Raw genomic sequence first — 44610 nt, forward strand, 5'->3', positions numbered from 1 at the left:
CCTTTTTCCTGCAAATTTCTAAAATTTTATTTCTTTCATTATTAATCGGAGTTTTTGCAGATTCAGATTTCATCCTATTAATGAAGCTGTCGAACTTCTTTTTCAATTCATTTATTTGCGGATATTTTGATCGTATTTCGTATTTACCCGGGTCCATAAATCTTTCAGTATCAAGAAAATCAGCATCTACCAGACAAGAAAAAAGCATCCTTACCCATAAATGAAGGTGTTCTTTGGATTTTTGAAATTCTTCATTATTTTTCACATTTAAGGGTGACGATTTTGGCAGGCTTTTGCTCATGAAAACATTTGTTTCATCAATTTTCTCTAGAATTTCAATATCTCTCAAATCGAATAATCCATTCAATGGATCTTTATATATTCTATTTAACAAATCACCACCTGCATAATCTTGATCCCAATCAGGTAATCCGGCATGATGGCCCGCTACTATATAACCGATGATTCTTGCTAAAGCATCTGCTTTTAACTTTGGTAATCCACACTGTCCAAATTGTTTAAATGCAAGGACGGCCCCAGCTGTGCTATGGTTAGGCCTGTTTGAAAATCCTTCTATATGAGCATTCTCTTCGTACCCAGATGCTTTTTGTAAATAGTTTTGCCATTTTGGTAAAAATTTTCCTAAATCATGCCACAATCCAGCTATTTCAGCCCACTCTGAAGCATCAAAAAGCGATGCAAATTCATTTGCTTTTTTGGCAGTCTTGTTCAAGTGTTCAAGCAAACTATGAAGCCTGTACGCACCTTCTTCATTTTTTGCAACATGGGCTATGTTTTCCATCCATCCTCCATTTATGGTTAATCCTTTATGCAACGGGACGATAGATTACAGGAATACCGGCCTGAATCTCATATCGAAATTCAAGCAAAGTACACCACTGAAACTGACATAAATCAAACAGGCGCTCAACCATACACATTCCTTTCAATACGGCAATTCTTCTGTAAATTTACATCTAAATATATTTACTTACTAAATGTTAATTCAACCTTTACTTGTCATATATTTACATTCTTTTTTTTCCAATTGTTTTCTTCAATTCCCTGTCGATCATTTTCACCAGGGTATATTCGGCGTCGGCGAGGGCTTTCCGTTCTGCTTTGCATTCCTGTGCGGCGCTGTAAATATCATGCTGTTTTGCTTTGATTTCCCGTTGCTGTGCCTGTTCGATCCACAGTTTGCACTTGGCACTGAATTCGGAGCGTATTTTCAGCAAAATATCGTGAACATCGGAAAGCGGCATTGTTTTTGAGTATGTTGGGGGCATTTTTTTGAGTTGAACGTTGAAAGTTAAAGGTTAAGGTCAAAAGTCAAAGGTGATGCACTGAGCTTGCGCCGCGCTGAGCAATTCGAAGTGTGCCAGCCACACAACAGGAGTGGGCCACACAATAGAGGACGAATGGGCGTCGCAAATGCTCTTCGTGCAATTTTTTCCTTCTCCCATCGTTGTCATCAATCCTTCTTACTCTTTTCTTTCATAATATATCCCTCTCCACTCTCAAATCATGAGAGCATGTAAAGGTTTTTCATTTTTTTAATAGTTTGAGCAATTTGTTGTCGCAAGGCAGGAGGATGGAGAACTTCGGCATGCTCCCCCCATTTGAGGATATCCATGACCAGTTCCTTGCTGTTCCCGTAGGGGATTGTGAGGATATAGTCGCCCTTTTTGGTATGTTCGCTTTTCTGCTGTGGGTGCCAGGTCTCCTGGGAGACTTCATGGGCGGCGATCCCGGTGAATTTTATACGGGCGATATGGTCTGTTGCGCCTGAAAAGATGCCGTATGCTGCGCCGAAATGGGAATCGAGCGTTGAACGGGGAATCTGCTTTGCTTTTTGGGGCAGCAGTGTTGCCTTTCGGATTCTGTTGAGCGAGAAGGTACGGAGATCGTTGCGAAGATGACAGAAAGCATCGACATACCAGATGTCCCGGTAGAGGAGAAGGGTTTGAGGGGAAATGGTACGTGGTCCGTCAGGTGGCTTGCCCAGAGGATAATAATCGATAACCGCTTTTTTGCCGTGAAGAACGGCCTGGGCGATAGCGGTAAAGACCTCATTGTTTGCACTCCTCCCCCCTACGGTCAGGACTTTCAGTTTTTCATCCCAGGTTTGTGTCCCTATCCCCTGTGCAGCGCAGAGGGATTCTATTTTCGGTGTAATCGATGCAGTCAGATTGTCAAGAAGGCCGTACTGAAGGCTTTCGGCTGTTTTCTGAAGAACCAAAAGCGCGCTGAGTTCCGAAGCGGTAAACCAGAGGCCCGGGAGTTCCCAGGATGATTGGTCTGGTGCATAACGATACCCTTTATACTGGTTGTCGTAAACAACCGGCGCTCCCAGTGTGTCCCGTAAAAAGGCCAGTAATCGATAAAACGTTGCCGGCGAACACTCAAGCTCATCACGCAACGCGTTCATCGGTGCAGGATATCGCCTTTTCCGGAGTGACCGGTGCAGGGCTGTTACCTTTTCCCAGTTTGCCATTGTTGATTTCTCCCTCAATCTTGTCCAGAATAGAATGCCGATAACGCCGGTAATCGCCGATCGGAGAGACAAAAATATCCGAATTTCAGTGTTCTTCGGCCGGCTTAGTTGTCCTCCTCAAAATCATTTCCTTTACCGCTGCGGGTCAAGTATTTTTTTTCCTCGCGCGATAGTAAGTTTCAGATCCTCGAAATTGGTACTTTATGTTTGGGTATGAGCGGTTAACAATAAGGACAGGCGTGCTCAAAGGGTTTTTGGTGGGGGAAAGCATTCCCCCTGGTCTGAGCTCAACCTCCGCATACGCTACGGCTGATCTCTGACGCACCCCCTTCTGCGGGGACACCCCGCAACGCCCCGATATTGTGCCCCCCTATTCAAAAAACTTGATGTTGATTCTTACACAAAGGGAGTCATATGTAACACAAGCACCACAAAGGTTACATATAAATACCTGTGTGTAAGCCAATTTCAGATGTTGAAAGAAGATAATTTCGCCGTTAAAACCACATAACCGATTGATTTTAATTCTACAGACATACCGGCTCTAAGAGCCTGTAAACCCCATCTCAACTGCAATTATAAAAAAACTCAATGCTTACCACTCAGCCCACGCATGCCGGCATTACCGGCATGAATATAATAAGCATTTTCCAAGTGGGTTTTTAAAGGGGATGGAGATCCCCTTTCCTGATCATACATCCCTCCCCTTTCCAAATGCATTCATTTCAATTTAACTCCTAATCCTTATTTTACCCCCATTCCCCTACCGATGTTTTCACTCCTTCACCATCACGGGCAACAGAAGGGTTTAAGAATTTTCTTTCAATGCCGGTGTTTTTCATTTTTCCCTCTCATAAGCCTGCATATTCATAGTTTTTTTAAGATAAATTACACTGATGAATGGAATATTTTATATCATTTTACATCAAATAGCGTGCCAACCGTTCATTTGAATTGAATGGCCAAATTAATGAAGGCATTTTCGGCAATTTTTTGTTATCTTTATAAGATAGGCGAATAAAAGAACTTAGAGCATGTATCTATTTCTCTGCCCAGTGCCTTTCGGGGAAAGCTTTGGCTCACTGGTTAATCTCTGGACTTCTTGGAAAGGTTTTATAACAATGATAAACCGAGGATGGCTTAGGGTAATTGTCGTTTCACTTTTCACCGCAATTTACAGTATTGCCGTTTCAAATACCTGCCCGTCATTCACAAAAAAAGATATCGCGGTACTCGGCAACCGCTCCGATGTGCCCGAAGGGTGGTTTATTTATGCCCCGGGAAACACTCACGGCATCTACAAATCGCCACTCAGTCAATACGACCCCGCCCGGATCGATAACACCGGCAATGATGCCGTCAAGTGCCTGGATATCAGCCCCGATGGTGAATGGATCGTTTACCTTCGAAGTGCATCAAACGGCGGTTTCATCTACATTATGAAACCTGATGGAAGTCAACGGACAACAGTCCCGGTCCGGGGAGTCGGTAATGGATTTCCCCGGGGCACCGGTTTTTATCACAACAGCCCTAAGGGCACAGAGATACTCTACAGCGCGAGCTGGCAGGTCCTCAGGGCCGTTGAAGTCGACCTGAGTTCCTCTCCTCCCCAATTCGGCGACCATCGAACAGTCATTGATTTCTCTGATGACCAGGGGAGTCCTCAATTTCACACCTATGGCTGGCAAGAAACGATCAGAGTTAACGGAAGTCATTTTTTCTCTCAACTGGTAACGAGCGGCGAGGTATATAAACTTGTTTTTGTTACCATTCCCAACAACGGACAGGGTATTGCGACCATGGATAACGCCTGGCGGTTTACCGATATGCCCGACACATCCATTTACGGATGCGGCATCGCCCTGTCCTTTGAAGGCGACCGGGCGTTGTGGAATCCCGGAAGCCAGGGAGACAGAAACTGCGTTCCCAACCGGGAAAGCGGTATGGACCACAAAGGCTTTGTGGTCGCTCCCTTTATGGAAAAAGACGATCCCCAGGTGGGAATACATGAGATTATCGATGAGCACGCGATCAGTGTCAACTGGGCGCCTCCCCAGTACCGTTACGGCTCACCCAGTCAGGTAGATTTCACCGGCTGGTCTTTTACGAACAACGGACGGTATGTTTCCGGTATATTATGGGGAGAACAGACCAACGATCGAGGGGTCTGGCTCGTCGATTGGGGTTCAAATACCTGGACACACCTCACCGGTAATATGAATGTTGAATGCGCGGCAGTTCATTTCGGGCAATCACAACCCTATAGTGTAAAAAACCCTTTGCGATTCAATCCCTTACGCACGGCTGGAGAATATAACCGTACCACGCTCTATACAATTAGCGGAAGACGGATTCGAAAAAGCTCGTTGACACAAAAGTCAATTGCCGGGCCGGGTGTCTATATTATCCGAAATAAAAATTATAACACCAAAGCGGTGTATGTGCGGTAGGGTGAAAGCGATATACCGGGCTTTTCGAAGTGTTGAGCGGTGAAGGTTTAAACTCGGAGATTAAAAGGCAGAACTCAGGATGAACAATAATTACCGGATGGCACTCCTTCTTATGTGCCTGCTACTCTTTGGCTCCTGCATGAATTCTACGCAAACCCAAGGCGGGATAAGTGGAACTGTCAGTGATGCCGAAACCGGGGAGGGTATTCCTGAGGTGACGGTGAGCCTTCAACCGGGCGGTATCAGCACCACAACCGATCGAGACGGCATATACACCATTGCAGGCCTATCTTATGGGGAGTATATCGTCTCATTTGCCGCATCGTGGTTTACGGACACAACTCTGCCTGAAATGAATATTGAAGGCAACGACAGGATAATCGATTGTGCGCTCCATTCGATTTGTCCGGTCTATCCCCCGCGGGAAGCGGTGGATGAGTATGATCCCCGGTACCGGGTGATCAGTCCGGAGGGCAGAGAGATTTTTTATACCGGCGATAAATGCTCTGTTCTGGTTACCTCGGAACCTCAGGGCAACGCCTATGTGGAAATAAGTGTCGACACCGGGCGTTCCTTTTATCCTCTTCCAGGCCGGATCGCCAGTTTCAATCCGAGCAAAGAGTCTTTACATACCTTTATTATTCCCGAAGAATTCGAGAAGGTCGGGCCGGATACATGGAACAGTGAAACACAGAGTTTTGATACCATAAAAGTTTCTCTGGTATCTGATTTCTGTCTGATCCGCCTTATCGATTACAGCAAAAAGCAGTATTACGACCTTTCCAACTGCTATTTTTCCATTCGCAAGCGTTAAGATCCGGGGCCTTTACCGGGCCACCATACACCGGCGTATCATTACCCGATTATCGATTTCCAGACGGAAAAAATACATGGTTGATGCACAGGCCTGCCGCGAGTCATCGACAACATTCCATTGAATGAGTTGTATACCTTTTCGTGCTTTCCCCTGTGCCGGAGTGGCAATCAACCGGCCCCTGGCGTCGTAGACATCGAGCCGCATATTGTGGCCCTCGAGCATTGCGGGAATACCGATCTCCAGCGTTGCTGTCGTTGTGACCGGATTAGGGTACGCCCGAAGCAGCGGTTTGCTGAGTGTTTCCCTGCCGGGAGTCGGGGTTACCGCTACCGGTGCGCAGGGATCAAGAACAATTGAGTCGGGATAATAGAAAATATTCGTATCGACAATCGCATAGGCGCCATAGTGACGAGTGGTATAATACATCGTACTGTCGATCGAATCGATTGCCGGCTTATACATCCGTTTCAGCGTACAATCGGATGTATTGAAATGTCCGAACGCCTTCTCCAGCGTAAACCCCTGTGCTGTCGGCAGGTCGATACGGGTATAATAGCGGCCGATTGTGCCGGGGTGGTCGATGTAAAAAGCGCAATAGCTTTTCGGCTGGATCGGCAAGGATGCCGTTTCGAGGAACGCAAAGGCAAAGAGCTTGCCTGCCAGCAGATCGGATTGAACAGTCAACGTGATCGTTAATCCATCAGGATCGCTGAAATGAAGAGTGCTGTTGGACGGAACGATTACAAAAACCGTGTCTCCCGGCTGCACGACCCTGTTGTTGCCGATGATTTTCCAGCTCTGTTTTGTTGTATCGGCCGAGCCTTCTTTTGCAAAGAATGTCAACGCCTGACTCCCGGCTTCGGCAATCGCCAGCGGCATGGATACTTCCTCGCCATCAAGAAGCCACCCGGTGAGTGGATCGGAGCTTGAAGCGTAATCACGCACCCTGACATTGAAATTAAGCGTGGTATCGCGGGAAAGTTCAAGTGTCCCGCTGTTGAGTTCCGGTGGATAGATCAAAGCGATATCATCCACATTATTCACCATCACATACAACGCTTCTTCGGCGGCAATATCCGAGGTGGTGTTATCCTTTGAACGGATACGAATCGAATACACATCTTTGAACTCATAGTCCAATGAAGCCGCGAGGTATAAACTCGTCTCCCGGATAGTGAAACGTTCGTTGTCGTCGAAGCCGTCACCATCAACCAGCGTATAGGTATAGGCATCCCCCTCCTGCCCATTTGTAGCGAGTCGTCCGATAAGACTTCCCGGAGAAAGATTTTCGTCAACGGTATAATTCGAAAGGGTAATAGTGCTCGAAGACCGCGGTTGATCGGCGATCGTAAATACTGTTTTACTCTGCCCCTGCGGTGAACCGCCGGAAGCATCACTTATTCTCACCAGGCAGTGTGATGACGCTGACGATGATGGGGTCCAGGGGTATATCCCTGTGTTTGATTTACTCGAGGAGAGTACCGACCATGTCGTCCCATTGTTGGTAGACACTTCGATTTTCACCTCTCCCACAGCGCCCCAGGAAGTCCATGCGATTTCATGCGCTTTCCCTTGTGTCCAGACCTCTCCCCCGCGGGGCGAGGTTACCCTGATCATTGAGGGGTTTTCGATGTGTACAGGACCGGTCGTTGGTTCAAGCGGCAACTCGAGTGGAGAATTATCCCGCACCGGCCGCCTGTTGTCGGGGTATCGTCCGTACAGATACCGCACGGTACCGGCTCCCATAACCGGGCCCGAAAGCGTCAGTCGTAGTGTGGAAGCATCGTGCCTGATCGCGGAGAGAACCGCCACAGGATGCCCGTCATCGAAAACCTCAAACCCTGTTATGCCGTTTGACGGGCTGAAATCGGAGCCTCCCCGGTGGGTTAGTGCGATATCGATTGTCCGGCGGTTATCCGAAAATTTTGCCGATGCGATTTCCGGCCCCCGGTAAAAGGACGCATCGCCGTAGTAATATTTCACCGCGTTGCCGATCCGCTTCCCTACCGCATCGTATGTCTCAGTATCAAAGTGCCAGTCATTTCCCTCTTTGAGAGGAAAATCGGCGGTGACCGCGGCCAGAAAAATATCCTCCCCGTTATCACTATCATGCTGCGCTTTTCGAATGCCGGCAATCGATGAATCCGAGGCATGCTGCCCTGAACCAACCCCGAGCTGACAGAGAAAGAAAGGTATACCGGCATGCAGATCGGTGCGGTAATTCGCTATGAGCGTTTGAAGGTCCTCCTGGTATTCGGTTCCCGAAAGCCGGCGTTCAGCATCGGTTTCACCCTGCCACCAGACGATAAGCTCCACCCCGCTTGCGTTGTTCGCGTTGTAAAGTGAATTGCCGTACAGAGTTGTGATATCATCGGGATCCGATGCATTCCGTTTGACCCAGTAATCTCTGGTAACATCAACATAATACCGTTCCCAGTTGAGATCGAATCTGACCGTGTCGGGTGGATACTGATGAAGGGGTGATGAGCCTTTTGATGCCGGAACAAATCCGACTGGAATATCGTATTCTTCACAGAGTACATTGGCAAGTGAAGGAACAAGGCTCGCCCCCTGTCCTTCGGCAACCCAGAATATGTCGACCTCTTCAAGCCAGACCCCACCATGCTCGTAGGGGTCTTCCAGATGCTCCCAGTCATCTTCGTTACTCCAGCACGCGGCAAGGTCATTCGCAGTCGTAAAGGGAGGGTCGCCTGCGCCGATCATATTGGACTGGCCGATACAGAGCACATTGATTCCTACCCCCCACTTATTTGTATCCTTATCTTCGGCGAGGATATCACCGGAAGAACTTCGTGACCGGACCTGTATATTATACCATCCCCCTTGCGGTACGGTGAGTGTTCCTGAAAATTCTCCCCCGGAAAGGCTGGAGGTGAGCGTGGTCCAGTCGACAACAGCGGTGTTGGTGCCATGGTCGACAACCCGGGCCTGAATAGCATCAGGATCACCGGCATACTTTCCGGAAACGGTAACCTCCGCCGAATTCCCGCCGATATCCCGTTGAATCACCTGATAATTTTCAAAGTAGGTTTTAACCCGCCATTTATTGGAGCTTTTCGTTGTTGCAATGACACTGTTGGCTTGATCATAGGAACGAACTTCAACAGCATACCATCCCCCTTCAGGCATATCGAAGGTTCCGCTGTAGGTTCCGGAATCGCCCAAAGACGATAGTGTTGCCTGAGTCCAGGGAATTATTACGAAATCGGTATCCCAGGCTATTACCCGTGCTTCAATCGTTTCGGGCGTTTGTCCGCTCCAGGCGCCTGAAAAATCGACAGCCACGGTTGAATCACCGATTGCCCGCCGAAAACGTTCGTATGTACCGAATTCATCGATCGTCAGAGTATCCGCATAGATACAGGTGGTCACAATCATGCAAAAGAGTGCAGCGCGGCATAAAGGAAGCGATTTCAGAAGCTTCATGCATACCTCCGTGGTAACTGGAGCAGGGAATGTTTTGAGCCTTTATGATCAAGTAATTTTTTTCAGGGGGTGTTTCGCCTAATGCCTGATATTGCTTACGTATGAGGCCTATGAGAAATATAGCCATTTGCGGGCGCAAAAGCAAGGTTCTTTGCAGGGTATACGTGCCGTCTTCAGTCGCTTACATTAAAAAGCGAACCCGATCGATAATTCGCCGTCAATGCCGGCAATTATTTTGGTTATCGATTCGATAGTTTCGGCTTCCTCCGGCTTGCTTTCACCCCAGTCGAATTCTGCTATGGCGGGAAATCCGTATCCGATTCTGAGTACCAGATTAAATGTCTCGCCGAAAATCCATCTGCGCCCCCAGTTTGCGCCGAATTTTAAATATTGAATATCAATAGTATATGTTTCGGATGTATTCGTATTCTGAACTTTTGCATCACTTTGTTCATAATACACAAAGGGTCCCCAGAATGGAGAACTTAATCCGTTATGAGTAATTTTAGTATGATAGTGATGACGATAATGAAGAGCTGCGCTATAACCGCCGGAATTCGCACCAAAAACATATCCCCCCTGCACCATCACTCCATGTTTTCCGCCAAATAAATGCTCATAATTAGCATTCAAAGAGCCGAATGCGATTGAGAGAGGATTGAAATTTACTGCATTTTCAGGCATTGGCGTATCAGAGGGTATCGATTGTCCGCATGCAGTGCCCATCCCAAAAAAGACATTGATAAGTAAAACAAAAAACACATGTCGCTTGTTAAACATATATCAGCTCCTCCTTTGCAAATTAACTTTTTAGATTTGCCGCAAAATAAATACAAATACACTCAATTATGGATGTAAATATGGTTTATGCCGGCACAAGAAATGTTAAAAAAATTAAGCATGGCTGATTTTAAATATTTTCCTCTTGACACAAAAACTCCTTCAATAGTAAACTTCAATTCTATTCCAATGTTTACACGGGCATTTTTTTAACTTTACCCTTAAGGAGGTTGTATGAAAAAATCATCCATCACCGCATTTATCAAGTGTGCGATGCTCACTTCCGCAAGCCTGCTGATTTTTAGCGGATGCAGCAGTTCGTCATCGGGCCCGGAGAACGTTGTTGAAAGCTTTTTTAAGGCGGCAAAGACAAAGGATTTCGAAAAGGCCGTTGAATGCTATGCCCCATCAATACTGAAAGAGCCCGGATCAAAGGAAAAACTCACCGGTTACCTGAAAAGCAGTGTCGAGCAGAAAAAGGGAGTGAAATCATTTTCTGTCACCGGTTCGACAATAAATGAAAATAAAGCTGAAGTTTCTTACTCGGTAACCTACGGCAACGGTGATACGGAGGAAAGCGAAAATACCTGCGTTAAGGAAGACGGGAAATGGTATTTGACACTTAATTAATTTCCAAGGCTGCCGGTTATTTCTTTCCGGCAGCCGACCACTTCTTACCCATGATTTTTCTCCTTACCTCACTCATTTTTTCATGCTCCTTTTTCGTGGGGTGCAACAATGCCTCATCCCTCTCCTGCGATTCTCTGCTCCTTGGTACGGTTAAACAAGGCGACATTATTTTCCTTGAAGGGCGAACCCTCCGAGGGACGGCTGTAAGGGTTTTGGAACCGGGGGGAAACCCCCTCTCCCATCTGGGAATTATTGTTCTTTCCGAAAAAGGATGCGACATCGTTCATGCCGACCCGACTCACCAACGCGATGGAAAGGCAAAGGTAACCAGGGAACCGCTCTCCTCGCTGTTACGCCGTCAAAAGATCGGTCGATATTCCCTCTACCGGCCATCAGACACTCACCGTGCTTCACGGGCAGCCCAGTGGGCACAATACCAGGTAAATACCCATACACCCTTCGACAATGCGTTTGATCTTGAAAGCGATACCGCGCTTTACTGCACCGAACTGGTCTGGAAAGCCTATCTTAACGCCGGGGTGGATATTTCAGGTGGGAAACGCGATACCATCCCAACACCCCTGGGAACACTTCAGGTACTCTTTCCAATAAGAATCATGAAGAGCACAAAACTGAAACACATACTCAGCTATCCGTAATCTTTCTTGACCGGATAATACCAAACATTTATTTCATTCTCTTGCAAGAAAAAGCGTATTCCCATCGCTGTTTTTCAGCAGCATTGTGTCACCTTCGGCTGTCAATGAAACAGCATAACTGTTTTTCTCCTCTGCGCCACGAAAGGTAATCCGTTTATCCTTCAACATCCAGACGCCGGAATCCCGGGCAGCCGAAGTATACCCATTATTATCCGATGAGGCACCGTGCATTGATGACACATTGCGAACATAAAAAGAATCGGGCCGCAGAAAAAACATAACGGCGTCACCGTCGGAAATACGCTTCAAACCCCGATTTTCAGAAGCTCGCCACCGGCCTAGATATTCCGCTTTCGCAAAATCCAGAGGATCTTTCCCCTTTTGACAGAAAATCAACAAACACACCGTCACGAGCATGATACTATTCAGTATTTTCATGGCATTTCCCTCCGCTTAATTGTATGGGGAACCATCGCTTTGCACTCCCCCAGGACCGTTGAAGCAAAAAAAGTGACGCAGCAATAATTCTACAAAAATCAGCATGTTTTGTAAAGAACTTTTTGGTACATTTTATTTGTGCTGCAAATTTCATTCCATAAGATCATGGATCGTAAACTGCATCAAAAATGACACAACGCTCGACAATGCGGTTTATGATGAAAATCCACAATTTTGTCCAAATACCGAAAATCCGTCGTGGTGGGATATGTTTCCGGAGCACAATGTGAGGAGTTAGAGAGAGGCGAACGTATCGACAGGTCTAATCTGTGACTATTAAAGTCTGCTTTTGCCGTTCCGGAAACGTTCTTCCCGGCTCCCGCGATAGGAAAGAAATTTTTTGGTGTCGATCAGCCACGAGGCTTTCCGGAAACACAAATCCCGGTCGTGATTAAACCGGTGGAATGCCCGGCTTACCAGCTCTTTCAGTTGCCACTCATGAATTCGAAGCGGATCGTAGCCTTCGGTTTTGGCCAGAAAAAAGAGACTTTCGAAATTCAGATCGTGCTTCTGAGAAACATTTTTAATTTCGATATACCGGGCGCCGGTATTGATACCGTAGATAAGCTTGGGGAGGTCACAATACCGTTCACGCCATCCGTTCAAGGCGGCGCAGGAATCGAAAAGACTGATTACCATTCCCTTTTTTTCACCAAAATGAATGTTTTCATCATTTTTTCCATCATCGGAATCAAGATAATTATCATAAACGAAGAGGACACGGATCGTATGATCGGTTTGAAGGACTGCGATCTTTTTCCTTGCCCTGTGTAAAAGTGCCTTTAAACGCTCGACTTCACTTTCAAGCACATTTTGCTCAGCAAAACGTTCTTTGAGCTGAGCCTTGACTCGTTCTATATTATCGCCAAGACTGTCAAGATCGGCCAGACGGCGTTTTTCTTCTGCTTTATAGTACTCTACCTTATCCTCCACCGAATCCAGGATAGTGTTTCTTGTTTTCATTTTACCCCGGACATTGTCTATAAAATCATGAATACGGGCCATTTCCTGTTGAAGGCTGTCGTATTCTTCTTTACGCCGGTGTAAAGCATCCGAAGAATGCGATATTTTCCCTTTGTACGCTTCGAGTTCTTTTGAAAGCCGGCTCATTTTTGCCTGCTGATCGGCAAGTGTTTTTTTCTGTTGCCTTGTCACACCAAATTGCACAACCAGGAGGCCAATCGCCAGCATAAGGCATACAAAGATTATTACCGGAAAGATAGTCTTTAGTTTTGTCTTTTCCATGGTAAGTCCTTATCGGAAACACTCAGGAACCGGACCGTGGATGGGCCTGTTTATAGACTTTTTGCAGATGTTCTTTGGATACATGGGTATAAATTTGTGTTGTTGCGAGCGATGAATGTCCTAAGAGCTCTTTGACCGCCCGTATATCTGCTCCCCGGTCCAGCAAATGAGTGGCAAAGGTATGGCGAAGAACATGGGGGCTCTTTTTCTTTAACTGACTGACCGCGGCAAGCTCTTTTTCAACCACTCGCTGAACCTGCCGTTTTGAAAGGCGATCCCCCCTTTTATTCACGAAAAGGGGCTCATCGAGCGCTGCCCCGGAACGAGTTTTTTTGATATACGTTCTGATTAGATCAATGGCAATGGAAGTCAGGGGGACAATTCGTTCCTTTTTTCCTTTTCCGATTACCCGCATTATTGCATTACGAAAATCGACAGTTCCCACATTAAGAGCATATAATTCGGACAACCGGATACCACTTCCATAAAACACCTCCACAATCGCCCTATTGCGCAAATTATCACCACCTGCCACCGAACTATCCAGAGTAGCCGCCTGTTTTTCGGTCAGGAATGAAGGAAGCGGTTTATCAAGGCGTGGGCTGGAAATCGTTTTTGCGCCGTTGGCGGATAGAATTCCCTGCTTCGCACAATATTTCGAAAAAGATTTGAGTGTGGCGATCTTCCGGGCCAGTGTCCGGGAACGCAGCCCATCCCTGCTCAAAGCATAGGTAAAGGTCCGCAGAACATTGCGGGTCATCACCCGGCTCAATGATTCTCCCTCGAACTCCTTTTCAACAAAGGCGCTAAACTGTATAAGGTCCCGACGGTATGCGGTAACCGTATTTTCAGAAAAACCCTTCTCCTTTTCAATGTAGGAGAGAAATCTTTTGATAGCATCCATCAACTGATGAGCAGACATATCTTTTCTCATATCCTTGCCATTCTCCCAAAAGCACTTCGGGACAGGTCTTTTATTTCAAACGTTCTTAATCTTCTCCCCTAACCTTATACCATCTTCTTCTCTACCTTAACTATTAAAATAAGTCTTTGTTTCTATTAATATTCCATATGTATTTTAAGCTTTGGATTTTTCTGGCATCTACTCAAAGGAATATGACAATGAAAGGCATTATTCTGGCCGGAGGTTCCGGCTCCCGTTTATACCCGATCACCCGCGGGGTGAGCAAACAGTTGATACCGGTCTACGACAAGCCCATGATCTACTACCCTCTCTCGATTTTCATGCTGGCCGGAATAAGAGAGATACTTATTATTACTACCCCCGAAGATTCAGAATCCTTCCAGCGTCTTCTGGGTGATGGAAGTCAGTGGGGTATTTCACTCTCTTTTGCAGTCCAGCCCCGCCCCGAAGGACTTGCTCAGGCATTCATTATCGGTAAAGACTTTATCGGGAACGATTCCGCCGCACTCATTCTCGGCGACAACATTTTCTGGGGTCATGATCTGGTGAAAAATCTAAAAACGGCATCCACCCTCGAAAAAGGAGCTATTGTTTTCGGTTATTGGGTCAATGATCCCGAACGGTACGGTGTTGTTGATCTCGATGAAAAGGGTAAAGCGCTCTCCATCGAAGAAAAACCCGCAACCCCCAAATCCAACTATGCAGTCACTGGGCTCTATTTTTACGACAACCGGGTTGTCGATTATGCCTCCAACTTAAAGCCATCAGCCCGGGGAGAACTGGAGATTACCGATCTCAACCGGATATATCTTGAGCAGGGTGAACTCGATGTTATTCTTATGGGCCGGGGTGTTGCCTGGCTCGACACCGGCACCCACCAGTCGATGCTCCAGGCTGCTACCTTTGTCGAAACTATCCAGGAACGTCAGGGGCTTTTAGTATCCTGTCTTGAAGAAATTGCGTATCGTCTTGGATTTATCGATAAAGACCAACTCCTCGCTCTCGCCGAACCGATGAAAAAGAACAATTACGGAAAGTATTTGATACAAACAGCATCCGGACAACGATAAGAGGGAAATTTCCAATGGAATTTATACAAACGAAATTTAACGACGTCTGGTTGATCGAACCGAAAGTTTTCACCGATCATCGCGGGTTTTTTCTGGAGTCCTTTTCACAGAAAGAATTTGCCGATAATGGTATCGCCGCCTACTTTGTACAGGACAATCATTCGAAATCGGTAGAAAAAGGAGTACTGAGAGGACTTCATTTTCAAAAACCGCCCCACGCTCAATGCAAAATCGTGCGGATAACCAAGGGTGCGGTCTATGATGTCATTGTGGATCTAAGGAAAAGCTCCCCAACCTATGGTCAGTGGCAAGGATTCGAACTCAGCGAAAACAATTTCAGGATGCTCCTTGTTCCACAGGGATTCGCCCATGGATTCTGCACTCTCGAACCGGATACCGAAATGATCTATAAAGTTAATGATTTCTACGCCCCTGAATGTGACAGCGGTATTATCTGGAACGATCCGACCCTGAATATCGGCTGGCCTGTGGAAAATCCCATCCTCTCGGATAAAGATGCCCGACTCGGTAATTTTAAAGGGTTTGTCTCGCCCTTTGAGTAAGCGGAAGTGAGACAGAAGATGCACTGAAACCGGACTCGGCAACCGGCTTAGAACTTCTTTGTCAGCGCCAGTCCCATCTGTCCGTTCGTACGGATTATGGGAGTTAAGACCAGTTTAAGTTCATCGGTCTTGAGCATGCGCCTGACTTTTTTGCTGTATTTAATTGCATCGATAGTGGTTCGAAACCAGTAGAACTCACCAATCAGGGAAACAGCAAGGCCACCGATATTCGTCACCATGAACATCGCTTCGGATTCTGTCTGATCGGCGATAATACCGCCACCGATTCCTATCAGGCTCCCGGCAATTACAAGGCCACAGCCGGTAAAATAGGAAGGCCATAGATTGGTAATTGGAGCGTTGAGTGAATTCATTTCACCAGCCACACGAACCTTCTGTGCGCCCAAACAGGCAGGAAGAACAGAAAGTCCCATTAATGTACCGCCGGTTAAGCGTAAAATATTGAGATTTTCTTTAGCATTATTAACACCTTCGGTAGTATCGTAGGATGGAAAATTGGTAAGAAACCCCGCCCCCCAGACAGCGGCGCTTGCAGTATGGGCCACAAGCGAGGTAATCGATAATGCCATTCCCTTGCGAGTCCCTTTTTCGATAGCATCGTGAGACTGCCCGGGACTGCCCATTGGCATCGCTGCATCGCTCTGCGCGGCCAAGGATGTACTGAAATTAAGAGGTGCGGAAGAAGCAAGAAGAAGAGCTTCGGTATCACAGGCTTTTTCTGCGTATGCAAAAGCGAACATTTGAAAAAGGCAGATTATTGTTATCTTATTCATGGTCTTCAAAAACCTCCTTGAGCGTTTAAAATACCCTTAAAAGCAGGATCGAAAAGAAACACAAGCGACCGCTTTTCATTATATTAAAATAATATATAGCAAAATTGAGGATTTGTTTGAATTATTTTTTGATAGAGCGATTTATTCCTGATCTCCAGAAATTTTGTTTTCGCACACCGCGGACACTATCTGTTCGATCCCCCGGATAGTGTTGGCAGTATACACGTTTGATCCTTTTTTGAACCCATTCACTCGTGCCAGTCCTGAGAGTACTCTTCCGGGACCAATTTCGATAAGCGTGTCAACACCAAGACTCCTGCATCGTTCCATGCTCTCTCTCCAGTAGACCGGACGGGTGAGTTGCCAGATATTCCGATACTTGATCTCATCGGTATCGGTTTCTTCTTTGCCCGTTGCATTGAGAATAAGAGGGGTATGAGGTTTCTGATAGATAACCGGCCGGACCCATTCTTCGAATACAACCCTGGCTTCGGTCATACAATTACTGTGCCAGGGCCCGGCAACCGGGAGTTTCCGGCACCGCCCTGTTTTCTCCTGTATGATTCGTTCGGCAAAGGCGTCAAGGGCATCGATTTCGCCGGCGAGTACCACCTGATTGGGAGCATTATCGTTTGCAAGAACAATTTTGCCGTCATCATTCATGTCGGCGATATACTCCATGACTGTTTCCAGGGAGACGAAAAGAACAGCCATCATTGTACCATTGCATTTTGCTGCAGCGGTATCCATAAGTTCTCCCCGCTTTGCAGCAACAATCACGGCATCTTCATAGCTGAGAACACCAGCGGCGCCCAGCGAGGTAATTTCACCCAGAGAATGTCCGAGAACAAAATCCGGTTTGATACCGCTGTCGATAAGTTTTTTATGATACCCAAAGCAAACCGCTGCAAGGATCGGCTGCAGGAACCGTGCATATCGGAGTGTTTTTTCGGGCCCTGTAAGACAGATTTTTTCCAGATCCTCATGGCAGTAATCACTCCCCAGTTCGATAAGCGATTTAAAAAAAGGATCCGATTCAAACAAGTCCCGGGCCATACCCACTTCCTGAGATCCCTGACCGGGAAACAAAAATGCAATTTTCTTCATATAATCCTGATCCGATCGGACTGCCGTCTAAAAAAGATTGAAAAATACTTTCCGGAGAAAAATAACATCAAAGAATAGTGGAGGTTGAATTATTTGCATTCTTGTTGTATTTGGAGTAATTTTAATTTTCGACGTGTACCAAATTTGAATTCTTAATTATCTTTTTCAGGTATCACACACCACAGAAAAATAACATACATAATGCATACGCTTCTAATCCTTTCGCTTCTTCTTCTCCTCGGCAAAGCAACCCCCTATCTTTTCAATAAAATTAAGCTCCCGCCACTTGTTGGTTTGATTTTTTTAGGAATCATTCTTGGTCCTACCCTCTTAGGAGTTATCGAACCACCCGAATTGACCGCTTCGTCATTTAAAGAGCGGGTCGTTTCCCACTATGGCAATGAGAAAGAGACCGTCGAGTTATCCGAAATGCTTCCCAGCCAGGTCACCTGGGAAATAATCCATTTCTTTTCTCTGATCGGGGTTATTATCCTTCTCTTTATTGCAGGTCTTGAAACCGACATCCGTACTTTTGTACGGGCGGGAAAAACATCATCTATGGTCGCGTTCGGGGGCATTGTTTTTCCTTTTATTCTTGGTTTTTTAGTATCACTCCTTTTTGATCCCGCAAATATCAACCGGGCTCTTCTTGTCGGGACACTCCTTACCGCAACATCGGTATCGGTATCAGTCATGTCACTGATGGCACATAAAAAGATTCAGTCCAAAGAAGGCACGACAATCATCACCGCCGCGATTATCGATGATATTATCGGCATTATTATTCTCTCAATTGTCCTTGCCGCCATAAGTGGCGATAAAAACGGTGTCTTAATCAATATTCTGCTCATGGTTGTTTATCTGGTAGGTTCCGTAGCATTCGGGTGGTTCCTGGTGCCTTTTTTTATGAATATTTCGAAAAAAATGAGTGAACCCAAAAGCGTTACAGCAGTTGCGCTGGCCCTGATGTTCCTTTTTGCCGCTGCTGCAGAATTATCTCATATTGCCGGTATCACGGGGGCATATCTTGCAGGATTGTTTATTGGAAGAACTCATTTGAAAAAGGCGGTCAAGGAGAATATCGAAATTATCGGACATTCCCTTTTTGTCCCCCTCTTTTTCATATTTATCGGTCTTCAAATCGATTTAAAACAGGGAAACTACAACTGGGGATTCATAATTCTTTTTGTACTTGTTGCTCTTGTGGGTAAATTTGTTGGTTCGGGATTACTCGCCCGTTTGAGCGGATTCTCGATGAAAAGCTCTTTTATTATTGGCGCGGGTATGATGCCCCGGGGTGAAGTTGCCCTGGTAATAGCGTCGCTGGGCCTTCGGTACTCCAACATTTTTGATCCCGGCATAATCGCAGCCACCGTGCTGTTAATCATCACTTCATCTTTCCTGACTCCCATCCTTCTCGAACGGGGGTTTGTTGGAAAGGAGGCAAAACATGCTTAAGGAACTCATCGAAAAAGGAGGTATTCTGCATAATCCCGACTTCTCGAAAAAAGAGGAGTTGTTCAAGTGGATTGCAGAAACCGCAGAGAAAAAAGGTATAATTGAGTCCGCCGACGAGTTTTATCTTGCGCTCATCGAACGCGAAAACCAAATGAGTACCGAAATCGAACCGGGCATCAGCTTCCCCCATGCAAAGCACCCCTCAGTCAAAGAAATGTTCCTGTATGTTGTCATATCGCATAAGGGGATCCGCTTTGGAGGCCTGGGTTCGAAAGTCAAGATCATCTTCCTGGTCGGTACGCCGATGGATTCTCAGCATTATCTCGATGTAATGGCGGCAATCGCCCGTATGCTGCATAGTAAGGAAGTGAAAAATGCGCTCAAAGCCTCCGAAAGCAGCAGTGAAGTCATTTCGATCATCGATGGCTTTACTCAAGCCGCTCTGAGCGAAAAAGTTGCCCATCGGAATCGTCTGGGCCTTTTCCTGATACTCTCCGACGGTGAATCCATGGAAAGCGCGATGGAACTGGCTATTGCGCTTGGTGTTAAGGGCACGTCGGTAATGGACGGCACCAATGTGGCCGCCAAAATTGCCCTCAGCTTCCCCTTTGCATCACTTTTCTCTGCACGAAACGACCGGCTCAGTTCGAAAGTACTGATAGGGATTATCGAACATGAAGAGATCGCCGGCCGGATGTATGCACACCTGAAAAAGGAAGGTATCGATCTGGCAACCCCGGGAACAGGAACGCTTTTTACCATGCCCCTCTCGACAGTATATGGGGGTGTTGATGAAGAATTTTTCTAAAAAACTTATGAAAATATGTAATATATTATTTTATAATACTTATGTGGAATGACAATTTTGACGACAATGTACATCGATGGGCTGATAATTATCAGAATCCCGATCAGCGGGAAGTATACTTAAAAACAACCATACTTCGGAAACCGATTGCCGGTATTGTATCAGGGTATCATGAACTTCCGTACATTTTAATCGCGCCCGATGAAGATAATTCATCGCATAGCATTGAGGTGAACGGGAAAATAAGCGTTTCACCGCGGTTTGTTATATCGCCCGGCATGCTTGAAGAAACGTTCGGGGAAGTGTTTGACGAAGAAACATTTGATAATCAGCTCCAGGGACGATTATTCAGTTTTGCTAATGTCCGCAAAAAAAACCTTAAAGTGCAGAGCGAATATTTTCAGATGAAAAATATCGATGAGCATCCTGAAAAATATGCCGATAAGGTTCAGGACCGCCTGATGAGTCAGGAAAACATCAAATCTGCATTGATATTCGGCCCGGTATTCAAGTATTATCCCATATCCCTAGACCGTTTCATTACAGAGATAATCGAAAGAGAATTCCGCGCCTGAGATTGCCTGAGAGGATAATTGTTATGTACGAAAAGCCACAATATCTTACCCCCGGGGGGTATAAACGCATGTCAAAAAACCCCTATAAAAAAGACGAGCAGAACTCTCAGGCGAATAAAAAGGCACTCCCATCAAAAAACCTCCCTGTACAGAATCGGCGTCCGAAACGAACTATCGATGAAAAAACCGCCAAACTTATTGCCGAAGCGATCAAAACCATGATGCACAGCAAATAACCGGTAGTCACTCTTCAGCAAAATTCAGGAAACAGGTCGTATGTGGATTTTCAACTTTTACCGTTTTTATTGTGCGATTCTCGCCGGTGGCCTGGTATATGCTTTTTTCATAAGGTCGATATGGATATGGATACTCAGTACTATTATTGTCCGTGTTCTCTGGTTTGCGATTGAACGGGCAATTGAGTCTGCCCGGATAAACGCTTCATTTCAAAAACATATTCCAAAATTCAAAGAACAGTTCGGTCCCTACGGAATTCGCCTTGCAAACAAAGCCGAAAAAAACAGCCGCATCAGAAAGAGCCTTGCCGAGGTATTTACCGATGATCCTAAAAAACTGAAAAAATCGGTCGAGCAGCTTGAGGTCATGGATGCTCTCTTTCAGGCGGGAATGCGCCCCGAAGGCGATGAGTATCTGCTCCACGATCTGAAACTGAAATACGGCAAAAATCGATTAGAGCAGCAAAATAAGTAAGTGTCCCCTCATCAATCACAGGGAACTTTTATTACTTTCGATGGATTTTTTCCTGGCACAAAGATCATGGTTTTTACACAGCTCTGATTTCCTCTCACAAAATTCATCTGATGAGTGCCTGAAAACACCATCAAATCACCCGAATTAGTTCGGCCGATCAGCTTGCCGTCCATGTAGACCGTTGCTCCGGGAGGTATGGATGAAATAAATATCGTCCCATCCTCGCCATCTCCCTGCGGTACCTGGGTATACTGTTTTTTCGGGGAAACCGAGATACTTTTTTTCTGTTTTTCCTTTTTTGAAGGTGCAGCAATAGCTTTCTGCTCCATTTTTGCGCTGGTTGTGAGAGGAGCTGGAGCTAAAGGGGTGTTCTTTTTAGCCACAGGCGTTGATTTGGCCGCGGTTTTCACTGAAGGCTTCTGGGAGACAGCAGGCGGCTTTTTATCCAGAACAGCCGCAAGTTTCGCCACTTCCTCCCTTTTCTTTTCGATAAGATCTTCTTTCGATGTAATTATCGTATGAGAAGTTTTGGCTGCCATAAACGCCTGTTTGGCCGCCTCGATACTGTCCTGAGCTATCTTTTCCATTTCTGCCGTCAGGGTTTCAGCCTTCTTTTTTTGTGCTGCAATTGTGCTGTCGATACGGGCTGTTGCGCTGCTCAATGACAGCTCCATCGTCTGTTTTTCTTCATACAGTGCAATACTGTCGGCAATAAGCTTTTCTCTTTTTCCCAGAAGGGCGGCAAGTTCTTTTTCCTTTTGGGCAATCAGTGAGTCCTGGCGGGAAATTTTCAGATGCGATTCCTCCGCGGATTGCAGGGTCGCAGCCTGTGCTTCACTCATCTTTTCTTTGTTGTTTTCGAGCAAATCGTCATAAGCGGTTATTTCTTTTTCCACCGAATCTATCGTTTGCCGCTTAGTACGGTACGTATACACCATTTTTTCGATTTTGGCTTTCTCTTCTTTTTGCTGCTCAACACTGTCGCTTACGGCATTGTCCCGGTCAGCAACGAGTTTATCAAGCTCCTTTTCCTTTTTCTCAAGTTGCGCAGAAAGCTTTTTAATTTCCTGTTCGATCAGTGTCCGGTTTGAAGCCAGTTTCTTCTCCAGTGCGTCGAGATCCTTTTTGTTACCTTTAACCGCACGAGTGATAGCCATGATCTTCTCATGGGATTTCTTTGCCATTTCCTGTGCTGCTTCTTCCTCTTCGGATACTTTATCCGCAGCTTTGGTACGACGGGTCTCTGTTTCGCTTATCTCTTTTTCTTTCAGCACAACAAGGCTGTCCAGCTCATCAACTTTGCTGCGGGCACGAAGAGCCAGTTCTCCGATTTTCCGTTCCACCTCGGCGCTGTCATTCCCGAGCATCCGAATTGTCTGCTCAACAGCTTCGAGTTCAACAGAATGAGTATCAACACCAGCGGTCTGCTTCACAATTTTCTTGTGTGCCGAAGCAAGCGATTTTTCCAGTTCCTTATGTTCGAGTTCGTTTTCATTTATGCTGTTTTCCTTTTTCCGGGTCAGCTTCCGGATTTTTTCTTCATGAGCATCGCTGGCGGCTAGTTTTTCGTTTATCCTGTCAGAGAGTTTTTTCAGTTTAGATTTCTTCTCTGTTTCTATCGCGATACTGTCCTGCTTTATGGCATTCCTTTTGTTCTCAATCCCGGCCATCGCTTTTTGGGCATCACCGATCATCTTTTCGATCCGCTCACTTGTCTTTTGAGAAACATCATTTTCGGCAGCCCCTTTTTTCTGTAGAGCCACACTGTCGACATGAATCTTTTCCCTTTTAAGTTCCAGTTCGACGATCTCCTTTTCCAGCGAAGTAACAACATTATCCTGCGCACTCACCAGCATGACAACACTATCTCTTTCCTCTTTGTGATTCGAGACAAGATTCGTGCTGTCCCGACGGATTCTGCCGGATTTTTCTTCCATCAATTCTCTTTTCAAACCGGTGGATTCAACAAGACTGTCCAGAGCGATTCGCTTTTGTTCCAGTGTCCATCCCTCCCACGTCTTCTCCCGTGCTGCAATATCCGGATTTTTTGCAAGGTTTTCTTTTTCGCCGAGCAGTAATCCGAGTTCCCGTTGTCTGTTAGTGAATTCATCCGACCGCGCCGCCTTCTCCTCATCACTGAGGTTCATCAACTCGGCCAATTGCCGTTTGGTCCAGTCGACTTCCATATCTTTGCGTATCTTATCCTGATGCAGTTTCAATTGTTCGTATTCGGATTCGGCAGCGACAAGAAGCGAATCGGCACGCCTGATTTGCGCCTTCATCTCCCCCGACTCCTGCTCCTGCTTTTTGACAACCGCGGCACTGTCCGAACTAATTGCCGCGCCTTTCTCCTTCTGTGAAGCAAGCTCCTTTTTCTTTTCCGCTATTTTTATGTCAATGCTCTTCGCTTCGGTTTTGTATCCTTTTAACCTCTCTTGAAGAGAACTGCCGGCAGTAACACTCTTTTCTTCAACCTCTTTTTTCCGTCGCTCAAGCCCCCGGACCTCCAGGTCTTTCCTCGCATATACGCTGTCGATTTTTTCTCTTTTGGTCACGAGGCTGTCGATCCGGCGTTTCATGCCTCCAACAAGTGTCAGGCTGTCGGCACGTAATTGCTCCACTCCTGAATCCGCTTCGGATTGTTTTTTTTCTTCAGCGTGTATCAGTGAGTCCAGTTCTTTGCGGCTCTTTTCCCCCGATTCCAGAATCACCGTCATTTTTTCCTGCAGAGCGATGCTGTCTTTTTGAAGAGTATCAAGACGGTGAATATAAATTTCGAGGTTTTGCTGCAACGAATGACGGGATTTCCGGGCGGCATCGATTTTTTGGGCCAGGTCCGCAAGCTTATCATTCTTCTTTGCTTCGGCCTGTTCAAGGTTTTTTCTCGCCTCTTTTTTGTTGGAAAGTAATGATTTCAGCTCTGCGGCCTGTGCTTGTGCAGTACTGTCTATATGCTCTTTTTCTTTTTTTAAAACAGCGATTTTTTCTGATGCACGGCCTTGCCCGGCAATGCTGTCATCAACCGCCTCTTCCTGCAGGGCCAGCAGAGAGTCTCTCGCCATCTCATTCTCTGTTATGTCTTGTTGTAAGTTCTGCTCTGTTGCATTCAGATCATCGAGTCTGCTCTGTGCAAAAAGAGGTACATTTAAGATGATAGTGCATAAGCAAGCACTATTAAAAATTGCAGATACAAGAAATGAAACCTGCTTTCTGTTCATTGAATCTCCTGACGCGCTTTAAGATTCTGCATCATAGACAACTGCATATCTTTTCGGCACCGACCCGACACTCTTTGTCACGATAGATGTGTAAGTCTAAGCCACAATAGATGTTGCCCTGAGGCTGGGTATCCTCATGTTAGCAGATTATTATAATAAATTAAGAATTGGGCAGTATTTCATACCACATTTATTTGATCTTTTTTAAATCCTGTAGCATAGCGAGTGGGCAGATGAAAACCGACACCGGTGAAATGCAATCGCACAGCTCGATTTCTTTGGTGAGAAGTCCTGATTCTTCACAGCCGAAAAGAACGACGACAGTGGCCCGACCGGCACAAAAATGATTTGCAGGTAAACACAGCCGTCCTTTATTACTCCATTCACCCTTCACAACAGTATTTTTACTCTTCTGGGATATCGACATTTAAAATCATCAATGAGAATGAAATGAAGCGACACAGTCTCTACCTTGCCCCCTTGCGCGGCATTACCAGTCATATTTTTCGTACAGTCTATGCCACTCATTTTGATGGTATCGATCTGGCGGTTTCGCCCTTTGTTCCAACGGTAAAGGGACGAGTTGTTCGCCGAACGCATATCCGCGATTTACTCCCTGAAAATAATACCGTCATGCCGTTAATACCGCAGGTAATCGGTAATGATCCCGATACATTTATTATACTGGCTAAATGTCTCGCCGAACTCGGATATACCGAAATCAACTGGAATCTCGGGTGTCCTTTTCCTCAGGTTACTAAAAAAAAGCGTGGTTCGGGCTTGCTCCCTTTTCCTGATATAATCGAATCGTTTCTGGACAGAGTTATGCCGTCCCTTGAGATTAAACTTTCGATAAAAGTTCGACTCGGCCTCGATTCACCGACCGAGCTGCATACGCTCATCCCTCTTTTTAACGCCTACCCTCTTTCCGAACTCATTATCCACCCTCGAACAGGAGCACAACTTTACAGGGGGTGCGTAGATCTCGAAGCTTTTTCGGAATGCCTTTGCTTATGCAAGCATTCAGTTGTCTATAACGGGGATATACGAAGGGATGATGATTTTCTCAAGTACAGCCGCAGATTTCCTTCGGTACAATCATGGATGATCGGCCGGGGGGTAATCGCCGATCCTTTCCTCCCCTATCGAATTAAAAACAGGGATATCAATGTGCCTGATAAAACGCGGCGACTCGGGCGCTTTCATGATGATCTTTTCGATCATTACTCCGAAGCTGTAGACAACCGGAGGCATGTTCTTGGTATTATGAAGGAACTCTGGTCACTTCTTGCTTACTCATTTCCAGATACGCCAAATCTCCTAAAAAATATCCGGCGCATCAAAACCTGCGATAAATATACCGAATATATGGACGATTTTTTTGCATCCTGCGATACGTAATGGTTGCCGGATCCCCTCAAAAAGTAACTTAAGCTTTATAAAGTCTGTTTTCCGATCGTATCAGTTCCATTGAATCGATACAATCGAAATCGAGATTGTAAATCGAAACATTTACATTTTTGTCGGCTATTTCGAGTAACCCGAAAGAAGGGGGCGTTTTTTTGTCCAGGGGACCTTTTAAATGCCCCGGATTCATGGTGAGAAGACCGTCGTTAACAGTTATCTCCGCCCGGTGGGTATGGCCATGGAGAATAATATCACACCGTATTTTATCGTTTTCAGTAACATCCTTTTCAAAGCTGTGGACCAGCATAATGCTCAATCCCTGTACCGTCTCGATTTTTTTCGGCTCCAGGGTGCCGTCACGATATTTCGGATTATAGATCCCCGGCACCTGAACTACGTCAAAATATTCATCGCCCAGTTCAATAACATCTTCATAATCATCACCAAGGTGGTACAGTGTTGAAATGTGCTGTTTTTGCTGGAGCCAGTCTGCTACTTTGCGAAGATACTCTTTGTTGCGATGGGTGTCGCTTACCACACCGATTTTCATACCGCCCTCCTGGTTTAAATCCGGCACGTGAATATAGTGGTTTGAGTTTCAGATTTAGAAACGAAAGTATAACGTGTAAGTTATAAGTAGCGGCTCCTTCCTTCGGAACCGCCACGTCGCTATTTCTGCTCTTTTCGTCGGGAATACTGAGAATTCCCTGAAAAACCATGTATTATGTACGACGGCCTAAAGCTGCTTGACCTTTGTAATGGTCGTTTTAAATTCTTCAAGATAAATTTCGACCTGTTTTACGACATTTTCGGCAGTATAGCCGAATTTATCATCCAGGACCTTATAGGGAGCCGATGCTCCGAATCGTTTCATGCCCACGACCTTACCAAAAGGTCCGACAAGTCCCCTTAAAGCAGCTGGCAATCCGGCGGTTAACCCAAACACGGGAACACCGAAGGGCACGACACTTTCCTGATACTCTTCGGACTGCTCATGAAAGAAAGCCTCGGCGATTGCCGACACCACCTGCACTTTTAACGATTTTTTCGATTCGAGCAGTGATGATGCTTCGATCAGGGTGGAGACTTCGGATCCATTGGCAATCAAAACGAGATCGGGTTTTCCATCAACTTTTTTCACTGTATAGGCGCCCTTTTCTGCCGCAAGTGCATCTTCATACCTCGATACACAGCATACGGGGATATCGCTGATATTCTGACGGGAGAGAATCAATGCCACCGGACCGGTTGAGTATTCGAGCGCAACTTTCCATGCGACGGTAGTTTCTATGCCGTCGGCAGGCCGCAAGACAAGCATGGCGCGGTTGCCGTTGAGGTTGTTGAACTGCTCCAATAAACGAATCTGAGCTTCATGCTCGATCGGCTGATGAGTAGGACCGTCTTCACCAACCCGGAAAGCATCGTGAGTCCATACATATTTAACCCGAAGCGCCATAAGGGCCGCAAGGCGTACCGCCGGCTTCATATAATCGGAAAAAACAAAAAAGGTTCCACATACCGGCACGATACCGCCGTGCAGAGCGATTCCATTCATTACCGCCGACATAGTCAGCTCGGAAACACCTGATTGAAGGAAATTGCCGGAAAAATCGCCTTTAGTCAGTACTTTGGAATTCTTGAGAAAAGAATCGGTATTATCGCTGTTGCTTAAATCGGCCGATGAAACGATGATGTTTTCGATTTCTTTGGCATATACCGCAAGGACTGCTCCGGATGCTTTTCGTGTTGCGCAGCCGGCTTTTTGCTCTATTGCTTTATAATCGATTTCGGGAAATTCCATAGCCATGAATTTCTCAAGCTTTGTTGCAAGCTCCGAATTTTCCTTGACCCATTTTGCCTTTGCATTCTGTTTCTTTTTGGCAGCAGAAATTTTCTCTTTTTTCACCGATTCGACAAATTCGGTAACATCAGAAAAAATCGCAAAAGGATCCTTTGGATCACCGCCGAGGTTTCCGATGGTTTTTTCAAAGGAGGCTCCGGCTTTGGAAAGCGGCATTCCATGCGTTGACACCTCACGCTCATAGGATTCGCCGTTTTCGGTGACTGCACCCTTTCCCATAACAGTTTTTCCGATAATCAGGCTCGGACGATCGGTTTCTTCGTTGGCCCGTTTCAGCGCAGCCCGGATCTGATCTATGTCGTGGCCGTCGATAGTCTCAACAGCCCATCCCCATGCCTCATATTTTTTAGCAGTATCTTCACTGGTAACAATCGATGTTTCGGATGACAGCTGGATATCATTGGAATCGTAATACATGATCAGATTGCCGATCCCGAGGTGTCCGGCCAGTCTTCCTACCCCTTGCGAAATCTCTTCCTGGACACCACCATCCGAAATATAGGCATACGTTTTATGGGCTATCCATTCACCGAAACGGGCGGCAAAAAAACGCTCTGCGAGAGCATTCCCGAGTGCCATTGCATGTCCCTGGCCGAGTGGTCCCGATGTATTCTCAATTCCCCGCTCGCGTTCGAGTTCAGGATGACCGGGTGTCGGGCTTTCCCACTGACGGAACTGCTGGATATCATCTTTTGAAAAAGCTCCATAAAGATTCAGAACCGAATAAAGCATGGGCGACATATGTCCGGGATCCAGAAAGAAACGATCACGTTCCTGCCAGGCGAAATTCGACGGATCGAACTGTAGAAATTCACTGTAGAGTACTGCAATAAAATCGGCTCCACCCATTGCACCACCGGGATGACCGGATTTGGCCTTCTCTACCATAGCTGCGGAAAGGATTCGAATATTATCTGCCGTACGTTTTAAATGGTCATTACTCATGACAAACTCCTTTAAATGAATCGTTTTCAGATAAAATAAAGGTTTTAAATATATATCTGAGTATGATGGAATATAAAAATATTATCGGATATTCTCATTACAAAGAGCGTTTTTTCACCTGAGAGCGGGAAAAATAGAAGAGACATCTCCGCATATCATCATGAATAACCGATGTGGAACCGGCAACAGAAAGTGCAACATTGCGAAATACGGTACCGGCAACTTCAATCCTTGCCTTTGTAGTGTAGAGGGAATCACGTAAATAGATACGTCGGTTACGTAATGATTCGATTTGTTCATCGATATCAGAACAAAGGGCCACAAGCCGGGCCCGGACAACGCCCTTCTGCCTGGGAAGCCCCCCATGTAATGTTTCTTCACCGGCAAGCTGTTTCAACCCTCGTTCGGCACCCCGTCGCTCCTCTTTCAGACTTTTAATCTTTCCGGCAATCTCCTGGATTTCTTCCTCAATAAAATAATCGACACCCACATCAATTTTTGTAAAGACCCCCGAGGTATTGCCGATACGATGGGTCCGTATGAGCTCTTTTGCGATTGAACGTCCTCCAATAATCCAAGATTTTGGTGATTCGACCAGGATGCTCTTGCCCGCCGACAAATGAGAATCTATAACTTCACCCGCCACCATGATTGTATTGTGAGCAAGGATCCGTTGATTACGAACATAGGAAACAACAACGTCTTTACCTGCAGTAATATATCCTTTACCTATGCCGATGAATCCGGATTTGAGAATAACATTCTGTTGCGATTCAACAACAGCATCTTCAACGACGCCGGAGATATGAATATTACCGTCAGCGGCAACCGAAAATCCTGCATGCACGTCTCCATAAATTTCGACATCTCCAACAAAGGTGATATTTCCCGTATGGAAATCAACATCACCCTCAATGCGAAGTACTTCCTCAACCACAAGACGTCCGTCTCTGAAATACACATGGCCATTTTGTGCAGCAATCCATTGAGAATGATCATTACTGTTTTGTACTATATTTTTCCCGGGCCTGATCGAAACCGGAGAGCCACTCATAGCAGGAACAGGATTCCCGTAGACATCGGCACCCACAATTCCCGGTTTAGGTGCAATTATGCGGGCAAGGTCCTGGCCTTTGACAACATTTTCAAAAACATGAATACTGTAGTAATCTGCCCGTCCATCGGGAAGAATTTTTGGCTTTTGGGAAAAATTCAGATTAACCTTGTACTCTATCCTGCCGTCCTCACCATCCACAGGATATTTTCCCTCGGCAACTTTAATCCTTTGAACTGCAGATTCCGGATCCAGACCGGCCAAGGTTTTTTCGAGGATCTTTTTATCAAGACGCCCCACAATTCCCGATTTTCTGCATGCATCGAGTATGTCTTGTTGTGAAGGATTTTTGCCCTTGGGACCGGCAGGATATATTTCCACAAAAGCACTACACTTATCAGAAGAAATATCAAGAGAAAAGGCGCCGTGCATTGTTACCGGAAGCAACCGGCATCGATTACCTGATGTTAAAACTATGCCCCTTTTGAGGGCGGTAATTTCACGGGTCGAATCATTATAGGAAAGACCTCCTTCAATGCAATTCACCGACTGCAGAGTTCCGGAGCAGAATGTCAGCGGAACAGTTTCACCCCGAACGTTTATTCCCGGTTTTTCCGGATGGCTGTCTTCATATCTGCCGACAACAGTCCCTTTTTTAACAATATAGGGTTCTTCTATATACTTTCTGATATGTGAATAGACCGCTTTGGAAGCGGATATGAGTGTTTGCGGGAACCGGGAACTATCATACGTCTTTACAATAAACGATGCTCCGGGAGTGGTGGCCGGAGCAGGCGAATCACCAGCGGCGACCAGTGCAGCATCAATATGCCCGTTTTCGCAGATCTCCTTTGCAGCCGAAAACACCAGGTCGTCTATTACCCCATACACAACGCCTTCATCACTCAACGCCTTGTTGATCCTTTGTACTGCAGCCTCATGTTTCGGCGGTGAATTGACACTGCCGGAAATAAAGGCCGACATGGAATCAGGAGTGATTGAAACCTCTATTTCCTGTCTGCGTGGAGCCATAGCGTTAACATTGCCGGAGAGCAGTGCGTTTTTTATACCGGCCTGAGCAGGCCCGATGATTCATCATGAATAATTTCATAACTTTTTTCCATTTCAGTCTCGGCTTTATTCAGAAGCTGTCCCCATAAATCTTCCGTAATACCAAGGTTGTTCACACATTCAGAAAAGCCATCGGTAACGGTTCCTTCGAAAGGGTCCTTTTCTTTGCTGCAAAGAATATACTCGGCCAGGAAAATAACCGAAGCAATATTCTGCTGGGCCTGAGCCGCCTTACCGGGATCATGGTGAAAACGGACACCGGAAATGACAATACTATCCATTTTCCACAATTCAAGCAACGTCCCTCCAACAAAGGGATGGGCATCTTTCCGGGCGACTACCCGTTCGGCTTCGAGAAAAGAGCAGGAAGACATCTCACTATACCGGATAATCTGAAGAAATTCGGAATGAAAAAATTGATCGAAAATTAAAATACCGATATCGTGGAGCAATCCGGCCAAAAAACATCGGTACCGTTCATCCTGCGGCATCACCACTTGAGCATGATCGGCAATTACCTGCGCAAGGTACCCGGCAGCAACCGAATGGTGCCAGAATTTTTTATAATCAAGATCATTTGACTGGGGAGAAAATTCCCGGATCAGACTTACCGCCATGGCAAGATTTCGTACTTCGTTAAAACCGATACGGGTGACGGCCAGGGGGATTGATGAAATTCTGTGGGATGGTGAACTGAAAAACGCCGAATTCGCAACCTTGAGTACTTTGGCTGTTAATGATGGATCCTGTTCAATAACACGTCCCAGCCGTTTGGCATCACCTTCATCAGAATCAACGATCGACTGCACCTGAAATAATATTCTGGGAAGGGTCGGGAGTTCCTCGATTTTACTGATACGCTGCAATATTCCCTGCATAATCTTCCTACCTGAATAACAATAGAGACTTGAGCAACACAATCGGGTGCCCGGCAAAGGCTTTGAGTGCAAACCGGATTGTATTGAGTCGTTCGGGATCTTCTTTCATAAGTGAAAGAGCGGTCTTATCAAAAAATTTATCATCGTAGCAATCAATTACCATTTTTTTCACTGCATAGGAACGATCCTGGTATTTGCCGAAAAACCGCGCCCATTGTTTATGGTATTCTTTTAAGCCGCGGGCATCAAAGCGGTCCTTTTTAAAGGCCCGGGCGGCTGCCCTGCCGGCCAATGTTCCAGCATGAAGAGCATAAGCGATACCGCCGCCACTCAGAGCATTGACCTGGGATGCGGCATCACCAACGATCATTACTCCGTCACGATATAATGGCCTTATCCATCTCCCTACCGGAACACCTCCACAATGAATTATATCCTTTCGGGCCCCGGGAAACTTTTCCGCTATGAACTTTTTCAAGTATTTCTCTGCCTTTCCCGGACCGCTCAAAGTGCCTAAAACTCCCAGACCGGCATTTGCACTCCCATCCCCACGGGGAAAGATCCAGGCATATCCGCCGGGTGCAACATGACTCCCTAAATACAATTCCATGGTATCCGAATCGATTTTCGAATCATAGATACGGGTAAATGCACAACTTTCGATGTCTTCGAATGATAACGAAGTGCGCCATCCAAACTTCCGTGCCAGCCGGGATTCTATACCTTCAGCCAGAATAACACACCATCCTGTATACCGTTCTTCGGGCGTAATACATTCGTACATACCGCTTGCGTGTCTTTCAATTGATACCACCGGCGTATTACAGTGCAATTCGGCCCCGGCTTTTACAGCATCTTTCGCAAGATCGGCATCCATTAATTCTCTATCGACGACAAAGCTTTTGTCAACATTCTTATGAAAATTTTTAAAATCTACCCGATATCCGGCGGGTGATATCATTCGGAACGATTTGATTGTCGCTTTAACCCATTCCCGGCGAAGCTCCAAATGGCGGGAAAAGCCTTTCATACCTATGCCTTCACCACATCGAACCGGAATTCCAACCCGGGATTTGCGCTCGAGAATGCAAACAGAACGCCCGCCTTCGGCAGCAGCCCTGGCCGCCATCGAACCGGCCGGCCCCGCCCCAACAACAAGTATATCATATTTTTTCATATTTTATAAACATCCTGTGAAAAATTCCGCCCCACAGTCTTAAACCAAAAGCATTACTCCGGCTTTTCGCAACTCAATGCTCCCAACGGACATATTTTTACACACCTTCCGCAGGAAGTGCACCTGGTTTCATCACACGAAAGCTCTCCGATGATCAGCAAGGCGTCTTCAGGACATATCCTGATACATGTACCACAGACATCACAAACATTTTTTTTAACTTTTATCATTTTTTTTGATATCCCGGATCAATTTTTCGGCGTCCTTTCTTATTTCCTGCACCCGGGGATCATCCCACGAGTCTGCTTCCTTAAGAATTTCTCTGCACACCTGCATCGATTCGTCGTACTTTTTGTCGAGAAAAAGCATATGCGCCTGTTTGCTTTTTCCCGATAACACACTCCGTCCTGCATTAGGAATCGAACTGTATAATTCGCATAACCGCCGATAAACCTGTGCAGCTTTGCTGTATTGCTCCTGCATATGAAAATATTTCGCCTTGCTCCAGAGGATATATCTGCTGGTGGGATAGTTAGTCTCAAGTGATCGTATCAGTTTCCAGCTCTTGCCATACATTTTTTCGGTTATATAAATATCCACCAGGACAAGATCGGCTCCTAATGAAGATATCTGAGAATTATCACTTGCATTCTCAAGTTGTTTAATACCCTCTTCCTTTGATCCCGGGAACCAGAACAACACCCACCATAACTGTTTTCGTAATTCACCTTTGGCATAGTCGTAAAGTCCCAGGTAAAGATCGGCGTCACTGTTATCCGGATCCATTTCTTTGGCTTCTTTAAGGTCTCGAATCGCTTCCAGCCCAACATGGACACCCGCTCCGTATTCTTTATTACGAAGGCAGTAGGCAGAATAGGTTGCTTTGGTAAAGCCGCGTAGAGTTTTACTGTATGAGGTTGTATCCTTTTTCTGCTCCATTTCCGAAATCAACTTCAACGTTTTATTGTAAGATTGCAAAAATCCGGCAGAATCGGTCCGGCGATCAAGATCGAGGTCCTGTAGACCGATACCGTACATATGCAAAAAAGGACCCAGAGGGTCATCGGGAGCATGGTTTGACATAGAATCGATCTGGGCAAAAGCCTTTTTGAACCGGCAGGCTATCAGTTTCTCGATAACGGTGTTGGCGCACTTCTTTTTCGATTCCGGAAGGGTGAATCCGTAGCTCAGTGTTATTCCGAGCAGCAGGAGTATCAAAAATTTATTCATTGATCGAATCCGCGGGTAGCAGTGATGGATACCGTACTTTATGTCGAATAGAAAAATACAGCCTGGTAGCAATAAAAATCGTAATACCACTCAAACCAAAGACAGGGAAGAGTACTCCGGCAGCGGCCATCATAAGCCCACCGTTGACTTTATAGGTAGCTTCCGTAACCGCCCGAGTCTTTACAAAAAAATAATAAATGGAAAGAGGCAAACTGATTGCAGTAATAATAAGAACAAACAGATCCTTCACAAAAAATGCCGAGACTCCTGCTCCTGCAAGCAAAAGTGTTGCTAAAAGATGTGCTCTATGGTCTCCAAGGTATACCGCCGTTGTGATTTTTCCACATTCTTTATCGCCCGGGATATCCGAAAGTGTCGAGCTTATGGAACCCGAACACATAAGGAGAAAATAGGGAAAGCAATTAATGAGGTAGTCCTCGAAGACTAACTGATTATTCGGCAAAGCAAGTATCCACCCCACCCCAAAGGCGACAACGCCATATCCGAGGGCATTGCTGAGAAAATCGGCCAGAGGTCTTCCTGAAAAATAAAAAGGGCGAAAACTGTACACTATTCCGAGAATGCCTGCGAGAAGGGAAAAGTAGACCAGGCGGGGGTCTCCCCAGAAAAAAATAATCGCTATCGATAGTCCCCAGAAAACCGATGCAATAAGGAATGCGTCCTGTTTTGAAAAACCGGTATTAATTAAGAGTGGAAAACCGTCATTCTCCCTGTCGACTTCATAATCTGCAATCTGATTGAAAACAAATACCGCAGCCACCGAAAAGGAAAAGACAATCATCCAGAAAAAGCTGCTGAAATGTGCCGACTGCCACAAGGATGATAATGGTACAGAGCGATAATAAAAAAAGCATCGACAATACCCCAGAACCGAAAATCCCCATACGGTGACCAGGACTACCGGTCGGGTGATAAAGAGCGCATCGATAAGTTTTACCCCGAAATTCATATGATCATCTGTTCGGAGGAGTGCTATTGTGCCTTGAATGTAGGATAGTTGATACCCATCCTGAGATGGTAATAAAGCTTGCTTCCAAAGAATGTTACAACAATAAGAGCTCCGTATAACGGAATATAAAATACCACAAAAGCCGACAATAAAAATACCGGCCATTTAAAGGCCTTGAAAGCCATGCTTCTGTTGGTGGAAACAATGAGATATATAAACAACACCAGACTTACTACCGCAGGAACAATCATTACCCATGGATTATACTGTAGAAAGAAACAAAAGACAAGGGCAAGAGCACAGAAAACAGTTGCGGCAATTGCGGTCTTTTTTTCTCCATAGGCAACACAAAATGTTTTTTTACCGGTGGCTTTATCTCCCGATGCATCGGGGATAGTAGTGGTGACAAAGATTGCCGCATTCGCAAAACCGGCGGAAAAGGACGCTAAAAGCCCTTGTATCCAGAGGTTAGAATTAATGGGTGGTATGGATGGAATCTTTACAACAAGATTCTGATCGTATTGCGCGGCATACCATCCAACAAGATAGGTCAACACACCATGTCCCAAAAAGCACGCTATCGTCCCTCCCCATGCCCTGTTTTTCAGGCTTGCCGGCGGGAGATCGTATAAATAGCCGAGTACGAGGCCGGCGGCAAATAACAGAAACATTATCAGATCAAAATAAAAGGACACAAACAAACCGGTCAGCGCGCAAACAGCGGCCAGGACCCACGCGGTTCGGACTGACACTAATCCGTAGGGAAGAATAAACAGTTTTTTATTGATTCTGTCACTTTCGATATCTGCAATCTGATTAACCACATATATCCAGGCAACAACGAGTGAAAATCCGAAAAGGGCCAGCCAGAGTCGGGCTTCTGAATAAAGAAGAGAACCGTTACCGGAAAAAATCCCACCAAGATGGGCATGCTCATTTCCGGTAATCCACCCCAGAATCAGTATTGTCCATACAGGTGCAAGTAAGGGAATTCGTAGCAGGAAAAAACAATCGAGAAGTTTAGCAAAAACTGCTTTCAATAAACGGATCCTTTCCCATCAACAGCTCATTTTGTATAATATAAACTCTGCCTCCTATTCGACCAAGAAACTTGAATACCATGAGCAGGATTTCATTCATAACTTGCTCTTAATCCATACGATTACAAGCAAAAACATCTTAAATTGTCAGGGAACGGGATATGTGCAGAGCGGAAAAGGATTTGTATATATCCAGGCATAATTTTTCTTCCTGACCTCAATGCGATACACACCTTTTTCGGAAACAGGAAAATTTGCCCTACGGCCCTTATGAAAAGCACAAACCTCTCCATTTCTCAGTAATCTTATTTCGGCCTTTTCGGGTACGCTTGCTTCAAACGACACCGGCCGTCCCGGTATTTCCGGTTGGATACCGGGACAATAAAAGGAGCCATCATCATAATGCACAAAGAACCGGCTTCCCCGGGCATCACCCCGTCGATAATTACTTACATATGAGTGCCCGTTTTTGAGGGCGCCGATAATCATCTTCTTTGTGGTATCATCATTCCGTGCCGGATAGGGCCGGTTGAGATATAAGTGGGTTCGTATTCCTTTCAATTCAACTTTTACCGGGAATATGGTCAGATGTACCAATCCCAGACCGTATCGTCGCGTGTGCGCATCAACCCCGCCCACCGCAGCAACAAAGCGGCTCCGATTCAATTCATCCCACTTCTTTAGCAATTCTACAGGAACATCGGCCATCAATCGGCGCGGAAACAGTATGCGAATAAAGCTTTGCCAGTTCTTTAAATGTTCAACCCAATCGGACATTTGGTTCCAAATCTCGATGCCGTCATACCCACCAGCCGACCATTCGGTCCAGGGATATGATGGTAATCCCTGGAAATAATGGCGTTTTTCTGCAGGATGAGCGATAAATCCGATCCCCCCTGACCGTTTTATCTCATCAATATACCCCTGAACATTCTCCTTTTCCGCTGCAATGGTATCCGAACCGATCACAAGGTAATGATTCCGATTGTGGATGTCCTGATGTTCATACCCTACCACAAGAGAGACACCGTCATTAAATCCCTCAAATCCCTCATTTTTCGCTTGAAGCGACATATGGTCGGTTACGACAAGATAATCAAGTCCGACCTCCTGAGCTGCTGAAATCAGTTCGGGTATATCGACACCGCCGTCTGAGAATTGAGTATGCAGATGGAGCGCTCCACAGATTTCCTGAAAAGTATTTATCGGCTTGTTTATTTTAGTGTTTGACATTATTAATCATTATATATTATCTTAAGAAGTTTTGAATCTGCCATATATATAAAATATTAAAATTTATTCCAATAATAAAGGAGTGCATGAATGCCCCAGCATAAATCATGTGAGAAAAGAATGCGCACAGCAAAGAAAGCCAACCTGAGAAACAGAATGGCCCGTTCCACAATGCGGACCGCCCTCCGTAATGTATTAACCTCCAACGACAACGAAACCGCTGCTCCGGCATTGCAAAAAGCGATTTCAGTGCTCGACAAAAGCGTGAAAAAGAATATTATTCATAAGAACAATGCAGCAAATAAAAAAGCAAAGCTTTACAGGCATGTAAAAAGTCTTGCAAAGTAGTTTTCTATAAAATAATCACACTTCCTGTCCAGTCATCTTCATTTTACATTAACAGGTTTGAGAAATGAATAATTTCCATTGGGAAAATAATGAGTTCTTGTGCGAAAACATTCCACTTTCAAGGCTTGCAGAAGAATACGGCACTCCATCGTTTATTTACAGCTCAGCAGCGATCTGCACTAAAATTGAAATGCTCCAGGGAGCACTGGAAAGCTTCGATTCTCAAATCTGTTTTTCGGTAAAATCAAATTCCAACCTGAGCATTTTACAGCTTATGGCCCAACGAGGGGTCGGCGCCGATATTGTTTCCGGAGGTGAGTTATATCGAGCATTGAAAGCAGGCATATCTCCGGAAAACATCGTCTATTCAGGTGTTGGCAAGACGGTTCAAGAGATGGAATATGCGCTTAAAAGCTCAATACGGATGTTCAATGTCGAATCTGAGGCTGAACTGAATACACTCTCAGCTGTCGCAGAAAAACTCGGTAAAATTGCCCCGATTGCCTTTCGGATTAATCCGGATGTTGATGCCCGCACACATCATTTTACCACTACAGCCAAAAAGGGCAACAAGTTTGGTGTACCATTCAACGATGCAGAGCGATTATATGCCCGAGCCAAAGAACTTCCAAATATCCGACCTGTTGGTATTGATGTTCACCTTGGATCACCAATTCTCACCCTGGACCCTTATCGCCAGGGTCTGGAAGTACTTTCGGGTCTTATTACACGGTTACGAGACAACGGTATTGCTATCGAAACCCTCGATATCGGCGGTGGATTCGGTATTACCTATACTGATGAAAAGCCCTTTACTCCGATTCAATTCGCCGAATTAGTTCGTCCTTACCTCGAAAAACTCGGATGCCGTTTGATCGTCGAACCCGGACGGTATATTATGGGTAATTCGGGAGTACTTTTGACCAAAATTGTTTACATAAAGGAGTCCTACGGCAAGACATTTTATATTTGTGATGCCGGAATGAGTGACAATATACGCCCACCGTTTTATGGGGCATCCCACAAAATATCTCCTGTCAAATCCGTCGATGAAACGACAATGCGTACAGTTGATGTTGTCGGACCGATTTGTGAATCGGCTGATTATCTCGGCAAAGATCGTGAACTCCAGGCCGCACAGGAAGGTGACATTCTCGCTGTATTGAGTTCGGGCGCCTATTGCTTTACAATGGCATCGAATTACAACTCCCGTCCCCGGGCATGTGAAATCCTTGTGAAAAACGATTCATCCCGACTTATCCGCCTTCGTGAAACTTACGAAGATCTTGTCAGAGGCGAACAGCTCGAAAAATAACTACGGAAAAAATCTGTAGTGCAAACATAAACCTGCATATCAGGCATATCTCCGGCTGCAATGAGATTAGCTACGCCTTCCCTCTGCTTTTTATCCCCTTTCATTCTATTCGCCGACTTACCTGTATGTTCGTCTGTATGCGCGCAAATATCCCTTTTCAATTTATGATTATAATTGTATAGTTATGGAAGAACAGATGCTGAATATAGTATACTTTTAATGTATAGTGTTCATTTGCAATATCTTAGAATGCCGGAGCAGTGCGTGCATTCTCCAAAGGAGAACTCTTAATACAGCATGAATAACTATGTCTCGAAACCAGGAATACACAATGCTTTCCGGTGCGTATTTTTTTTCCTGATCATCTCTTTTATTCCGCTATCGGCTTTTGAAATACTCCCGATATTCTGGGAAGAGGATATAAAAGATGCTTGTATTGAGCGGGATAATTACTGCCGAAGATTGAAATTGAAAAGGCCTGATGAGCACTACGGATTAGGGAGTCAAAAAGACAGGATCGCTCTCGGAAAAAAGCTTTTAAAATTTCAGGAATATAATAATCCCTGGTTCAGCTTTTTCTCAGGTCTTGTATTAATACCCGGTGCCAGGGCTGGTAATAAATCCGACAGCCTTAATGGTTACGCCGACAGCTATTTTCAAAAGGCACTGGATCTTGCGGCCTCACATCCAGGAAAGACCTGGCTTCTTTTCGTAGAATTTAACCGGTTCGGTATAGCCAAATGGGCAACGAGCAGTCTTCATCAACTCGAAAAAATCTTCATTACGCAGGGTGCTCAATCGGCGCCGCTCATTTCACAATCCTTGCTTTCCTATGTTCATTCCGGGAAAGAGACTGATTTCGTGCTGTCGGACAGCGCCTGTTACGCCTGGGCTGCGAACTTCGACAAACATTTTGCATGGAACGGCGTGCGCAGCATTCTCAAAGGACTACCATTGAAATCCGGCGAAATCTCTTCCGGATTTCTCTTGTTTTTTCGAACCTTGAGGAATTCCTGGACCACCCAGCTTGCTTTAATCGAGCATTTGTTTGCGTGGTTCTCCGAAGGGATTCTGATTTTTATCTTGGCGCTGTTTTTTGCAATCACATTCAAATATATCAGCCATGCTCTACATTCATTTTCCGAACGTTTCCCACCCCAAGTCCCTCCTCGACTGAAACAATTTTATAGTCTTCTCATATTTTCCGGCTTTGCATCTTTCGGTATTGTGCCCTTTCTCTGGTTTAATGCCCTGCTTGCATGGCGATATTATACAAATCGCGACAAGATTATTGCCGGTATCTGTCTTGGCGTACTCATTTTTCTGCCCTTTAAAACCAGAATTCACGACATGTTTATACAACCGACCTATTCGACAAACACCCTCAGTCTTTTCAGGAAGGCATGCGATGAAGGCTATTACCCGGCACTTGACTTTGCAATAACGAACCATATCAAGAAAAACCCCGATGATTATCTTGCTCATACCAGCGCATCCATTTATGCAATCAAGGAAGAAGACCTTTCCGCAGCCGACTACCATATTCGCAAAGCATTAGAATTTAAACCCAACGATCCTGTAGCATTGTTGACCGCCGGCAACATAGCCTATTATACCGATAACCTTGATAAGGCCAATCATTTCTACTCTACCTGCCTCAATCGTTTTCCCGAACTTGAAGCAAGTTTTTTCAATCCCTGCCTCTATTATTTCGGGGAAATGAAAATTATTGAAGGGATCGACCTTATCGAACAGGCAGGAGAAAGGAACCGCCACAAAATAAGTTCTTTTGTAAAGAAAAACGATGATTATTTTTCCGGCAACTGGCCCAAAATCCGACATTTCCTTCAGCCCGACTATGGCTACAAATACTTCTGGACAACGGTCTGGCCCCGCTACAGCGGAAACTGGAATACCACAGAGGTCCGATGGGGCATGAAGTTTTTAGGGTTTAGCCCCCGCACCTATATGATAATAACATCCATTTTATTTATTGTACTCCTGATCATCGGCTATAAACTTGGGACACCGAAAATATACTCCTGCAAGCTCTGTGGAGTTCCGGTGTGCAGACGATGTTTACGAAAAGGTGTATGCACTCATTGCTCCGAAGAAATGACTGACATCACCGACCCGGCGTTGCTTAATCACATGCAATCATCGATCCTTATCAAACGCCGCCGTACTGATTTAATAATTGCCCTGATTCTTAATATCATCTTCCCCGGATTTGGTTCGCTCTACCATTCGACAAAATTACACATTGCAGATATTTTCCGGATACTGTTTACGTCGCTGACCTATGCTTCGTATATATGGTTTTTCACCTCAGATTTTAACTACCCCGAATATGTAATGCATAATTTTGCAGCAATTCTCATGATTATTCCAATAGGTTATCATATCATTTCGATTGCTCGAATACTGACAGTTTATACCAAAGAATTGAAAAAAGGATGACATTATGGCACTCAGTGGAAGTCTGAAAGAATTCGCTCTTCCCGATATATTTCAGCTTATCGGACAACAGCGAAAAAGTGGCAGACTGCTGCTTAGTGATGGGGGCCGTGAAGGTTTCGTTATTTTTTACAATGGAACTATAATAGATGCCGGTACTTCCAGCGAAAACATGATTTCGATACTGGTTAATTATCTGCTATATCATAAAGGTTATCCTCAAAAAAAGATCACCGAGTTTATCAACTACTGCAAAAGCAATACGCGAATATTATGTGATGTTCTCATTAGAATTCAATACATATCGGAAGAAGAACTCTATACTCTTGCTCAGATAACCCTCGAGGATCTTGCCTGCAGCCTCTTTACATGGCAAAAAGGCAACTATCAATTCGTACCCATAAAACGACCCGAGGAGTACTGTATTGGAAACATCGCCTTTTCACCCGATGCCATTACAATGGAGGCCATGCGACGTCTCGATGAATGGCAGCGAATGAAAGAGGTAATTCATCCCGGATCGGTGTTTGTTCCTACCGAAAAAGGCGCTACAGCCATAAATCCCGACAATTCCCCCATTACGGACCCGGAAAGCTATGTTCTGTCTCATCTGGACGGAACCACCTCGACGGGAGATCTGGGAAGCGGGACGTTTTTTTCTACCTACCGCATTTATGAAATTCTGTTTCTCGCCTTACAGAATGGCAAAATCGTGCAGGTATCGGCCGAAAAAGTGCGGGCATTCATGAAACAAGAGCATAACCGTACCCGTAATGCTCAACAGACATCACAGACCACGGTAGCGGTACTTATAGCCAGCGTAGTTTTTATTCTGCTTTTTTTATGCGGTTTTTTACTTTTACCGAAAGTGCTCTTTGCCGAAAAAACAGTAAAAGCCCGGCTTATTGAAATCAGGCAAGAGGTGGAGCAAGCCAGGAAACGGACGAAAATAGCTGCAGTACAATTTGCCGCACAAAAAGGCGAACCGCCCCAAAGACTCAACGAGTTGGAGCAGCAGGGATATGTAAAAAATGAGACACTAAAAACACTCAGAAAAGCCAATATATCATTTCCTGAAATTCTGTAATGAAATTTGATATACAAGTTGTTACAATATATAATAGTTATATATCCATGTCTTGCATGTATTCCGAGTAAGAACTATTTTGTTGATAGGGCATTCTTATCTGCAACAAGTATGAATTTTCCATTTTCATAAAAAAGGAATCATTCCATGGCGTCAATTAATTATGCCGCGAAAGAAATCAGTGTAAAGGTAGTATATTATGGCCCCGGATTATCCGGAAAAACTACCAATCTTCAAGTAATTCACCAACGAATACCCGTCGATAATAAAAGCAACATGGTCTCACTGGCTACCGAAACCGACCGCACCCTGTTTTTCGATTTTCTTCCCTTGGATCTGGGTAAAATAAAGGGATTTTCGACAAAGTTCCAGCTCTATACCGTTCCCGGTCAGGTTTATTATAATGCCACCCGGAAACTTGTTCTCAGGGGTGTTGACGGTATCGTTTTTGTTGCAGATTCCTCGTCGAAAAAAACAGACGAAAACATTGAAAGTTTTCAGAACCTTCTCGACAACCTTGCTGAGTACGGCTATCAAAAAGAGAACATTCCGATAATTATTCAATACAACAAACGTGATTTACCTGATGCTTTGCCGATTGAACAGTTGCAGCAAGCAATGAACACGGCAAATTATCCATGGAACGAAGCGGTAGCGGTCAAGAGTAGCGGTGTATTCGAATCCCTTAAAAAAATCGGTAAAATTGTAATTGATCAGCTCAATAAGAAGTATTCCCGGCCGGGGACGGCATCCCGACCCGGTAGCCAGGTTCCGCCTCGCCCCAGGCCTTCAACACCACCTCCGGTGCAGCCACAGCAGACGCGGCAGAACTTTCAGGCCCCCCCTCCTCCGCCACCACCACAACAGCCACAACAACCAACTCGTCGGTGGTCTCCTCCTGCAAACGATCCCTTTGTAAGCGGCGGAAATTATAATCAGTCTCAAGGTAATCGTCCACAACAGCCGAAAACGCCACCGCCATTGGAATTTGAATCACCTTTTGCATCATCCGGCCCCGACCAGCAAAACAGCCGGGAACCCAACAGCTATGCACCCGATTCACAACAACCCCAAAAACCTCAGACATCTTTTCCAGGGTCTCCTCCCGCCGATCAGAATACGTTCGATCTTGAATCAATGTCCGGACAGCAGAATCGGCTGGCGATGAATACTCCTCCTCCAGCTCCAAATAAAGAAGAGAAAACTGAACTGGATCTCGAAATAGAACGATATCAGAGAGAGATAGAACAAAAACAGCAAGGCACCGCTCAGCCTCCGCAGCAAAATACTCCCGGAACGCAGTCATCTCCTTTAGCTTTTGAGGACCCTTCACAGGCATTTACTCAATCTCAGCCTCAGCAGACACCACAACCTCAGCAACCTCAGGCTGATAGCGGCGATTTTGAGACATACAACCCTCAAAACAACGAAAACGACTATGATGTCTATGATGCTCAATCATCGCAGGACAAATCTGTGCCCCCGAACCTGTCTTCCAATCCAAAACCGCAGGCGCCGAACAGAAGTGATGATGATACGCCGATGTATTTCACATCAGTAAATACCGAGCGTCCGCGAAAGAAAAGTAAAAAACCGACAAATCCTCGAGAAAAAGGACCAAAGGGCACCCTCTTCTCAAAACTCTTTGGAAGAAAAGATCCTGATGAATGATTTAATTCTATATCAGGAAGACCTGGAGAAGCTTAATAATATTCTAATCCAATTTATCAAAGATTCACAGGTTGTTTGCGCATTTCTTACCAATAAAGAGGGACAGCTTCTTACATGTCAGGGCTCTACCAAGACCATCGATACCATGTCGGTGGCGGCATTGATAACCGGTAGCTTTGCTGCGACGGTAACCATAGCCAACCTTATTGGCGAATCTCAGTTCAGTACTATGTTTCATAAAGGAAAAAGCAAACATATTCATATAACGGTAATTGATAACGATCGTTATCTCGCTTCAATTTTCGACAACCACAGCAGTCTTGAGAAAGTTAACTATTACGCTAATCGTTACGGCAAAAAACTTCGTGAGTACCTGATAATAATAAGCGGCAATGCAGATTCGGCCTCCCTGCCGAACCTTTCAGACGAAGAAATGAGTCTGGAACATGAGGTAATACACGATAGTTTTGAATCATTTCTCGATGCCATGGAAACTGACACCGATTCTCAAGAAAACTCGGAGGAAGTTACTTCCCCAAAAAGAATTGTTCTCAACCCTCAGCCGGTGCCTTTTGATGAAGAAGAAAAGGCTCCACCTCAACCGGCTCCACCTC

At 45.4% G+C, this 44610-nt stretch carries 40 protein-coding genes; 18 read left to right on the top strand and 22 right to left on the bottom strand.

What is annotated here, in order from left to right:
* The 3 genes from GF401_01325 to GF401_01335 form a co-directional block, all read right to left on the bottom strand.
* Positions 1-802, bottom strand: an 802-nt coding sequence (locus tag GF401_01325) for a CRISPR-associated endonuclease Cas3'' (protein ID MBD3343684.1), incomplete at its 3' end; no start/stop codon positions are given.
* 226 nt (positions 803-1028) lie between these two features.
* Positions 1029-1289: a hypothetical protein gene (locus GF401_01330; GenBank protein ID MBD3343685.1), complete on the bottom strand. Its 261-nt coding sequence runs from the start codon at positions 1287-1289 to the stop codon at positions 1029-1031.
* A gap of 236 nt (positions 1290-1525) precedes the next feature.
* A complete protein-coding gene (locus tag GF401_01335) occupies positions 1526-2497 on the bottom strand; it encodes a WYL domain-containing protein (GenBank protein ID MBD3343686.1) in 972 nt (323 codons plus the stop codon).
* Between the two features lie 1121 nt (positions 2498-3618).
* Between GF401_01335 and GF401_01340 the strand changes: the two genes are divergently transcribed.
* Entirely contained in the window at positions 3619-4947 is a 1329-nt protein-coding gene (locus GF401_01340) for a hypothetical protein (GenBank protein ID MBD3343687.1), read from the top strand.
* A gap of 79 nt (positions 4948-5026) precedes the next feature.
* Positions 5027-5761 (top strand): hypothetical protein, encoded by a 735-nt coding sequence (locus GF401_01345; protein ID MBD3343688.1) that lies wholly within the window; start codon positions 5027-5029, stop codon positions 5759-5761.
* 12 nt (positions 5762-5773) lie between these two features.
* Here the strand turns inward: GF401_01345 and GF401_01350 are convergent, their stop codons facing one another.
* Together GF401_01350 and GF401_01355 are read right to left on the bottom strand one after the other, a co-directional pair.
* Positions 5774-9211, bottom strand: a complete 3438-nt coding sequence (locus GF401_01350; GenBank protein ID MBD3343689.1) for a hypothetical protein — start codon at positions 9209-9211, stop codon at positions 5774-5776.
* 186 nt (positions 9212-9397) lie between these two features.
* Entirely contained in the window at positions 9398-9991 is a 594-nt protein-coding gene (locus tag GF401_01355; protein MBD3343690.1) for a DUF3575 domain-containing protein, read from the bottom strand.
* A gap of 234 nt (positions 9992-10225) precedes the next feature.
* Between GF401_01355 and GF401_01360 the strand changes: the two genes are divergently transcribed.
* Complete coding sequence (locus tag GF401_01360; protein ID MBD3343691.1) at positions 10226-10621, top strand: DUF4878 domain-containing protein; 396 nt, start codon at positions 10226-10228, stop codon at positions 10619-10621.
* Positions 10622-10671: 50 nt separating this feature from the next.
* The gene (locus GF401_01365; protein MBD3343692.1) at positions 10672-11280 is read left to right on the top strand and encodes a hypothetical protein; all 609 of its coding nucleotides are present in this window, start codon (positions 10672-10674) and stop codon (positions 11278-11280) included.
* Positions 11281-11313: 33 nt separating this feature from the next.
* Here the strand turns inward: GF401_01365 and GF401_01370 are convergent, their stop codons facing one another.
* The 3 genes from GF401_01370 to GF401_01380 all read right to left on the bottom strand — a co-directional run bounded on the left by GF401_01370 (position 11314) and on the right by GF401_01380 (position 13957).
* Positions 11314-11718, bottom strand: a complete 405-nt coding sequence (locus tag GF401_01370; protein MBD3343693.1) for a hypothetical protein — start codon at positions 11716-11718, stop codon at positions 11314-11316.
* Between the two features lie 336 nt (positions 11719-12054).
* Positions 12055-13023 (bottom strand): hypothetical protein, encoded by a 969-nt coding sequence (locus GF401_01375; protein ID MBD3343694.1) that lies wholly within the window; start codon positions 13021-13023, stop codon positions 12055-12057.
* A gap of 22 nt (positions 13024-13045) precedes the next feature.
* A complete protein-coding gene (locus GF401_01380; protein MBD3343695.1) occupies positions 13046-13957 on the bottom strand; it encodes a tyrosine recombinase in 912 nt (303 codons plus the stop codon).
* A 182-nt stretch (positions 13958-14139) separates the two neighbouring features.
* On the opposite strand from GF401_01380, the gene rfbA reads away from it, so the two are divergent.
* The gene (gene rfbA / locus GF401_01385; GenBank protein ID MBD3343696.1) at positions 14140-15018 is read left to right on the top strand and encodes a glucose-1-phosphate thymidylyltransferase RfbA; all 879 of its coding nucleotides are present in this window, start codon (positions 14140-14142) and stop codon (positions 15016-15018) included.
* Between the two features lie 14 nt (positions 15019-15032).
* Positions 15033-15581, top strand: a complete 549-nt coding sequence (gene rfbC / locus GF401_01390) for a dTDP-4-dehydrorhamnose 3,5-epimerase (protein MBD3343697.1) — start codon at positions 15033-15035, stop codon at positions 15579-15581.
* 47 nt (positions 15582-15628) lie between these two features.
* Here the strand turns inward: rfbC and GF401_01395 are convergent, their stop codons facing one another.
* Complete coding sequence (locus tag GF401_01395; GenBank protein MBD3343698.1) at positions 15629-16375, bottom strand: hypothetical protein; 747 nt, start codon at positions 16373-16375, stop codon at positions 15629-15631.
* A 141-nt stretch (positions 16376-16516) separates the two neighbouring features.
* Entirely contained in the window at positions 16517-17482 is a 966-nt protein-coding gene (locus tag GF401_01400; protein ID MBD3343699.1) for an acyltransferase domain-containing protein, read from the bottom strand.
* 201 nt (positions 17483-17683) lie between these two features.
* Here GF401_01400 and GF401_01405 point away from each other — a divergent pair, with 201 nt between their 5' ends.
* From GF401_01405 to GF401_01425, 5 genes are read left to right on the top strand one after another with little or no spacing between them, the layout of a single operon-like run.
* Positions 17684-18940, top strand: a complete 1257-nt coding sequence (locus GF401_01405) for a hypothetical protein (GenBank protein MBD3343700.1) — start codon at positions 17684-17686, stop codon at positions 18938-18940.
* Entirely contained in the window at positions 18933-19748 is an 816-nt protein-coding gene (locus GF401_01410; GenBank protein ID MBD3343701.1) for a hypothetical protein, read from the top strand. Before GF401_01405 ends, GF401_01410 begins: the two co-directional genes overlap by 8 nt.
* Positions 19749-19789: 41 nt before the next feature.
* Positions 19790-20323, top strand: a complete 534-nt coding sequence (locus tag GF401_01415) for a hypothetical protein (GenBank protein MBD3343702.1) — start codon at positions 19790-19792, stop codon at positions 20321-20323.
* A 23-nt stretch (positions 20324-20346) separates the two neighbouring features.
* Positions 20347-20559: a hypothetical protein gene (locus GF401_01420; GenBank protein MBD3343703.1), complete on the top strand. Its 213-nt coding sequence runs from the start codon at positions 20347-20349 to the stop codon at positions 20557-20559.
* A 40-nt stretch (positions 20560-20599) separates the two neighbouring features.
* Positions 20600-21034, top strand: coding sequence for a hypothetical protein (locus tag GF401_01425; GenBank protein ID MBD3343704.1), 435 nt, complete (start codon positions 20600-20602; stop codon positions 21032-21034).
* 11 nt (positions 21035-21045) lie between these two features.
* On the opposite strand, the gene GF401_01430 is transcribed toward GF401_01425, so the two are convergent.
* Positions 21046-24252 carry a PEGA domain-containing protein gene (locus GF401_01430; protein MBD3343705.1) on the bottom strand — a complete coding sequence of 1069 codons (3207 nt, stop codon included), beginning with the start codon at positions 24250-24252 and terminating at the stop codon, positions 21046-21048.
* A gap of 190 nt (positions 24253-24442) precedes the next feature.
* A complete protein-coding gene (locus GF401_01435; protein ID MBD3343706.1) occupies positions 24443-24679 on the bottom strand; it encodes a hypothetical protein in 237 nt (78 codons plus the stop codon).
* Between the two features lie 23 nt (positions 24680-24702).
* Here GF401_01435 and GF401_01440 point away from each other — a divergent pair, with 23 nt between their 5' ends.
* Positions 24703-25653, top strand: a complete 951-nt coding sequence (locus tag GF401_01440; GenBank protein MBD3343707.1) for a tRNA-dihydrouridine synthase family protein — start codon at positions 24703-24705, stop codon at positions 25651-25653.
* A 28-nt stretch (positions 25654-25681) separates the two neighbouring features.
* Here GF401_01440 and GF401_01445 read toward each other — a convergent pair whose 3' ends face one another.
* From GF401_01445 to GF401_01490, 10 genes are all read right to left on the bottom strand, one after another.
* Positions 25682-26209, bottom strand: a complete 528-nt coding sequence (locus tag GF401_01445) for a YfcE family phosphodiesterase (GenBank protein ID MBD3343708.1) — start codon at positions 26207-26209, stop codon at positions 25682-25684.
* Positions 26210-26395: 186 nt separating this feature from the next.
* A complete protein-coding gene (locus GF401_01450; protein ID MBD3343709.1) occupies positions 26396-28465 on the bottom strand; it encodes a transketolase in 2070 nt (689 codons plus the stop codon).
* Between the two features lie 97 nt (positions 28466-28562).
* Positions 28563-30551, bottom strand: a complete 1989-nt coding sequence (locus tag GF401_01455) for a DUF342 domain-containing protein (protein ID MBD3343710.1) — start codon at positions 30549-30551, stop codon at positions 28563-28565.
* Between the two features lie 32 nt (positions 30552-30583).
* Positions 30584-31468, bottom strand: a complete 885-nt coding sequence (locus GF401_01460) for an HDOD domain-containing protein (protein ID MBD3343711.1) — start codon at positions 31466-31468, stop codon at positions 30584-30586.
* A 7-nt stretch (positions 31469-31475) separates the two neighbouring features.
* Entirely contained in the window at positions 31476-32645 is a 1170-nt protein-coding gene (locus GF401_01465; GenBank protein ID MBD3343712.1) for a geranylgeranyl reductase family protein, read from the bottom strand.
* A 53-nt stretch (positions 32646-32698) separates the two neighbouring features.
* The gene (locus GF401_01470; GenBank protein ID MBD3343713.1) at positions 32699-32875 is read right to left on the bottom strand and encodes a ferredoxin; all 177 of its coding nucleotides are present in this window, start codon (positions 32873-32875) and stop codon (positions 32699-32701) included.
* Positions 32862-33875 (bottom strand): hypothetical protein, encoded by a 1014-nt coding sequence (locus GF401_01475; protein ID MBD3343714.1) that lies wholly within the window; start codon positions 33873-33875, stop codon positions 32862-32864. Before GF401_01475 ends, GF401_01470 begins: the two co-directional genes overlap by 14 nt.
* A complete protein-coding gene (locus tag GF401_01480; GenBank protein MBD3343715.1) occupies positions 33868-35010 on the bottom strand; it encodes a hypothetical protein in 1143 nt (380 codons plus the stop codon). Before GF401_01480 ends, GF401_01475 begins: the two co-directional genes overlap by 8 nt.
* The gene (locus tag GF401_01485) at positions 34869-35894 is read right to left on the bottom strand and encodes a hypothetical protein (GenBank protein ID MBD3343716.1); all 1026 of its coding nucleotides are present in this window, start codon (positions 35892-35894) and stop codon (positions 34869-34871) included. Before GF401_01485 ends, GF401_01480 begins: the two co-directional genes overlap by 142 nt.
* Positions 35895-36032: 138 nt before the next feature.
* Complete coding sequence (locus GF401_01490) at positions 36033-37118, bottom strand: PHP domain-containing protein (GenBank protein ID MBD3343717.1); 1086 nt, start codon at positions 37116-37118, stop codon at positions 36033-36035.
* A gap of 90 nt (positions 37119-37208) precedes the next feature.
* Here GF401_01490 and rpsT point away from each other — a divergent pair, with 90 nt between their 5' ends.
* From rpsT to GF401_01520, 6 genes are all read left to right on the top strand, one after another.
* The gene (gene rpsT, locus GF401_01495; GenBank protein MBD3343718.1) at positions 37209-37466 is read left to right on the top strand and encodes a 30S ribosomal protein S20; all 258 of its coding nucleotides are present in this window, start codon (positions 37209-37211) and stop codon (positions 37464-37466) included.
* Positions 37467-37530: 64 nt separating this feature from the next.
* Positions 37531-38781, top strand: a complete 1251-nt coding sequence (gene lysA, locus GF401_01500) for a diaminopimelate decarboxylase (protein MBD3343719.1) — start codon at positions 37531-37533, stop codon at positions 38779-38781.
* A gap of 468 nt (positions 38782-39249) precedes the next feature.
* Positions 39250-41241: a hypothetical protein gene (locus tag GF401_01505; GenBank protein MBD3343720.1), complete on the top strand. Its 1992-nt coding sequence runs from the start codon at positions 39250-39252 to the stop codon at positions 41239-41241.
* Between the two features lie 4 nt (positions 41242-41245).
* On the top strand, positions 41246-42325 hold the full coding sequence (locus tag GF401_01510) for a DUF4388 domain-containing protein (protein MBD3343721.1): 1080 nt from the start codon (positions 41246-41248) through the stop codon (positions 42323-42325).
* A 147-nt stretch (positions 42326-42472) separates the two neighbouring features.
* On the top strand, positions 42473-43996 hold the full coding sequence (locus GF401_01515; GenBank protein MBD3343722.1) for a hypothetical protein: 1524 nt from the start codon (positions 42473-42475) through the stop codon (positions 43994-43996).
* A partial coding sequence (locus tag GF401_01520; protein ID MBD3343723.1) for a hypothetical protein occupies positions 43989-44610 on the top strand: 622 nt, incomplete at its 3' end. The genes GF401_01515 and GF401_01520, both read left to right, overlap by 8 nt.

Source organism: Chitinivibrionales bacterium, from assembly GCA_014728215.1.
GTDB lineage: Bacteria > Fibrobacterota > Chitinivibrionia > Chitinivibrionales > WJKA01 > WJKA01.

Excerpts from the sequence above, each read along its gene's own strand:
- GF401_01330 (MBD3343685.1), bottom strand. The coding sequence starts at position 1,289 with ATGCCCCCAACATACTCAAAAACAATGCCGCTTTCCGATGTTCACGAT.
- GF401_01335 (MBD3343686.1), bottom strand. The coding sequence starts at position 2,497 with ATGGCAAACTGGGAAAAGGTAACAGCCCTGCACCGGTCACTCCGGAAA.
- GF401_01340 (MBD3343687.1), top strand. The coding sequence starts at position 3,619 with ATGATAAACCGAGGATGGCTTAGGGTAATTGTCGTTTCACTTTTCACC.
- GF401_01345 (MBD3343688.1), top strand. The coding sequence starts at position 5,027 with ATGAACAATAATTACCGGATGGCACTCCTTCTTATGTGCCTGCTACTC.
- GF401_01350 (MBD3343689.1), bottom strand. The coding sequence starts at position 9,211 with ATGAAGCTTCTGAAATCGCTTCCTTTATGCCGCGCTGCACTCTTTTGC.
- GF401_01355 (MBD3343690.1), bottom strand. The coding sequence starts at position 9,991 with ATGTTTAACAAGCGACATGTGTTTTTTGTTTTACTTATCAATGTCTTT.
- GF401_01360 (MBD3343691.1), top strand. The coding sequence starts at position 10,226 with ATGAAAAAATCATCCATCACCGCATTTATCAAGTGTGCGATGCTCACT.
- GF401_01365 (MBD3343692.1), top strand. The coding sequence starts at position 10,672 with ATGATTTTTCTCCTTACCTCACTCATTTTTTCATGCTCCTTTTTCGTG.
- GF401_01370 (MBD3343693.1), bottom strand. The coding sequence starts at position 11,718 with ATGAAAATACTGAATAGTATCATGCTCGTGACGGTGTGTTTGTTGATT.
- GF401_01375 (MBD3343694.1), bottom strand. The coding sequence starts at position 13,023 with ATGGAAAAGACAAAACTAAAGACTATCTTTCCGGTAATAATCTTTGTA.
- GF401_01380 (MBD3343695.1), bottom strand. The coding sequence starts at position 13,957 with ATGAGAAAAGATATGTCTGCTCATCAGTTGATGGATGCTATCAAAAGA.
- rfbA (MBD3343696.1), top strand. The coding sequence starts at position 14,140 with ATGACAATGAAAGGCATTATTCTGGCCGGAGGTTCCGGCTCCCGTTTA.
- rfbC (MBD3343697.1), top strand. The coding sequence starts at position 15,033 with ATGGAATTTATACAAACGAAATTTAACGACGTCTGGTTGATCGAACCG.
- GF401_01395 (MBD3343698.1), bottom strand. The coding sequence starts at position 16,375 with ATGAATAAGATAACAATAATCTGCCTTTTTCAAATGTTCGCTTTTGCA.
- GF401_01400 (MBD3343699.1), bottom strand. The coding sequence starts at position 17,482 with ATGAAGAAAATTGCATTTTTGTTTCCCGGTCAGGGATCTCAGGAAGTG.
- GF401_01405 (MBD3343700.1), top strand. The coding sequence starts at position 17,684 with ATGCATACGCTTCTAATCCTTTCGCTTCTTCTTCTCCTCGGCAAAGCA.
- GF401_01410 (MBD3343701.1), top strand. The coding sequence starts at position 18,933 with ATGCTTAAGGAACTCATCGAAAAAGGAGGTATTCTGCATAATCCCGAC.
- GF401_01415 (MBD3343702.1), top strand. The coding sequence starts at position 19,790 with ATGTGGAATGACAATTTTGACGACAATGTACATCGATGGGCTGATAAT.
- GF401_01420 (MBD3343703.1), top strand. The coding sequence starts at position 20,347 with ATGTACGAAAAGCCACAATATCTTACCCCCGGGGGGTATAAACGCATG.
- GF401_01425 (MBD3343704.1), top strand. The coding sequence starts at position 20,600 with ATGTGGATTTTCAACTTTTACCGTTTTTATTGTGCGATTCTCGCCGGT.
- GF401_01430 (MBD3343705.1), bottom strand. The coding sequence starts at position 24,252 with ATGAACAGAAAGCAGGTTTCATTTCTTGTATCTGCAATTTTTAATAGT.
- GF401_01435 (MBD3343706.1), bottom strand. The coding sequence starts at position 24,679 with ATGTCGATATCCCAGAAGAGTAAAAATACTGTTGTGAAGGGTGAATGG.
- GF401_01440 (MBD3343707.1), top strand. The coding sequence starts at position 24,703 with ATGAAGCGACACAGTCTCTACCTTGCCCCCTTGCGCGGCATTACCAGT.
- GF401_01445 (MBD3343708.1), bottom strand. The coding sequence starts at position 26,209 with ATGAAAATCGGTGTGGTAAGCGACACCCATCGCAACAAAGAGTATCTT.
- GF401_01450 (MBD3343709.1), bottom strand. The coding sequence starts at position 28,465 with ATGAGTAATGACCATTTAAAACGTACGGCAGATAATATTCGAATCCTT.
- GF401_01455 (MBD3343710.1), bottom strand. The coding sequence starts at position 30,551 with ATGGCTCCACGCAGACAGGAAATAGAGGTTTCAATCACTCCTGATTCC.
- GF401_01460 (MBD3343711.1), bottom strand. The coding sequence starts at position 31,468 with ATGCAGGGAATATTGCAGCGTATCAGTAAAATCGAGGAACTCCCGACC.
- GF401_01465 (MBD3343712.1), bottom strand. The coding sequence starts at position 32,645 with ATGAAAAAATATGATATACTTGTTGTTGGGGCGGGGCCGGCCGGTTCG.
- GF401_01470 (MBD3343713.1), bottom strand. The coding sequence starts at position 32,875 with ATGATAAAAGTTAAAAAAAATGTTTGTGATGTCTGTGGTACATGTATC.
- GF401_01475 (MBD3343714.1), bottom strand. The coding sequence starts at position 33,875 with ATGAATAAATTTTTGATACTCCTGCTGCTCGGAATAACACTGAGCTAC.
- GF401_01480 (MBD3343715.1), bottom strand. The coding sequence starts at position 35,010 with ATGGCCGGTATTTTTATTGTCGGCTTTTGTGGTATTTTATATTCCGTT.
- GF401_01490 (MBD3343717.1), bottom strand. The coding sequence starts at position 37,118 with ATGTCAAACACTAAAATAAACAAGCCGATAAATACTTTTCAGGAAATC.
- rpsT (MBD3343718.1), top strand. The coding sequence starts at position 37,209 with ATGCCCCAGCATAAATCATGTGAGAAAAGAATGCGCACAGCAAAGAAA.
- lysA (MBD3343719.1), top strand. The coding sequence starts at position 37,531 with ATGAATAATTTCCATTGGGAAAATAATGAGTTCTTGTGCGAAAACATT.
- GF401_01510 (MBD3343721.1), top strand. The coding sequence starts at position 41,246 with ATGGCACTCAGTGGAAGTCTGAAAGAATTCGCTCTTCCCGATATATTT.
- GF401_01515 (MBD3343722.1), top strand. The coding sequence starts at position 42,473 with ATGGCGTCAATTAATTATGCCGCGAAAGAAATCAGTGTAAAGGTAGTA.